At 49.8% G+C, this 57671-nt stretch carries 45 protein-coding genes (1 of these 45 running past the window's edge); 24 read left to right on the top strand and 21 right to left on the bottom strand.

Features of this window, described 5'->3' with window-relative positions:
• The 8 genes from DXT99_RS09585 to DXT99_RS09550 form a co-directional block, all read left to right on the top strand.
• A protein-coding gene (locus tag DXT99_RS09585) for a glycoside hydrolase family 28 protein (RefSeq protein ID WP_115565328.1) crosses the window boundary here: on the top strand, positions 1-1777 show its 3' portion. The gene continues 11 nt to the left of window position 1, outside the view; 1777 of the gene's 1788 nt are visible here — the last part of the coding sequence; its start codon lies beyond the left edge, outside the window; it ends in the stop codon at positions 1775-1777.
• A gap of 441 nt (positions 1778-2218) precedes the next feature.
• The gene (gene pelA, locus DXT99_RS09580; RefSeq protein WP_246000616.1) at positions 2219-3112 is read left to right on the top strand and encodes a pectate lyase; all 894 of its coding nucleotides are present in this window, start codon (positions 2219-2221) and stop codon (positions 3110-3112) included.
• Between the two features lie 134 nt (positions 3113-3246).
• Positions 3247-4020 (top strand): rhamnogalacturonan acetylesterase, encoded by a 774-nt coding sequence (locus DXT99_RS09575; RefSeq protein ID WP_246000612.1) that lies wholly within the window; start codon positions 3247-3249, stop codon positions 4018-4020.
• Between the two features lie 23 nt (positions 4021-4043).
• Complete coding sequence (locus tag DXT99_RS09570; RefSeq protein ID WP_115565326.1) at positions 4044-4859, top strand: rhamnogalacturonan acetylesterase; 816 nt, start codon at positions 4044-4046, stop codon at positions 4857-4859.
• A 50-nt stretch (positions 4860-4909) separates the two neighbouring features.
• Entirely contained in the window at positions 4910-7393 is a 2484-nt protein-coding gene (locus DXT99_RS09565; RefSeq protein WP_115565455.1) for a glycoside hydrolase family 95 protein, read from the top strand.
• Between the two features lie 79 nt (positions 7394-7472).
• Positions 7473-8636, top strand: a complete 1164-nt coding sequence (locus DXT99_RS09560) for a dienelactone hydrolase family protein (RefSeq protein WP_246000610.1) — start codon at positions 7473-7475, stop codon at positions 8634-8636.
• A 92-nt stretch (positions 8637-8728) separates the two neighbouring features.
• A complete protein-coding gene (locus DXT99_RS09555; RefSeq protein ID WP_115565324.1) occupies positions 8729-9130 on the top strand; it encodes a VOC family protein in 402 nt (133 codons plus the stop codon).
• Positions 9131-9203: 73 nt separating this feature from the next.
• The gene (locus DXT99_RS09550) at positions 9204-10613 is read left to right on the top strand and encodes a glycoside hydrolase family 28 protein (RefSeq protein WP_115565454.1); all 1410 of its coding nucleotides are present in this window, start codon (positions 9204-9206) and stop codon (positions 10611-10613) included.
• Positions 10614-10649: 36 nt separating this feature from the next.
• Here DXT99_RS09550 and DXT99_RS27000 read toward each other — a convergent pair whose 3' ends face one another.
• Together DXT99_RS27000 and DXT99_RS09545 are read right to left on the bottom strand one after the other, a co-directional pair.
• A complete protein-coding gene (locus tag DXT99_RS27000; RefSeq protein ID WP_181885081.1) occupies positions 10650-10814 on the bottom strand; it encodes a hypothetical protein in 165 nt (54 codons plus the stop codon).
• 210 nt (positions 10815-11024) lie between these two features.
• Complete coding sequence (locus tag DXT99_RS09545) at positions 11025-11879, bottom strand: helix-turn-helix domain-containing protein (protein ID WP_115565453.1); 855 nt, start codon at positions 11877-11879, stop codon at positions 11025-11027.
• Positions 11880-12147: 268 nt separating this feature from the next.
• On the opposite strand from DXT99_RS09545, the gene DXT99_RS09540 reads away from it, so the two are divergent.
• The 5 genes from DXT99_RS09540 to DXT99_RS09520 all read left to right on the top strand — a co-directional run bounded on the left by DXT99_RS09540 (position 12148) and on the right by DXT99_RS09520 (position 21253).
• Entirely contained in the window at positions 12148-13047 is a 900-nt protein-coding gene (locus DXT99_RS09540) for a 3-keto-disaccharide hydrolase (protein WP_115565323.1), read from the top strand.
• Positions 13048-13346: 299 nt separating this feature from the next.
• On the top strand, positions 13347-14336 hold the full coding sequence (locus DXT99_RS09535) for a universal stress protein (protein WP_115565322.1): 990 nt from the start codon (positions 13347-13349) through the stop codon (positions 14334-14336).
• A gap of 757 nt (positions 14337-15093) precedes the next feature.
• Positions 15094-16452, top strand: a complete 1359-nt coding sequence (locus DXT99_RS09530; RefSeq protein WP_115565321.1) for an alpha-L-fucosidase — start codon at positions 15094-15096, stop codon at positions 16450-16452.
• A 45-nt stretch (positions 16453-16497) separates the two neighbouring features.
• A complete protein-coding gene (locus DXT99_RS09525; RefSeq protein ID WP_115565320.1) occupies positions 16498-17757 on the top strand; it encodes a Gfo/Idh/MocA family oxidoreductase in 1260 nt (419 codons plus the stop codon).
• Between the two features lie 64 nt (positions 17758-17821).
• The gene (locus DXT99_RS09520) at positions 17822-21253 is read left to right on the top strand and encodes a family 16 glycoside hydrolase (RefSeq protein WP_115565319.1); all 3432 of its coding nucleotides are present in this window, start codon (positions 17822-17824) and stop codon (positions 21251-21253) included.
• Positions 21254-21339: 86 nt separating this feature from the next.
• Here DXT99_RS09520 and fbp read toward each other — a convergent pair whose 3' ends face one another.
• From fbp to DXT99_RS09495, 5 genes are all read right to left on the bottom strand, one after another.
• Positions 21340-22350 carry a class 1 fructose-bisphosphatase gene (fbp, locus tag DXT99_RS09515; RefSeq protein WP_115565318.1) on the bottom strand — a complete coding sequence of 337 codons (1011 nt, stop codon included), beginning with the start codon at positions 22348-22350 and terminating at the stop codon, positions 21340-21342.
• Positions 22351-22547: 197 nt separating this feature from the next.
• Positions 22548-24194: a UxaA family hydrolase gene (locus DXT99_RS09510; RefSeq protein WP_115565452.1), complete on the bottom strand. Its 1647-nt coding sequence runs from the start codon at positions 24192-24194 to the stop codon at positions 22548-22550.
• 498 nt (positions 24195-24692) lie between these two features.
• On the bottom strand, positions 24693-26039 hold the full coding sequence (locus DXT99_RS09505) for a TolC family protein (protein WP_115565317.1): 1347 nt from the start codon (positions 26037-26039) through the stop codon (positions 24693-24695).
• 38 nt (positions 26040-26077) lie between these two features.
• Positions 26078-29185: an efflux RND transporter permease subunit gene (locus DXT99_RS09500; protein ID WP_115565316.1), complete on the bottom strand. Its 3108-nt coding sequence runs from the start codon at positions 29183-29185 to the stop codon at positions 26078-26080.
• Between the two features lie 240 nt (positions 29186-29425).
• Positions 29426-30514: an efflux RND transporter periplasmic adaptor subunit gene (locus DXT99_RS09495; RefSeq protein ID WP_115565315.1), complete on the bottom strand. Its 1089-nt coding sequence runs from the start codon at positions 30512-30514 to the stop codon at positions 29426-29428.
• 205 nt (positions 30515-30719) lie between these two features.
• On the opposite strand from DXT99_RS09495, the gene DXT99_RS09490 reads away from it, so the two are divergent.
• Entirely contained in the window at positions 30720-31061 is a 342-nt protein-coding gene (locus DXT99_RS09490; protein ID WP_115565314.1) for an MGMT family protein, read from the top strand.
• A gap of 85 nt (positions 31062-31146) precedes the next feature.
• On the opposite strand, the gene DXT99_RS09485 is transcribed toward DXT99_RS09490, so the two are convergent.
• The 7 genes from DXT99_RS09485 to DXT99_RS09455 all read right to left on the bottom strand — a co-directional run bounded on the left by DXT99_RS09485 (position 31147) and on the right by DXT99_RS09455 (position 38968).
• Entirely contained in the window at positions 31147-31731 is a 585-nt protein-coding gene (locus DXT99_RS09485; protein ID WP_115565313.1) for a DUF1579 family protein, read from the bottom strand.
• A 410-nt stretch (positions 31732-32141) separates the two neighbouring features.
• Positions 32142-32714 (bottom strand): DUF1579 family protein, encoded by a 573-nt coding sequence (locus DXT99_RS09480; RefSeq protein WP_115565312.1) that lies wholly within the window; start codon positions 32712-32714, stop codon positions 32142-32144.
• A gap of 434 nt (positions 32715-33148) precedes the next feature.
• Positions 33149-33688: a hypothetical protein gene (locus tag DXT99_RS09475; RefSeq protein ID WP_115565311.1), complete on the bottom strand. Its 540-nt coding sequence runs from the start codon at positions 33686-33688 to the stop codon at positions 33149-33151.
• Between the two features lie 65 nt (positions 33689-33753).
• Positions 33754-34611, bottom strand: a complete 858-nt coding sequence (locus tag DXT99_RS09470) for a DUF4249 domain-containing protein (protein WP_181885080.1) — start codon at positions 34609-34611, stop codon at positions 33754-33756.
• A gap of 4 nt (positions 34612-34615) precedes the next feature.
• Positions 34616-37276 (bottom strand): TonB-dependent receptor, encoded by a 2661-nt coding sequence (locus DXT99_RS09465; protein ID WP_115565309.1) that lies wholly within the window; start codon positions 37274-37276, stop codon positions 34616-34618.
• Between the two features lie 28 nt (positions 37277-37304).
• Positions 37305-38297, bottom strand: a complete 993-nt coding sequence (locus tag DXT99_RS09460) for a FecR domain-containing protein (RefSeq protein ID WP_115565308.1) — start codon at positions 38295-38297, stop codon at positions 37305-37307.
• 122 nt (positions 38298-38419) lie between these two features.
• The gene (locus DXT99_RS09455) at positions 38420-38968 is read right to left on the bottom strand and encodes an RNA polymerase sigma-70 factor (RefSeq protein ID WP_115565307.1); all 549 of its coding nucleotides are present in this window, start codon (positions 38966-38968) and stop codon (positions 38420-38422) included.
• 350 nt (positions 38969-39318) lie between these two features.
• Here DXT99_RS09455 and DXT99_RS09450 point away from each other — a divergent pair, with 350 nt between their 5' ends.
• From DXT99_RS09450 to DXT99_RS09440, 3 genes are all read left to right on the top strand, one after another.
• Positions 39319-40422, top strand: coding sequence for a sensor histidine kinase (locus DXT99_RS09450; RefSeq protein ID WP_115565306.1), 1104 nt, complete (start codon positions 39319-39321; stop codon positions 40420-40422).
• Positions 40423-40586: 164 nt separating this feature from the next.
• Positions 40587-41351 carry a LytR/AlgR family response regulator transcription factor gene (locus DXT99_RS09445; protein ID WP_115565305.1) on the top strand — a complete coding sequence of 255 codons (765 nt, stop codon included), beginning with the start codon at positions 40587-40589 and terminating at the stop codon, positions 41349-41351.
• 425 nt (positions 41352-41776) lie between these two features.
• Complete coding sequence (locus tag DXT99_RS09440; protein WP_115565304.1) at positions 41777-42817, top strand: hypothetical protein; 1041 nt, start codon at positions 41777-41779, stop codon at positions 42815-42817.
• Between the two features lie 6 nt (positions 42818-42823).
• On the opposite strand, the gene DXT99_RS09435 is transcribed toward DXT99_RS09440, so the two are convergent.
• A complete protein-coding gene (locus DXT99_RS09435) occupies positions 42824-43201 on the bottom strand; it encodes a cupin domain-containing protein (protein ID WP_115565303.1) in 378 nt (125 codons plus the stop codon).
• 119 nt (positions 43202-43320) lie between these two features.
• On the opposite strand from DXT99_RS09435, the gene DXT99_RS09430 reads away from it, so the two are divergent.
• Together DXT99_RS09430 and DXT99_RS09425 are read left to right on the top strand one after the other, a co-directional pair.
• Entirely contained in the window at positions 43321-43674 is a 354-nt protein-coding gene (locus DXT99_RS09430; RefSeq protein ID WP_115565302.1) for a hypothetical protein, read from the top strand.
• Positions 43675-43866: 192 nt separating this feature from the next.
• The gene (locus tag DXT99_RS09425) at positions 43867-44403 is read left to right on the top strand and encodes a ferritin (RefSeq protein WP_115565301.1); all 537 of its coding nucleotides are present in this window, start codon (positions 43867-43869) and stop codon (positions 44401-44403) included.
• Positions 44404-44462: 59 nt separating this feature from the next.
• On the opposite strand, the gene DXT99_RS09420 is transcribed toward DXT99_RS09425, so the two are convergent.
• The 3 genes from DXT99_RS09420 to DXT99_RS09410 form a co-directional block, all read right to left on the bottom strand.
• Positions 44463-44753, bottom strand: coding sequence for a (2Fe-2S) ferredoxin domain-containing protein (locus DXT99_RS09420; RefSeq protein ID WP_115565300.1), 291 nt, complete (start codon positions 44751-44753; stop codon positions 44463-44465).
• Positions 44754-44899: 146 nt separating this feature from the next.
• On the bottom strand, positions 44900-45700 hold the full coding sequence (locus DXT99_RS09415) for a hypothetical protein (protein WP_147294195.1): 801 nt from the start codon (positions 45698-45700) through the stop codon (positions 44900-44902).
• 320 nt (positions 45701-46020) lie between these two features.
• A complete protein-coding gene (locus DXT99_RS09410; protein ID WP_115565298.1) occupies positions 46021-46884 on the bottom strand; it encodes a zinc-dependent peptidase in 864 nt (287 codons plus the stop codon).
• Between the two features lie 107 nt (positions 46885-46991).
• Here DXT99_RS09410 and DXT99_RS09405 point away from each other — a divergent pair, with 107 nt between their 5' ends.
• Together DXT99_RS09405 and DXT99_RS09400 are read left to right on the top strand one after the other, a co-directional pair.
• Positions 46992-47678: a TIGR04283 family arsenosugar biosynthesis glycosyltransferase gene (locus DXT99_RS09405; RefSeq protein ID WP_220273368.1), complete on the top strand. Its 687-nt coding sequence runs from the start codon at positions 46992-46994 to the stop codon at positions 47676-47678.
• A gap of 227 nt (positions 47679-47905) precedes the next feature.
• Positions 47906-49990 (top strand): M13 family metallopeptidase, encoded by a 2085-nt coding sequence (locus tag DXT99_RS09400; protein ID WP_246000608.1) that lies wholly within the window; start codon positions 47906-47908, stop codon positions 49988-49990.
• Between the two features lie 89 nt (positions 49991-50079).
• On the opposite strand, the gene DXT99_RS09395 is transcribed toward DXT99_RS09400, so the two are convergent.
• Entirely contained in the window at positions 50080-50847 is a 768-nt protein-coding gene (locus DXT99_RS09395) for a peptidylprolyl isomerase (RefSeq protein WP_115565297.1), read from the bottom strand.
• 423 nt (positions 50848-51270) lie between these two features.
• Between DXT99_RS09395 and DXT99_RS09390 the strand changes: the two genes are divergently transcribed.
• Positions 51271-52497 carry a S8 family peptidase gene (locus DXT99_RS09390; protein WP_115565449.1) on the top strand — a complete coding sequence of 409 codons (1227 nt, stop codon included), beginning with the start codon at positions 51271-51273 and terminating at the stop codon, positions 52495-52497.
• A 71-nt stretch (positions 52498-52568) separates the two neighbouring features.
• Here the strand turns inward: DXT99_RS09390 and DXT99_RS09385 are convergent, their stop codons facing one another.
• Positions 52569-53069, bottom strand: coding sequence for a GNAT family N-acetyltransferase (locus DXT99_RS09385; RefSeq protein WP_115565296.1), 501 nt, complete (start codon positions 53067-53069; stop codon positions 52569-52571).
• A 130-nt stretch (positions 53070-53199) separates the two neighbouring features.
• Here DXT99_RS09385 and DXT99_RS09380 point away from each other — a divergent pair, with 130 nt between their 5' ends.
• Entirely contained in the window at positions 53200-54201 is a 1002-nt protein-coding gene (locus DXT99_RS09380) for a quinone oxidoreductase family protein (RefSeq protein ID WP_115565295.1), read from the top strand.
• A gap of 662 nt (positions 54202-54863) precedes the next feature.
• Here the strand turns inward: DXT99_RS09380 and DXT99_RS09375 are convergent.
• Complete coding sequence (locus tag DXT99_RS09375) at positions 54864-57074, bottom strand: S9 family peptidase (RefSeq protein WP_115565294.1); 2211 nt, start codon at positions 57072-57074, stop codon at positions 54864-54866.
• Positions 57075-57254: 180 nt separating this feature from the next.
• Between DXT99_RS09375 and DXT99_RS09370 the strand changes: the two genes are divergently transcribed.
• Entirely contained in the window at positions 57255-57512 is a 258-nt protein-coding gene (locus DXT99_RS09370) for an acyl-CoA-binding protein (RefSeq protein WP_115565293.1), read from the top strand.
• Positions 57513-57671: the final 159 nt, after the last annotated feature.

The following is a 57671-nucleotide window of genomic DNA, read 5'->3' as shown; positions in this document are numbered from 1 at the left end:
GAAGATATCCGTAAACCGGCTGTTACTGCTGATAGGGCTGACTGGTGCACTCCAGTTCTCCTGCCAGCGCCAGCCAACTGCTCAGGCAAACACAGCAACAGCTGCAACAGCTGCTGCTACAACAGGCACAGCTACAACCGCAGCAAATGCAACCACTAGTACGGCTGCAGATTTATACGAAGGCATTGAGTTTGACATGCCGCGGGTACAGGAGCCAACATTCCCGAACTACAGTGTCAGCATCGCAGACTTTGGTGCCGTAGGCGACGGACTTGTGAAGAACACGCAGGCGTTTGAGAAAGCCATTGCCGATGTTTCAGCGAAAGGTGGTGGCAAAGTTGTAATACCGCGTGGTATGTGGCTGACAGGTCCAATTGTACTGCAGAGCAATATCAACCTGCATGCCGAGGAAGGGGCCATGGTCATTTTCAGCGAAGACTTCAATGATTATCCACTTGTTCAAACCAGCTTTGAGGGTTTAGAGACCTACCGGTGCCAGTCACCGATTTCGGCAAGAGGGGTGGAGAATATCGCCATTACGGGCAAAGGTACTTTCGACGGCTCCGGCGATGCCTGGCGGCCAGTAAAGAAAAGCAAAATGACTGATGCCCAATGGAAGAACCTGGTAAAATCAGGTGGCGTGGTGACCGAAGACGGCAAGATGTGGTACCCTTCTGCAAATTCCATGAAAGGGGATACACCGGGCAGTAATTTCAACGTGCCCACACACCTGAAAACAAAAGAGCAGTACGAGGCCGTAAGGGACTTCCTGCGCCCAGTAATGGTAAGCCTGATTGAGTGTAAAAAAGTGATGCTGGACGGACCTACTTTCCAGAACTCACCTGCCTGGAACCTGCACCCGCTCATGAGCGAGGATGTTACCATCCGTAACCTGAACGTGCGCAACCCCTGGTACTCCCAGAACGGCGACGGTTTGGATCTGGAGTCGTGTAAGAATGCCGTTATCCATAACAATACCTTCGATGTGGGCGACGATGCCATCTGTATCAAATCCGGTAAAGATGAGGACGGTCGCAAAAGAGGCATGGCCACTGAAAATGTGATTGTGAAGAAAAACACGGTATACCACGGCCACGGTGGCTTTGTGGTAGGCAGCGAGATGTCTGGTGGCGTAAAGAACGTGCACGTTTCCAACTGTACGTTTATGGGTACGGACATCGGCCTGCGCTTTAAGAGCACGCGCGGCAGAGGCGGGGTGGTAGAGAACATCTACATCTCCAACATCGACATGATTGATATCCCAACACAGGCCATCAGCTTTAACCTGTTTTATGGTGGCAACTCGCCTGTACTGGAAGAAGACCAGAGCGCAGACACAGAAGCAAGAGTAGAAAAACTGGTGCCCGTTACGGAAGAGACACCTTCTTTCAAGGACATCTACATGAAAAACATCAGAGTAGCCGGAGCAGAGCAGGCAGTAGCATTACAGGGCCTGCCCGAGATGAACCTGCAAAATGTAAACATTGAGAATGCGGTGCTGAAGGCGAAGAAAGGCATCACGGCGGTAGACACTGATGGTATCAACCTAAAGAACGTGAAAGTGATAACGGAAAGTGGTCCTGCGCTGACCATCTACAACAGCAAGAATATCGATGTGAAGGGTTTGTCTTATGACGAGAAACAGGGACCTGTGGTAAAGGTAATGGGGCCGCTGACAAAGAACGTGAAGCTCGAAAGCAAAGACTTCAAAAACGCTTCACAGCAGGTATCCAAAGGCAAAGACCTGAACAACACGGCACTCACCATGGAGCAATAGTATATGAAGCAGAAAGCAGCCCATGGTTAGCATAAGCTGCTTTCTGTAAATTGTATAAATCCTTTGCCACTACTCAATCAGTTAACGCAATTGTAATAAAAAACTATGAACAGGACTCGCGGTAGGAGGAATTGGAGTTATTCTAAGCCAGTAAGCCCGGGACAACTGATTGTGGATATTAAATCTAATGGATTATTAAAATGTGAGCTCAAATCTCTAAAACGCACAGTTGTTCTACTGGCGTTTTTCCTGCTGTGCTGCATCTCTTCTACCAGTTGTACCGGCCAAACACAGACTGCTCAAACTGCTGAGTCTATCAGGTGGGGCAGGGGCATACTACAGCAGAATCAGGAGTGGTATTCCGGTTCTGAAGCTGTCCGCATCGCCGACAATCTCCTTTTGTATCAGCGCAATAATGGTGGCTGGCATAAGAACACGGATATGGCAAAAATTTTGTCTGAGGAAGAGAAAGAAGTGCTCCTATCCAAAGCAGAAAAGGAGGATGTAGCAACAATTGATAATGGTGCCACCTTCACACAGCTGGAATACATGGCGAGGGTGTATGAGGCTACGGGGCAGGAGAAATACAAAAAAGGCTTTCTGCGGGGACTGGACTATTTGTTGGAGGCCCAATACGAAAATGGCGGATGGCCACAATACTATCCTATTCGAAAAGGATATTATGAGCACATCACTTTTAATGATGGGGCCATGATCGGAGTGATGCAGCTGTTACGCGATGTGGCTCAAAGAAAAGAGCCTTATACCTTTGTAGACGCTGCACGAAGAAATCTGGCAGCTAAAGCCATCGAAAAGGGCCTGCATGTAATTCTGCAGACACAGATAAAAGTAGACGGCAGGCTAACCGCATGGTGTGCACAGCACGACCGCCACGACTTAACTCCTCAGAAAGCCCGTGCTTATGAGTTACGATCTGTCAGCGGTGGTGAAAGCGTGGGCATTGTAAAGTACCTGATGGAAATAGAGAACCCAAGCCCGGATATAGTGCGTGCCGTGGAGGGAGCGGTATCGTGGCTGGAGCGTGTAAAGATAACCGGAATCCGGGTGGATAGGGTAAAGGATCCTTCCATGAAAAGAGGCCATAATGCAGTAGTGGTCAAAGACCCCTCGGCACCTCCCTTGTGGGCCCGTTTTTATGAGATAGGAACAAACAAGCCGATGTTTGTAGGCCGTGATGGAATTGTGCGGGACAAACTTTCAGAGATAGAGGAGGAGCGAAGAAATGGCTATAGCTGGTACGTCAGTTCCCCGCAGGAGCTGCTGGAGAAAGATTACCCTGACTGGAAGCAGAAGTGGGGGACTACACAAAAATAAGTTGCCTGAAAAAATTTACGCTGGTTGCCTTCGCTCAGAGATAACAGCAGCGGTAGATCCTAAAAACTCCAAAGCGCTGGCGGCACATATTTTTAAGCAAAGCGCTTGAATGAATGATAAATGCTATGTACAATATGATGACCAAGAGTTTAATATTTTTTAAAAATGCGATACGATGGGGGCTGTTTGTCCTCCTGATGCTCCCCCTGCTCAGCCACATCCAGAAGAAAGAAACCACCATTTTCCTGATAGGAGACTCTACGTTGGCAGACAAACCCTACAGCAAAGGCAATCCGGAGAAAGGTTGGGGACAGGTATTCCCGCTTTACCTGCAGGAAGGCGTAAAGGTAGAGAACCATGCGGTGAATGGGCGGAGTACCAAGAGCTTCCGCGACGAAGGCCGCTGGGACAAAGTGCTACAAAAGCTAAAAAAGGGCGACTACGTCATCATCGAGTTCGGCCACAACGACCAGAAAGACCAGGACCCTAAACGCTACGCTGCACCCGAAACAGACTACCGCAAGAACCTGGAGCGCTACATCTCAGAGACGCGGGCAAAAGGTGCCATACCGGTGCTGGCCACACCTATTGTGCGAAGAAAGTTCGAAGACGGTGAACTCACCGATACGCATGGTAAGTATCCGGAGGTGGTAAGGGAAATGGCTGCGAAACAGAATGTCCCTCTGCTGGACCTAGAGAAACGCACGAAAGAACTGGTGTCTCGCTATGGCGAAGAAAAGTCCAAGGCGCTGTTCCTGCACCTGGAGCCCAACGAGTATGAGTCGCTGCCGGAAGGACGCTCTGATGACACGCACCTGTCGGCTTATGGCGCATTTAGAGTGAGCGACTTGGTGGCCGAGGAAATGCAAACGGCTTTACCAGAAGTGGCCAAACGGCTGAAAAAGTAAGCTATATTTCATAATCTATTCCTATGAAAAAGTACATCGGTATCCTTCTATTATTAATCAGTATAGCCTTTGCTGCTTTCGCGCCTTTAAAGAAAAATCCGGTAAAAGTATACCTCATCGGGGATTCAACTGTCGCGGATTATACCGGAGACTATGACGCTGAAGACTACATGGCCACACGCTATCCGGTAGCAGGGTGGGGGCAGGTATTCCAACCGTTTATGCGCCCTGACAGCCTTCGGCAGATCAGGAATATCATCAAAAGCGACAGTGTAGTGGTAGTAGACAAAGCAAGAGGCGGCCGTAGCACACGTACTTTTTTTGAAGAAGGCCGTTGGGCAGAAGTTTATAATGCGCTGCAGAAAAATGATGTGGTGATGATGCAGTTCGGGCACAACGATGCCGCCGAAAACAAGCCGGAGCGTTACACCAATGTACCCGCTTATAAAGAGTATCTGCGGCTGTATGTAAAACAGACGCGCGAAAAAGGCGCACTGCCCATACTCCTCACACCCGTTAACCGCAACTATCCCTGGAAAGACAGCAATCTAAGTAATGTGCACGGCGAATACCCGCAGGCGGTAAAAGACGTAGCCAAAGAACTAAACGTGCCGCTCATCGACCTGACACAGCTGTCCATTGATGCCTTCACAGCCAAAGGGCAGGAGTATGTCACCGACCACTACTTCATGAACCTGCCAGCTGGCAAGTATGAAGCCTATCCGGACGGGCAGAAGGACAATACGCATTTCCAGCCAGAGGGAGCCAGGGCAGTGGCCCAACTGGTATACAACGGTATGAAAAAACTTAAGCCGGCAGAGCCGACGGCGAAGAAGTAAAGGTGAGGCAGGAGGTGGAAATATCAGCAGCAAACTTAAACTTAGCATGCATGTATAAATTCAATCGCCTTTACTTGGTGGCATTTATGTGGTGGCTTCTGTGTAGCAATGTTTTTGCACAGTCTGTACAGGCTCCAGCCTTGAAACTGTGGTATACAAAGCCAGCTGACAATTGGAATGAAGCTTTGCCTCTCGGAAACGGGCGCATCGGTGCGATGGTCTTCGGAAATCCTGAGCGTGAGCAGCTGCAGCTAAACGAAGAAACAGTTTGGGCGGGTGAGCCTGGCAATAACACGAACACAGCATTAAATAGTGCACTCCCCGAAATACGCAGGCTGGTTTTTGAAGGGAAGCATAAAGAGGCGCAAGCACTGGCGCTGGAGAAAGTCCCCAGGCATGCTCCTGCCGACAACAACTATGGAATGCCTTATCAGCCCGTGGGGGATTTATTTTTAACTTTTCCCCATCATGATACCGCACAAGACTATTACCGTGACCTGAACATTGAGCAGGCTGTAGCCTCTGTGTCTTATAAAGTGGATGGCGTTACTTTTAAAAGGGAGATGTTTACGTCTTTTCCTGACGAGGTGATTGTGGTTAGGTTAACCGCCGACAGGCCGAAAAGCATCACCTGTACGCTCAGCATGAATAGTCCGCACAAGCAATACACAGTGGCAGCAGCACAAAACAAGCTGGTATTGGCAGGCGTTTCAGGCGATGTAGACAACAAAAAAGGGAAGGTTAAATTCCAGGCGCAGGTACAACCTGTAGTGGAAGGAGGAAACGTTTCTGCTACGGACACTTCGCTGCAGATTACAGGTGCCGATGCTGTTACCATTTATATCTCGATGGGTACAAACTTCAGAAGCTATAAAGATATAAGTGACAATGAAGCTGAAAAAGCAGCGAAATACCTGAGCGGGGCCAGCAGGAAGAAATATGAAAAGGCAAAGGAAGCCCACATCAAAAGCTACAGAAAGTACTTCGACAGAGTATCCTTAGACTTGGGCGTAACCGAGGCGGAGCAGCAACCTACTGATGTACGCCTGGCTGCTTTTGCCAACGGAAACGATCCGCATCTGGCGGCGCTATACTTTCAGTTCGGCAGGTATTTACTTATCTCCAGCTCACAGCCTGGTACCCAGCCTGCCAACCTGCAGGGTATCTGGAACGATAAAGTCTCGCCGCCCTGGGACAGCAAGTATACTGTCAATATCAACACAGAAATGAACTATTGGCCTGCGGAAGTAACGAACCTGCCAGAGATGCACGAACCGCTCTTTGCCTTGCTCAAAGACTTAGCGGAGACAGGCAAAGAAAGTGCCCGCACCATGTACAAGGCCAGAGGCTGGAACATGCACCACAACACCGACATCTGGCGCATGACGGGTCCTATAGATGGCGCTTTTTACGGACTTTGGCCGATGGGAGGAGCCTGGCTTACGCAGCATATCTGGCAGCATTACCTTTTTACAGGCGATAAGAAATTCCTGAAGGAGATGTACCCTGTGCTGAAAGGCGCAGCCCTGTTTTATGTAGATGTATTGCAGGAGGAACCCTCTAGCAAGTGGCTGGTAGTAGCACCGTCCATGTCCCCTGAAAACGCGCACCAGAGCGGTGTTTCTATTGCGGCAGGCACTACTATGGATAACCAGCTGGTATTCGATGTTTTTTCCAACATAATTCGTGCAGCGGAGGTATTGGGCACAGACAAAGCTTTTGCGGATACGGTGAAAGCAAAAAGAGACAGGCTGCCGCCCATGCAAATAGGGCAGCATAACCAGTTGCAGGAGTGGATGCACGACTGGGACAGAACAGGCGATAAGCACCGCCATGTGTCGCATCTCTATGGTTTGTACCCCAGTAACCAGGTGTCTCCGTTCAGCAACCCTGCCTTGTTTGCTGCCGCCAGAAATTCGTTAGTGTACCGTGGAGATCGGTCTACAGGTTGGTCTATGGGTTGGAAAGTGAATTTGTGGGCAAGGCTGCTGGATGGGAATCGCGCCTATAAACTTATCCAGGACCAGCTAACGCCTGCTGGCAGCGAGGCCTCTGGAGAAGGGGGAGGCACTTACCCGAACCTCTTCGATGCGCACCCGCCTTTCCAGATAGATGGTAACTTTGGGTGTACGTCTGGTATGGCCGAAATGCTGGTGCAGAGTCACGATGGGGCTATTCATTTGCTTCCTGCGTTGCCAGACGCCTGGCAATCTGGTGAGGTGAAGGGGCTGGTGGCAAGAGGTGGTTTCGTGCTGGACATGAGCTGGGAGAACGGAAAAGTGAAAACACTAACGGTGCATTCAAATCTGGGAGGAAACTGTAGAATCCGTACTTCAAGCCCTTTAACCTTGGCTGGAAAAGGCGAGTTGAAGCAGGCCCAGGGAGAGAATGAAAATCCTTTTTACCGAGCAGCTGCGGTGAAAGAACCTTTGGTTTCAGCAAAAGCAGATTTGCAAAAATCGGACATACCCAAAGTGATTGAAGTAGATTTAACCACAAAAAAAGGCAAGGTATACCAGCTTCAGATGAGGTAAGAAGCGCCTTTTACAATATTTTATGATAAAAAATATCTTTAACATATGGGTTGCTTGCTTCTTCGCCTCTTTGTGCTGTGTGAGCAGTACCTTACAGGCTCAGGAGCAACCTAAATCCGATGTAGGAAATTTTTACCCCCTGCTGGATGCCTACTCCAGCAAAAACAACAGCCGCTTGTCTTACCTGTCAAGAAACTGGCGGAGTGTGGAGAAGTGGCGGAAAACAGCCAAAACAAAACTGAATGAGCTGCTCGCTTTCAATCCTGAACCGGCACCGCTCAACTCTGAAATTTTAAGCACTACGAAGCGGGAAGGCTACACGCAGTACCTGGTGCGCTATAATGTCAACGCTTTGCAGAAGACGGAAGCCTTCCTGCTTGTACCTGATAACATAACCAAACCAGCGCCTGCCGTTATCGCGTTGCACGACCATGGCGGGTTTTACTTCTTCGGGAAAGAGAAACATACGCTAACCGATAATCAGCCGGACATACTGGAAGCGTATGTGCAGAACCTGTATGAGGGCCGGTATTATGCGGATGAGCTGGCGAAGCGTGGCTTTGTGGTGCTTTGCCCTGATGCTCCATACTTTGGATCTCAAAAGCTGGACCCGGCACTGCTGACAGATGCAAAAGGATACGACAAGAAAGTGGAAGGGGCCAGCGAAAGCGAGCGCATCCAAATCTACAACAAGCAGGTGGCAGGGCCGAATGAAGTGGCGATGAACAAAACCATCCTGACCTCCGGCACTACCTGGCTTGGCATCATCGCCCAAAACGACAGAGTAGCCATAGACTTTCTTTTGTCCCGGCCGGAGGTAGATCCGGAGCGAATTGGCTGCATCGGCCTGTCCCTGGGCGGCTTGCGCAGCACTTATTTGTTTGGCCTTGACTCACGGATAAAGACTGGTGTTATAGCGGCATTTTCCACTACGTATGAGCAGATGCTGCAGCAACACGCGCACCATACCTGGATGATGTATGTGCCGCGGCAGTACCAGTTCCTCGATTTGCCTGATGTCGCTTCTCTGAATGCACCGCGCCCCCTGATGGTGATGAACTGCAAACAGGACAAACTTTTCAGCCTGACCGGGATGCAGGCTGCCGAAGAAAAACTCTCCACCATCTATTCCAGTATGAAAGCCCCGGAGAACTTTGCAGTGAAGTACTACGATGTGCCGCATTCTATGACCATCGCGATGCAGGAAGATGCCTTTGCCTGGCTGGAGAAGTGGTTGAAGTGATCTTCCGCTGACTTTCTGAAAGAATCTTGTTTGAAGGAAGGCTAACCTTATCTTTAAGAAGTAGAATACGCTGATACATAACGACTCATTTTATGAAACTAGAACATTTTGCACTGAATGTGGAAGCGCCTGTAGCAATGGCGGAGTGGTATGTGACGCACCTGGGCCTGAAGGTTGTAAAGCAGTTAAAGGAGCCGCCGTATATGACGTTCCTGGCTGATGACAGCGACAGAATCATGATTGAAATCTACCTGAACCCTGCAGATGAGGTGCCGCCCTATAGAGACATGAACCCGTTGCTGGTGCACCTTGCCTTTGTTTCCGAAGACCCTGCACTTGACAAAGAACGGCTGGAAAAAGCAGGAGCCAGTGTCGTGTCTGATCAGCGCCTGGAGGATGGCTCACACCTGGTGATGCTTCGCGACCCATGGGGGCTTGCCCTGCAGCTTTGTAAAAGAGGCACTCCCATGCTGGCAGCAACTGAGAGGCGATAAATTTTAGCATCGACCTAATCCCCCGAAAATGAAATTAGTCCGCTCTTCAATTCCTTTTCTTGCTTTTATACTTATGTCGGTATTCTCTTCCTGCAGTAACAGTAGCAATACAGCCAATCAATCTAAGGCAGCAGCCTCCACTGATGCCTGGGAACATGCCGCTGAAGTTCTGACGCAGATTGTGCCGCCCACTTTTCCGGATAGGGATTTCAACATCATGGCGTATGGTGCCCTGGCAGACGGAAAGGCGGATAATTCTGCAGCCATAAAAGCGGCTATAGAGGCTTGTAACCAGGCAGGTGGCGGACGTGTGGTAGTGCCGGCAGGGAAGTACCTGTCAGGTCCGATTTACCTGGAGAGCAACGTAAACCTGCACCTGGAGAAGGGCGCCACTATCCTGTTCTCCACAAATCCAAAAGATTACCTGCCGTTGGTGTATACCCGCTGGGAAGGAGTGGAGCTGATGAATTACTCGCCCCTGATTTACGCCTTCGAAGAAAAGAACATTGCTGTAACAGGCGAGGGCACCTTAGATGGTCAGGCAAATGAAACCAACTGGTGGCCCTGGAAAGGAAACAAAAAGTATGGCTGGCAAGCAGGTACACCAAACCAGACCGACGACGATAAAAGAGCCGCCTTGTTCGAAATGGCAGAGAATAATGTGCCTGTCAGCGAGCGTCAGTTTGGAGAAGGTTTTTACCTGCGCCCGCAGTTCGTACAGCCTTACCGCTGCGAGAATGTGCTGATAGAGGGCGTCACCATCATCAACTCACCCATGTGGATACTGAACCCCGTGCTGTGCACGAATGTAACCATACAGCAGGTAACCGTCGAGAGCCAGGGGCCAAACTCCGACGGCTGCGACCCTGAATCCTGTAAAAACGTGCTTATCAAAGACTGCTACTTTAACACCGGAGACGATTGCATTGCCATAAAATCCGGCAGAAATGCCGATGGCCGCCGTATTAATGTGCCAAGCGAGAATATCATCATACAGGGTTGCTCGATGGCCAACGGACATGGTGGCGTGGTCATCGGGAGCGAGATATCAGGTGGTGTGCGGAACGTGTTTGCGGAGGACTGCACCATGAACAGCCCTTTGCTCGACAGAGCGCTGCGCATTAAAACAAGTTCTATGCGTGGTGGGGTGGTAGAAAACGTATACCTGCGCAATATAGAGGTGGGGCAGGTAGCAGAGCAGATAATCCGCGTCAATATGTTCTACGAAGACGAAGGCCCTTACCTGCCTACTGTCCGCAACATCGAGGTAAAGAACATGACGGTAAAAAATGGTGGCAAAGTGGGGGTGCTCCTGGAGGGTTACGAGCAGTCGCCGGTAGAGAACCTGCGCCTGATAAATGTAAAGATAAACAAGGTAGATGTGCCTTATAAATTCTCTAATGTAAAAGATGTTTTTTTCAATGATGTCATCATCAACGGGGAACAGATTGAATTTGAAGAAACGCCTGAAGTACAGGACTAGGGGCTATCGGTCACCCTTTATACCTTGATTTTTCACTCAAAACACGGAGCTTATAACTATATAAATTCCAACTGCAAAGCCCAGCACAGTTTCAACTCTAAGTAGGGCATATCCAAATCCAGGTTTTCTTAGGTTTTTTACCAGGGCATATCCAAAACCTGCCGTAACAAGTATGCCGAGCACTAATTCAAAAATATTCATAGTCTTATTTGATATTCATAACTGATTTCTTTAATAGTATCTCCATCTTCCATCTAACCGTACGATTGCCATTCAAAGCTTATACTTATTCTGATAAAGCAATTCGTAGTTTTAATTTCACTTATATACGTGAACACCCAAAAAGCTTTTTTAGATTGAGCAAAGGAATCAAGCGCTACAAAAAGCGAAGCCAGCAAAATCGAATGAGGACTAATCAGCCACTTGTTTAGCTTTAAAAGCGCCTGGTGCCACGCCATAGTACTTCTTAAACAATTTGTTCAGGTGGCTTCCATCTGTAAAGCCAAACTCATAAGCAATTTGGGAAATACTCCTGTCGCCGGATTGCAGGCGGCTTTCAATCATCTTCAGCTTATACTTCAGAATGTACTGCTGCAGCGATTCTCCTGTCTGCTTTTTAAAGAAGATACTGAGGTAACTGTTTGAAAAGTTGAATTTCTCTACCAGCCGCTCCATGCGCAAGGCCTCAGGCTCGTAAATATGCTGGCTGATGTACAGCATGATGTCTTCTATCAACTTCGAACTCTTCGTTTTCTTTTTGTCAATTAACTTCTGCCGCACCATGTTCCTCGCCAGTATGCCGAGCATCGCCTGCATGATGCTGTGCATAATGAGTTCGTAGGAGCTTTCTCCCCGGTTGCTGTATTCATAAAGCAGCACCGACAGCAATCGGTCGAGGTGCTCCTTTTCTTCGCTGTCTGAAACAATTGTTCCCTGGCATTGATAAGGCGAGTTCAGGATAAACGCTATTGTCCGCATGTAGTCAGGCACCTTCAGTAAAGTCTCGTCTTTTATATAAACTTCTGTAAAGCGGATGTAGCAGAAGGTAGTATGCTCCTGAATATCAAAGTAATGGTAGTCTTCTGGTCCGAGTAAAAACACATCACCGGCTGTGTACAAAACAGTGTTGTTATTTATCACATGCAACCCACGCCCACTCCTGATAAAGATAATTTCAAAGTAAGAATGCTTATGAACCGGGTGCTCCCATTTACTGGTGTCGAACAGGTAAATATTGAAGGGTTCATACTGGATATAGCGTCTCATAAAATGAAAGTACAAATAAGTAGGCAGATTTACCATAGAACAATGGATTTGTACAAGGTTATGAGGAGCTCCCTTTTCTACTTTTGATAACGCTCACAAACCTTCAGGTGAAGCAGCTCTCTACCTGGCCACTAGGCACGGGAAACTGTTCCGTGTCGCACAGTGGGTGTGATTGGCTCACTTAAAACCCAGGTGGAATTATCCTCCAGGGCCAAAGTGAGAAGTGCTAGTGAAGTTTGAATCCTGTTAAAACAAAATCTAAAAAAGTATGAAAAACATATCTGGAGTTTACAAGAGCCTGGCAGCCTGCGCCTTTATCTTTATTTGCGTGTTCGGCATCAGTTCTTTCAATACAGAAGAAAAATGGGAGCCGCTACTGGATAAGGACCTGTCGCAGTGGGAAATGTATTTAAGCTACCGGCACAAGGACGGCTACAACGGCGAAGCGCCAAAAGAGGAAGACGGAAGCATCATACCTCCCATTGGGTATAACAAGAACATTAATAATGTATTCTCGGTGGTAGAGGAAGAGGGCGAGCCGGTCCTGAAGGTAAGCGGTGAAATTTATGGATGTGTCTACACCAGGCAGGAGTTCGAAAATTACCATCTGAAGCTGAAAGTAAAGTGGGGCGACAAGAAATGGGTGCCAAGAACAAATAAACTGAAAGACTCCGGGGTGCTGTACCACTCCATTGGCGAGAGCGGGAAGGATTACTGGCGGGCCTGGATGCTCTCACAGGAGTTCCAGATAATGGAAGGGCACATGGGCGACTACTGGACCATCGCTTCCTCCGCGATAGATGTGCGTGCCTATATACCGGAAGGTGACATGAACACCGTAGCCAGCACAAAGCAGCCTTTCCTGCCGCTTGGCGCAGGCACAGACCTGAGCGGGTTCTGCCTGCGCAGCGAAGACCACGAGAGCCCGGCAGGGGAGTGGACAGATATAGAATTGGTTTGCTTCGGGGACAAAAGCCTTCATATAGTGAACGGGCACGTGGTGATGGTGCTTCAAAATTCCCGCTACATGGACAATGGCAAACCCAAACCCCTTACCAAAGGAAAGATACAGCTACAGAGCGAAGCCGCCGAGGTATACTACAAAGATATCAATATCAGAAGCCTGGAGGAACTGCCCCAAGAGTACGCCGCCTATTTTAGCAAGTAATCAGGGCTGCACAAAGCCGTACTCAGGCCGCCTTAGTCCCAGCGGAACGACTTGTTAATAGCATGATGAAGTAAGCACTAAAGCCCCGGCGGAGCGACCTGTTAAGAAGTCACGAACAGGTCGCTCCGCCGGGGCTATATTGATTTACAGCGCTTGCCAGTTGCTGAAAACTGATGAAGCTCCTGCTTTTGACTGATGCCGGTCATCAGAATCCTGTATTCGCTGGTATACCTTTATGCTGTAAATCAGTAAGATAAGTTAGGAACTGACCCGAGGTATTTCACTTAACATCAGCAGCAATGAAAACTATCCTGGTACCTGTAGATTATTCTCCCGATTCAAAAAGTGCGCTACTGTATGCGCTGAAGCTGGCGCAAAAGGCCGGCCTGAACGTTGTTATATTTCATGCCTTTCACCCCATGGTGTCGCCTCCTGCAGCCTACGATATTCCATCTGTTATACCTGCGCTGGAAAAGGAGAAGGTCCTGGAGTTGGAACAGTATGTAAAAGACAGTAAGCGCGATCAGCCAGAGGACATTGTTATCAATTATACCTGTGTAGAGGGGGCTGGGCAAAGTGGAGGTTCTCCAAATCATGCCATTGCAATAGAAAAAGGGCCTCGTGAAAGGTATGCGAGCCGTGTTACCTATGTAGCTAAAATGGGAACCGTTTATGAGCAGATCATGAAGGCGGCAGAAGCGAACAAAGCTGACATCATCGTAATGGGCATGCAGGGTGGAGGAGCCCTAAGTCAGGTTCTGATCGGTAGTACCACCGTTTCTGTAATGCGCAACAGCAGGGTTCCTGTGCTGGGAGTGCCGCTGGGTGCTAAGTTTTATGGATTTAAATCGGTAGTATTTGCGGCAGACCTGGGCAGGCAGCCCAATAGGTTCCTGCTTGCAAAGCTGCAGGAGTTCGTAAAAACCTTCCGGTCTAAGCTTCAGGTGCTGCACATAGACAAGCATCATGGCCTGCAGCCTGATGATGAACGTTTACAGCCTGCACTGGAACAACTTGACGAGCAATTGAATGCTATAGATTTTAAGGTGATACTGCAACAGCGGGTGGATGCGGCAACAGGCATACAGGCGTACCTGCAGGAGCATAAACCAGACTTGCTCATACTAAACCCGCAGAAGCACAATGTTCTGCAAAGGCTTCTTGATAAAAGCGTTACATCTAAAATGATCGCCTATAACCATCTGCCGCTGCTTACGCTACCTGTCACTGAGGCCTCCAACCAACCCTTAGTAGAGGAAGAGCTGGAGAGTACAGGTGATCGTGGATGATGAGCTCCTGCACGAATCCTGATGGTGCATAATCAAAACAAAATAAAAAAGCCCTGCCTTTACCGACAGGGCTTTTTTATTGCCGCTGCACCCTATGAGATAAAGGGAGTAGTAATGCCAACTCACATAAAGCCCCTTCGATAAAAATATAGGTGACTTATCAAGTATAAGTATATCTGTTGGCACGAAGTGAAGGTGTTTCCAGTCTTTGTGTTGAGCGCCTTGTATTTGTTGCGGTGCTGAGCGATAGCGAGGCAGCCGGAGCAGAGCTAAAGAGGCCCCCTACCCCCGGCAGCTTCAAATGCACAGCGCGCTGCACAAAAGAGGGCCCCTACCCCCAAGACGAGGCCTCTCGGCCTTGAGAGCTAAGACTAACACAATGAAACAGTAGGTCTAATGCCGCTGGATGAACAGGCACTACGGCAGCTTCGGCGGATTTGAAAATTCACCAACATTCTGGAATCTGCTTCATAAGATTCGGTATAAAATGAATAGGAACAGGTCTTGGTTCAACTTCAAAAAGGCGGTGAAGCAGGTTGTAATTCTTGCAAATGATTAAGAAAGTGACTATTATGATGTAGCAAATCTATGGCTGCGGTGCACAGCTGGTAACCTGTACCAAACTCTGAAAGCAAAGAAGCAGCTGGCATCCGGATTACCTTTGCTATCGGCAGTTGAGTGCTGGCCGAACAAAGGAAGCAAGAATGTAAAAGTACCAGTTAGAATTGGCTGGTTATACCATACCCGAAACACGCCTATGAAGAAGCACACTTTGTTTACCCTTATAGCTGCCATAGTAGCCTCCACCCCCATTGTAGCACAGGAACTGCCAAAGCCCGAACCCCGCCAGCTGGAGTGGCAACAGCTTGAAACTACCGCCTTCCTGCACTTCACGGTAAACACCTTTACCGGAAAAGAATGGGGCGACGGAACAGAGAGCCCGCAGATCTTCAACCCGAAAGACTTTGATGCGCGAAAGATTGTCAAGACCTTGAAAGACACAGGTTTCAAAATGGCCATCATCACGGCCAAGCACCACGACGGCTTCTGCCTCTGGCCATCAAAATACACAGACCATACCGTTGCCAGCAGCCCCTGGAAAAACGGCAAAGGCGATGTAGTAAAAGAAATTGCGGATGCCTGCCAAGAGTACGGGATAAAGTTCGGCTTTTACCTCTCCCCCTGGGACCAGCATGAGGAACAGTATGGCACGCCGTCTTATAACGCCTTTTACAAGAACCAGCTGCGCGAATTGCTGACGAACTACGGAGAGGTGTCAGAGGTATGGTTCGACGGCGCCAAAGGGGATAATGCCAAAAATATGGAATATGATTTTGACGGGTATTGGCAGTTAGTGCGTGAATTGCAGCCAAAGGCCGTCATGTTCTCGGATGTGGGGCCTGATGTGCGCTGGGTTGGAAACGAATCCGGAAACGCAGGCGAAACATGCTGGTCTACGATTGACACAGTGGGAATGGCACCCGGAAAGGCAGACCCGAAATACCTGAACGTGGGCGACCCGGAGGGCAGTTTGTGGATTCCGGCGGAGACGGACGTATCTATTCGGCCGGGCTGGTTCTATCATCCGGAAGAAGACAGCAAAGTAAAATCAGGAAAGCAGCTGGTGGACCTCTACTATAAGTCAGTAGGCAGGAACAGTTTACTCTTGCTGAACATCCCGCCGAACCCAAAAGGCCTTTTCGCAGAACAGGATGTGCGCAGCCTGCATGACTTCAGGAGTATCCTGGACGAGACTTTTCGTGAGAATCTGGCTGTAGGAAGAGTCACAAAACAGTTAACCGACCAGAAACTCACTACTTACATCACCCTAAAAGAAAAGCAACCCTTGGTATGGGATTTCCAGAAAGAAATAGCTTTTGACAGAGCCATGTTTCAGGAGAACATCGCAGAGGGACAACGGAATGTAACTGCTTTAATGGAATACTGGGACGGCAAGGCATGGCAGCAGGTCGACCAGTTCACCACCATCGGGTATAAGCGGCTGCTAAGGTTTCCGCAGATCAAAACTTCCAGAGTCAGGATAACCGTGTTGGAGGCGAAGCAGCCGGTGCAGTTAGCCGAAGTGGGTTTTTATAAAGCCTCCCCAAGAGAATAGCTTACCGGTAAAACAAAGTGTTCCACCCTTTCAATGTAATCTTCCATGAGTTCAAGACGAGATTTTATGAAGAAGTCTGCGGCCACCATCGCCGCTTTCACCATTGTTCCACGCTTTGTGCTGGGGGGCAGGGGCTACGTGGCGCCCAGCGACCAGTTGACCAAAGGTGTCATCGGCGTGGGTTCCATGGGCCGCAACCACTTCCCCTACGGCGACACCCGGGTGGTGGCTGTGTGTGACGTGGACCAGAACCATCTGAAGAAAGCAGTGGAGATGGTGGGGAAAGGGGTGAAGACCTTTACCGACTATCGGGAGCTGATACAGCTGCCGGAGGTAGACATCGTGCACATCGCCACCCCGCCGCACTGGCACGGCCTGATGGCAGCCGACGCGGCCAGAGCCGGCAAGGATATCTGGTGCGAGAAGCCCATGACCCGCACCATCGGGGAGGGCAAGCGCGTGGTGGAGGCTGTGCAGCAGCACGGCCGCATCTTCCGCCTCAACACCTGGTTCCGGTTCGAGGATATTTTCTACGGCATGGGCACCCCGGTAAAGCCTATCAAGAAGCTGGTGGAAAGCGGCATGCTCGGCTGGCCCCTGAAAGTGACGGTGGGCCGCGGAACGGGCTACGACTGGAAGTTCTACTGGGTAGGCAAAACCAGCCTCGACCCCATGCCGGTGCCGCAGGAACTGGATTACAACATGTGGCTGGGCCCGGCCCCCTACAGACCTTATAACCCGCACCGGGTGCACGGCACCTTCCGGGGCTACTGGGACTATGACGGCGGCGGCCTCGGCGACATGGGGCAGCATTACATGGACCCCATCCAGTACTTCCTCGGAAAGGACAACACCAGCCCCGTGTCGGTGGAGATTGACGCCCCGCAGCAGCACACAGACGCCGTGGGCACCTGGCGCCGCATCACCTATACCTACGACGACGGCTGCCAGATTATCCTGGACGGCGAGGGCAAGGAGGAGAACATCCCTTACATAGAGGGGCCCAACGGAAAGCTTTACCCCGGCTTCCGATCCGATATCCCGGACCTGCAGCGGAAACTGGCTGCCTTCCCCGACCCAGAGCCGCAGGTGACGGACTTTGTGGAGGCGGTAAAGAATCGCAAAAAGTTTGCCCTCAACGAAGAAAACGGCCACCGGTCCTGCACGCTCGTGAACATGGGGCTGGCGGCGCTGCGCCTGGGGCGCTCCCTGAAGTTTGACCCGGTAAAGCAGGAGTTTATCCAGGACGAGGCGGCTAACCGTTTGGTCTACCAGCCCATGCGCTCCGACTGGACACTTGTTTAATTGAACTTTCAGCTAATATAAAGTAGGATAATATCGAACAGGACGCTCTAAAGCCAATAAAAATATGAGAAAAACAGCACTACTGCTCCTTGCCCTGGTTACTGTCAGTACCCTGGCCCTGGGGCAACGAAAGGACGACCAGCGTACACTCACCACCAAGATTGCTGACCTGCTGGCGGAGATGCCTGCCAGGGACAAGGAGCAGTTGGAGGCTAGTATGGGTGAGATGGCAGCCATGGGCCGGGACGGCCTTGTGGAAATGACCAGCCTGCTCTCCGCGCCCGGCAAGGGTGATAACTCAAAAATAGAGTTCGCCCTGGGCGGCTTTTCCTATTATGTGATGCAGTCGGCAAGGGAGGACTGGAGAAAGATGAGTGTGGACGCCTACTGTGCATCACTGGCGAAAGCAAGCGACGAAGAGAACAAGGCGTTCCTCATCCGGCAGCTTCAGATAGTAGGCAAAGACGACGCCGTTTCCTGCCTGCAGCCCTACCTGGGGGATGAGCGGCTGTGTGCTCCCGCTGCTGCAGCCCTGACCAGCATCAACACGGCCAGCGGCAACAGTGCTTTGCTGCAGGCACTGCAAAGCACCCAGGGAAGCTGCCGCTACGCACTGGTGGAGGCCTTGGGAGACACCCGACCTACAGCGGCAGTGGCTGCCCTTACGCCACTGGCAAGCAGCCAGGACGCGAAACTAAGGAAGCTCGCCCTCTACGCCCTTGCCAACATTGCGGACCCTTCTTCGGAGGCCGTGCTGGCGAAGGCAGCGGAAGAGGACAGGTTTACCTATGACAATGACAACGCCGCTGCCGCCTACCTGCTCTATGCCCGGCGCCTGGCAGAAAACGGACAGCAGCAGCAGGCAGAAAAGGTGGCGCAGTCGCTGCTGCAGCGTGCTGAAGAGCAAAGGCAGGTGCATACCCGCACCGCCGCCTTAAAACTGCTCTCCGAGCTACAGGGCGAGAAAAGCATGCCACTGCTCGTGAGCGCGGCCGGCGAAAGTGACCCCGAATACCGTGCTTCTGCCCTGCGTTTCGCCGCTCCCTATGTTAACCCCGCCACAACAGCTATGTGGGTAAAGAAACAGAAGAGGGCAAGCGCACCGGTGCGCGCAGACATTATTACAATGCTGGGAGACAACAGAGCAACGGCAGCTTTGCCCACAGTTAACAGAGCGCTGCGGAACAGGAATGACGAGATAAGACTGGCAGCTGTTGCAGCAGCCGGTAAAATCGGGCAGGAAGAGGCACTTCCCCAGTTGCTCAGAGTCATGAGGAAAGGCAATCAAGAGGACGCCGTCGCCGTAAGGAACGCTTTGCTTATCATGAAAGGTGATGGCATGACGGATAGGGTAGCCGACGCCCTGCCAAAAATGCCTGCAGAAGGGCAGGCGGAGCTGTTGGCTGTGTTGGGTGCCCGCGCCGCGCATAACAGGATAGATGAAGTGTTCTCCTATGCTGAAAGCAACAACCCAACCGTGCGATTGGCAGCCTTGTCTGCACTCGGGCAAATGGCCAGGAAAGAAGATCTCCCCCGGCTGTATACCCTCCTGAACAATGCATCGCAGCCGGAGGAACTGCAGGCGGTGCAGCAAGCCGTTATCGCGGCCGTGCGGGAGTATGAGACGCAACCGCAGCAGGCTGAGCTGGTCCTGCAGCAAATGGCACAGACCCCTGCGGAAAAAAAGTCAGCCTATTTTGATATCCTGGCGGGTATCGGAGGGGAACAGGCGCTCCATACTGTTTCAGAGGCGTTCCGAACCGGTGATGCAGCTTCCAAACAGGCCGCCGTCGTGGCTTTGTCGGGATGGTCCGATGTAAGCGCGGCCCAGGAGCTGTACCGCATCAGTCGGGAACCAGAAAATGCTGCCTACCTTGATCCGGCATTGAAGGGATATATCCGCACCGTGAGCCTCTCCAAATACCCTGCAGACCAGAAACTGCTGCTGCTTCGTAACGGGATGGAGCTTGCCAGAACCAAAGAGCAGAAGCGGCTGATACTGCAGCAGGTGGAGCGGAACAGGACGTTCCCGGCGCTGGTCTTCGCCGCGAAGTACCTTGACGACCCTGAACTGCAGCAGGAGGCTGCCCTGGCGGTGATGAACATCGCGCTGTCGAACAAGGAGTTTCAGGGTGATGTGGTACGGGAGCACCTGACGAAGACGATGCAGGTGCTGGAAGGGCCTGACAGTGAATACCAGAAGGAGGCTATCAGCACGTTTCTGGCGGAAATGCCGGAGGGAGAGGGCTTTGTGTCGCTGTTCAACGGAAAGGACCTGACCGGCTGGAAAGGCCTGGTGGAAGACCCCATTAAGCGCGCGCAGATGGACAGCAAAACGCTGGCCCAGAAGCAGGCGGCGGCCGACGAGGAAATGAGAAGAGACTGGAAAGTAGAAAACGGCGAGATAGTTTTTGTCGGCAAAGGATACAATAACCTTACGACAGAGAAGAAATACGGTGACTTTGAGATGTTCGTGGACTGGAAGATATACGACGACGGCAGCGGGGAAGGAGACGCCGGCATTTACCTGCGGGGCACGCCCCAGGTGCAGATGTGGGATACCTCACGCGTGGATGCCGGGGCACAGGTAGGTTCGGGGGGGCTGTACAACAACAAGGTGAACCCAAGCAAGCCGCTGAAGGTAGCCGACAACCCGCTGGGCGAGTGGAACAACTTCCGGATATTGATGCAGGGCGACCGTGTGACAGTGTACCTGAACGGAGAGCTGGTGACGGACAACGTGATGCTGGAGAATTACTGGGACAGGGGCATGCCTATCTTCCCGGAAGAGCAGCTGGAGTTGCAGGCACATGGTTCCCCGGTGGCTTACCGGGACCTGTACATCCGTGAGATTCCCCGCGCCAAGCCTTTTGAGCTAAGTGCCGCCGAGAAAAAGGAAGGGTTTAAGGTACTGTTCGACGGCACCAACATGCACAACTGGCAGGGCAACACAGCAGACTACGTGACTGAGAACGGTGAGATGGTGGTGCGGGAGCCAAAGTTCGGCAGCGGGGGCAACCTCTATACCAGGGAGGAGTATGGCGACTTTGTGTTCCGTTTCGAGTTCAAGCTGACACCTGGCGCTAATAATGGCCTGGGCATCCGCACACCGCTGGAGGGGGATGCTGCCTATGTGGGCATGGAGCTGCAGATATTGGACAACGACGCTGATATTTACAGGAACCTGAAAGAGTACCAGTACCATGGCTCCGTGTACGGTGTGATACCGGCCAAACGCGGTTACCTGAAGCCGGTGGGGGAGTGGAACTATGAGGAAGTGATAGTGCGGGGCAACAAAGTGAAAGTGATTCTGAACGGAACGACTATCCTGGATGGAGATATCGCAGAGGCCAGCAAGGGAGGCACATTAGATGGCGAAAACCACCCCGGCCTGAAACGCGCGAAAGGGCATATCGGCTTTCTTGGCCACGGCTCCACTGTCTGGTTCAGAAATATTCGGGTAAAGGATTTAGGTAAAAACAATAAAAGCATCTAGGCAGCGCCAGTACCTGGTGCACCTTAATAAAGCTGAAGCCGGAGCAGGTAAGACTGCTCCGGCTTCAGTATTTAGGAAAGTAAACTTTAACTAACAGCCACAACCTCAGCTGCCAGAAACTCTTCTACTTTGTCTACCATGTCTGGCGAACCGATAACCAAAGGGCAACGCTGATGCAGTTCCGTTGGAGTCTTGTCCAGAATCCGCTCAGAACCATCTGTTGCTTTGCCTCCCGCTTGCTCTATGATCATGGCCAGGGCATTGCACTCATACACGAGGCGCAGTTTACCGTTTGGCGATTTGGCTGTTGGCGGGTATAAATAAATCCCGCCCTTCAGCAGGTTCCGGTGGAAGTCTGCCACCAGCGAGCCAATGTAGCGGGCTGAATAGTGCTGCTCTTTGCAATAACTTAAATAAGCTTTGATTCCATCTGGAAAGCTGTTTACATTACCCTCATTGCAGGAGTAGGTTTTGCCATCCTGCGGGGTTTTTATGTTCGGATGAGACAGGAAGAACTCGCCGAGCGACGGCTCGTAAGTAAAACCATTCACGCCGCAGCCTGTGGTGTATACCAGCATCGTAGAAGAGCCATAGATGATGTAGCCGGCTGCCACCTGCTTTGTGCCATCCTGCAGGCAGTCTTCGAGCGTGCCGTCTTCCCCGGTGTCAGACAGCCTCCTGTAGATAGAGAAAATAGTGCCTATGGCAACATTCACATCAATATTAGAAGAGCCATCGAGCGGGTCCATCGCTACGATGTACTTGCCCTTTGTGTTACCCGTCTGAATGACAAGGTCTTCTTCCTCAGATATAACGGTACATACTTCTCCGCCATTTCGCAGCGCCCTGATAAAACGAATGTTGGCAATCACATCCAGTTTCTGCTGCTCTTCGCCCTGCACGTTCTGTTGCCCAAAGTTACCGGTTACCCCCAGCAAACCAGCACGGTTTATCTCGCGGTTCACTATTTTGGTTGCCAGGGCAATATCCCGGAGCAACTGCGACAGTTCGCCGGTAGCATAGGGGAATTCCTCTTGTTTTCGCATGATAAACCTGTCGAGGGTTGTTCCTACAGGTAATGCCAGTTGATCATCCATAAGTTGTTTTTTTGAGCTATCTACATTTTATTTAAAAGCACAGTGCTTATAGTATTAAGGGTTTGCTGTTTTGCCGAAGCATATTACCTCGACAACAGCAGGTGTCAGGTCTATTCCGAGCAGCTTTGCCCTCATGAATTAGCCATCAATGTTGACTCTATACTCTTATTTTAAGAATAAAGATTCTTGAAAATTAACTAAAGAGAAATGCCTCTCTTCCAGGGTATAAAATCATCCTGCCCCAACTGCACAGCTTTTGGCTGAACCTTGCCGCTGGCTACTTCTATAATTAAATCCAGCATTTCAGCACCCATTTCCTCTATGTTTTTTTCTCCTGCAATCACAGGGCCTGTATCAATATCAATAATATCAGGCATGCGCTGCGCCAGCTTTGTGTTAGACGACACCTTAATGACCGGTGTAACAGGGTTGCCCGTTGGTGTGCCCAGGCCAGTGGTAAACAGGATGATGTTGGCCCCGGATCCTGCCATGGCGGTAGTGCTTTCCACATCGTTTCCGGGTGTGCAGAGAAGCGTTAGCCCCGGTTTAGTGGCATATTCACCATAATCCAGCACATCTGCCACAGGAGAAGTGCCTCCTTTCTTGGCTGCTCCGGCAGATTTAATAGCATCCGTAATCAAACCGTCTTTTATGTTTCCCGGGCTTGGGTTCATATCAAAGCCAGAACCTACTGCCTCTGCGGCATAAGCATAAGCCCGCATCAGTTGTACAAAGCGGTCTGCTGTTTTTTCGTCTACACAGCGGTTTATCAGTTCCTGCTCCACACCACACAGTTCCGGAAACTCTGAAAGCATGGACTTACCCCCCAGCGCCACCACCAAATCAGAGGCATGGCCCACGGCTGGGTTAGCGGATATACCCGAGAACCCATCGGAGCCGCCACACTCCAGGCCAACCACCAGCTTGCTAAGCGGAGCGGGCTGGCGCTCCTGCTTGTCCGCTTCTACAAGGGCAAGAAAAGTTTGTTTAATTGCCTTGGCCAGTAGCTCATGTTCCGTCCCTTCTTGTTGCTGCTCCAGCATAATGAGGGGCTTTGTGAAATTCGGGTCGAGTGCTCTAAGCTTCTCCTCCAGAATACTTGCCTGCGCATTCTGGCAACCCAAGCTTAACACGGTGGCTCCTGCCACGTTAGGGTTGTGGATATAGCCGGCCAGCAAGGCGCAAAGTGCTTCAGAATCCTGTCGTATACCGCCGCAGCCTCCTTCATGGGTTAAAAACTTAATGCCGTCGATATTCTCGAAGATGCGTTTGTGCCCGTTGGATGCGTGGTTTTGGAGTGGCAACTGTGCGATAGCGGCTGTGTTGCCTGCCTGGTACAGCTCCACCATCTGCTGCACATAAGACTTATAGATATCCTGGCGGCCAAAGCCCAGTTCTTCCAGAAAGGCCTGTTTGATGATATTCACATTTCTGTTTTCACAGAATACCAGCGGTATCACCAGCCAATAGTTGGCGGTGCCTACCTGTCCGTCGGCGCGGTGGTAGCCCTGGAAAGTTTTGTTTGCCCATTTCGACACGTCTGGTGCCCGCCAGCCTGTGGTTTTGGTTTTACCAGTAAAAGTGGAAGCCTGGTGCTTTACGTTTTCTATGGATATTCTGCCCCCTGCAGGAATTACCGTTACTGCTTTTCCTACAAGAGAACCATACATGATGATCTCCTGCTCAGGCAACATCTCCTGTTGGGTAAACTTGTGCTTGGCAGGCACATCCTCCACAAGGGTAATAGTTAAATCCTGATAGGCTACTGTATCACCTGCAGGCAAATCCGTAAGTGCAACCAGCACATTATCATCGGGGTGTATTTTTAGAATCTTCTGAGACATATTATATCCATTCAGCCTGCGCAATCGATTGCGCAACAGCAATTAACAAAATTTATCTGTAAAATAAGCAAATATTCATAATAATTTACAAAGGTAAGTAAGTCCTTAGTTACAGTTTACCAAGAGAAGAACTTATGTTCAACCTCATGAGCAGGTTGGTAACGCAGTGCGTATGGGAGGCTCCTTATAAATGATGTATCTATATATAACTTTACTATATAATATACGTACATCAATTCAATTCTTTAGTTTGTTAGGTTAGTTGAATTTGGTTTATTAAAAAGACCCTGGTAGTGAACGGCCAGGGTCTTTTGTTTATACTTGCTTGTAGCTCTCTCTCATACTTCAGAATAGCGATACAGCCGGAATTCAGAGTAGCTTGGAAATAATTTGGCCATGAGGGCGAAAGCACAGGATGTAGCACAGAAGCTTTAAACAGGAAAAGGATAGCCGCGGCTATCCTTTTCCTGTTTAAAGCTTCTGTTAATTTAAGGGAGGTTATGGCGTGACAGTTCCCTGCAGCAAGGTGCTGGTAATAAACTTGAGCTGCGTTTCTGCCGCCTTCGCTTCATACTGAATGTCTGTCAGGCGGTTGGCGGCAACCAGTTCGTTCCGCTGTGCCTCCCGCAGCTCAATGGCGGTGAGCAGGCCCAGGCGGTAACGTTCCAGCGCGATGGCTGCGTTCTCTTCTGCCAATAGTACATTCGACTCCTCCAGTTGCAGCAACTGCAGGCGGTTGCTGTATATGTTGTAGGCACGCGCCACTTCCGACTGCAGCCTGTTCTGCTCCTGCTGGTAGGCGAGGTTGGAGGACTCCATCGCTATTCTGGCATTCTGCGTTTGCCGCCTTACCTCAAAGCCATTGAAGATGGGCAGGTTCAGGCTTGCACCGTAGCTAAAGCCCACAGACTCCCGCACGTTTGTTCCTATTTGCTGGCCCACAATCGCAGGGTTCTGCTCAGACTGGTTTTTGCTGTAACTACCGTTCAGGTCTACAAAGGGCAGGCGCAGGTTCCGGGCAGCCCTCATGTTAAGAAGGGCAATCTCTCTGTCTACCTGAAGGCGCTGCAGGTTGATGTTGGCGGCCATTCCGGTGCTTATCTGGTCATACTGTATGGTAGGGTCTACTACAATAGAATCGGTGGGCACAAACTCAATATCGGGGTCGCGGCCGAGCAGTTGGTTCAGGTTAATTCTGGCGTTTTGGAGTGCCTCCTGCTGTAGCAGGTATTCGGAGCGGTCTGTATTATAGTCCACTTGGGCACGTAATATCTCCACCTTCGCGCTCACTCCCACATCATACTGCGCCTGCGTTATCTCCACACGCTGTTCTGAGATGGCGATGGCGTCTTCAAGCGACCTGATACGACGAGCCTGGCGCACTACCTCAAAATACGCATCGCTGACGGCAGCTAAAGAAGCCTCTATGGTAGCTTTTGTGAACAGTTCTCCGGACTTTTCGAGGGCTTGCAGGCGATCATAGGCGATGAACATGCCAAAGCCATCAAAAATTGTCCAGTTCAGGAACACCCCCATGTTGGTTTGTTGTGTTTTGAGGTTGTTAATTTCACGGGGCTCGTTATTGCTGAACTGGTCGCGGGTATCGTTTCGGTTATAGTTTCTGGTAAGGCGTCCGTCTACAGTCGGGTAAAAGCCCGCATTGCCCAGGGTTACGTTGTTTTCAAGTATCTGCTGGTCTGTAGTTGCAACTTTAATATCAAAGTTATTTTCTAAACCAATACGCAGCGCCTGCTCATAAGAGAGTTGTTCCTGGCTGAATGCTTTGCCTGGTAGTAAGAGTGCTGCAAAAGAAAGAAGCAGCACTGTAGCTTTTATGGAAGACATAAAAATTTTATGTGTTTATATGGAGTCTTATGATTTATCTACTCGCCAAGTACAGGCTCTGGCTTTCTTACACGTGGCATCTTCTCTTCCTCATGGTCATCATCCTGCTTGTGCGCTACGTTGGCTTCAGCTGATGAGAAGTAAGAATAAATAGCCGGGATGATGTACAGGGTCAGGCCGGTTGCAAAGATAAGTCCTCCTACCACAGCAATACCCATTGAAGCGCGTGTTTCGGAACCTGCTCCTAAGGCTAGGGCTATTGGCAAGGTACCTAAGATGGTAGATAAACTCGTCATCAGGATAGGGCGGAAACGAGACACTGCTGAGTCTACGGCAGCCTCCAGTTTTGTGAGGCCCTGCTCTTTGCGCTGATTGGCGAACTCCACCAGCAGGATACCATTTTTGGTTACCAGACCTACGAGCATAATCATACCAATCTGGCTGAAGATGTTCATCGTTTCGCCGAAATACCAAAGGCTTAGCAGCGCACCTGCCAGGGCCAGCGGTACGGTGAACATGATAATAACAGGGTCACGGAAGCTCTCAAACTGGGCAGAAAGTGCCAGGTAGATAAGGCCCAGTGCCAGCAGGAAGGCAAACATCAAACTACCTGAACTCTCAGAAAAGTCCCTTGACTGTCCTGTCAGGGCTGTTTGGAAGGTTTCGTCCAGTACCTGGTCTGCAATCGCGTCCATCGCATCCACACCGTCTCCAACTGTCTTTCCTTTCGATAGAGAGGCACTAAAGGTGGCAGCTGCAAAACGGTTAAAGCGGTAAACCTGTGGCGAAGCACTTTCTTCTTTCAGCTCAATCAGGTTGTCTAACTGAATGATTTCGCCTGTGCTGCTCTTCACATACAGGCTGCGCAAATCGAGTGGCTCGCTGCGGTTTTCACGTGCTACCTGGCCTAATATCTGGTACTGCTTACCGCCTTTAACAAAGTAACCGAAACGCTGGCCGCTTAAGCCTAACTGTATGGTTTGTGCTATATCGCGTATATCCACACCCAGCGACAAGGCCTTCTCACGGTTAATTTCTACCCGCAGTTCTGGCTTGTTAAACTTCAGGTTTACATCCACAAAGTTAAAAGTAGGGTCAGCCTGAGCCGCCTCCAGGAAAGCCGGGATAACTTCCCGTAGTTTCTCCATACTCTGCGACTGCACCACAAACTGCACAGGCTGGCCGGAACCACGCCCGCCCCCAAGTCCTTTGTCACCGGAGGCAAAGGCCCGGGCTCCAGGAATCCTGTTTATCAATGCCGGCAGCTCGTCTACTATCTGCTGTTGCGATTTAGTACGTTTTTCGGGGTCTACCAGGCGTAAGCGGACAAAACCGGAATTTGAGTTACGCGTCATAGACGTAATGCTGTTGATGCCTTCCACAGAGTCATTTGCCAGGGCTGTCAGCTCATTCATGTACTCGTCCATGAATTCAAAAGAGGCACCTTCCGGGCCAGTGGCATTTATTCTGAGTCCGCTTCTGTCTTCATCCGGCGTTAGTTCCGACTGAAGTGTTGATATTTGCCACCAGATAACTCCCGCTGAGGCAACCACAAGTATAAAGGCAACCCAACGTACCTGCATAAAGCTTTCGAGGCTGCTGCGGTAACCATCCGTAAGTGATGTAAAGAACGGTTCTGTCTTTCTGTAAAACCAGTTAGGTCTTTCCCTGTGCTTCAGTATACGTGAAGCCATCATCGGGGTAAGTGTTAGAGACACAAATGAAGAGATGATAACGGAGCCGGCCACCACAATACCGAACTCCCGGAAAAGACGACCTGTCGTATCTTCAAGAAAGGCCACGGGCATAAATACCGCTGCCAGGGCAACAGTGGTGGATATAATGGCAAAGTAAATTTCTGAGGAACCTCTCTTTGCCGCTTTCATCGGCTTCTCACCCCGCTCAATGCGGGCATATATGTTCTCAAGCATTACGATGGCATCGTCCACCACCAGACCAATGGCCAGTACAATTGCCAGTAGCGTGAGCACGTTGATGGAGAAATCCATGACGTACATAATAAAGAAGGAGCCGATGAGCGACACCGGAATTGCCACTACCGGTATAAGGGTAGAGCGCCAGTCGCGCAGGAACAGGAAGATGATGACTACCACGAGCCCAAAGGCTACGAAGATAGTTTCTTTCACTTCCGCAATAGAAGCCTTTACATACTGAGAGTTGTCAAAACCAATGATAAGCTCTATATCGTCCGGAACGTCTTTTTTGATGCGCTCCAGGCGGCGGTAAAATTCATCTGCAATTTCAACCTGGTTAGAGCCTGGCTGCGGCACGAGTACCACGCCTATCATGGGTATACCATTGTAGCGTAACACCGTTTTTTCGTTTTCCGGGGAGAGTTGTGCAAAGCCAATGTCACGGAAGCGAATCAGACGGTTTGCATCCTCCCTTACAACCATGTTGTTGAACTCTTCCACAGTAGAAATACGGCCCATTGTTCTGACGGAGAGTTCTGTGGCAGATCCCTCAATGCTACCAGACGGCAATTCTACGTTTTGGCGTGCCAGCGCATTCTGTACCTCCACAGGCGTCACCTGTAAGGCAGAGAGTCTGTCAGGGTCCATCCAGAGGCGCATCGCGTAACGCTTATCGCCCCAAATCATTACTTCGCTGACTCCTGGTATCGTTTGCAGTTGCTCTTTAAAGACATTCAGGCCCATATCCGACAGTTCCAGAAGCGTCCGTGTCTCACTCTTCACACCCAACATGATAATGGGGTTAGCATCGGCATCGGCTTTTGAAACAGTAGGCGGTTCTGCATCTTCCGGCAAGCGGCGCTGTGCCCTCGCCACACGGTCGCGCACATCATTGGCGGCCGTTTCCAGGTCTATATCCAGGTTAAACTCAACTGTGATGTTACTGCTACCTTCGCTGCTGGTGGAGGTAAGGGTTCTGATACCGGCTATACCGTTGATAGATTCCTCCAGCGGTTCAGTTATCTCAGATTCTATTGTCTCGGCATTGGCCCCTGTATAAGAAGTCCTGACGTTGACGATGGGAGGGTCTACGCTCGGATACTCCCGCACACCTAAGTAGGTGATACCGATAAACCCGAACACCATAATCGTGATGCTCATCACGATAGCCAGCACAGGGCGCTTTATACTTATATTGGATAAGCTTGCCATATATTCTTGTTTTTTATAGAGGAAACCTCTACCATTTCTTTTTTCGTTTTGCCAGTCAGGTTACCTGCCGCATCACAGGTATATAACACACCAACCATTTTACAGCTGTTTTGTCTTTATAAAACATCCAGTATTTTGCGAATGGTCTGGAGGTGCTCTGTAAAGGGAAGGTGGCTGCTTTAAAAGCATTTACAGTGCTATCGCCCTTGCAGTAGGAGCAAACACTGTACCTGTTGTGGTTTATAAGGCTTGTTCCTCAGAAGACCTTACATTCCGTATGTTCAGGTCAGAACCCGGACGTACCTGCAGAATACCAGAGCGAATGATGGTATCGCCTGGGGCAATGCCTTCAATAATCTGGATAAGGCTTTCGGAGCGCTGCCCGATTTTTACCATCTGCGGAACCGCCTTGCCATCTTTCACCAGAAATACTTTCTGACCTGATGCTTCCGGTATAATGGCTTCTGTTGGAATAAGTATCGCCTGCTCCACCTCTTTAAGTGGTAAATCTATCTTCACAAAAGCACCTGGCTTCACATCTTCGTTCTTGTTGTCGTACAGGGCACGCACCTGCATGGTGCGGGTAGCAGGATCTATGTTCGGCTGTATGGCGTAAATTTTAGCTTTATATTGCTCTGCCACACCTTCCGACGTAAAAGTGACTTCATCGCCTACCTTCACCATCTGGCTATAGCGGCCTGGTACGGCAAACTCTATTTTAACCGGACTGATATCCACAATACGGGCAATAGGGGTGGTGGCAGAAACATAGCTGCCCTCGCTTACCTGGCGCAAACCAACCACACCATCAAACGGCGCATGCACGTAAGCCTTGTTAAGTGTAGCTTTCAGTGCCTGGATGTCGGCAGTGGCCGTAGCCAGTTGGTTGCTTACCTGGTCATACTCCTGTCTGCTGATGTAGTCTTTCTCCAGCAGGGTGCGCTGGCGCTCTTCCATATCGCTGTACAGCTTCTGGTTAGACTGCAGTTTCTGCAGCTGGGCACGCATGTCGGCATCGTTTACTGTAAGCAGCAGCTGGCCTTTTCTTACGCGGGTGCCTTCTTCAAAATTGATGTTTGTTACCCGGCCGGCAATCTCGCTTCGCAGCTCCACATCTTCGTTCGGGAGCACGGTACCGGTAGAGGTAATCCTATTCTGGTAAGCAGTAGGCGAAACAACAAATACATCCACGGCCACTTGTTGAGCCATAGGTCCGCCTGCCCGCGCGCCTTGTGGTGCTTCTTCTCCTGAAAATGCTTTATTGATAACGAGATAGGCGACGGCCGCAACGGCCACCAGGATCAGGAGGGTTTTAACAGTTTTATTCATGTATGTTTAAACACGGGTTTGGAAAGAGTCTGCAATAATATAAAATAAACAGGCTGCTGCAGCTTAAGTTCCTGCTGTAGCAGCTTTAAAATTACGTCCTTTGCAGAATAATTAAAATATTGCGCACTGAATATCTGCAAACAGGCACTTAGGTAAGACAGAAAGCCTGTTTAAAGGTTTAATCGGTGCAAAAAGATTTTTTTGTATGACAGAGAAGCCAGAGAAAAGGAATTTTTTCCAGGATGTGTATGAGGTTGTCGAGCAGATACCAGCCGGACGCGTAACGTCCTATGGTGCCATCGCCAGTTATTTGGGGTCAAAAGGCTCCGCACGTATGGTGGGTTGGGCGCTTATCGCCTCGCATCCTGCTATTAAAATTCCGGCTCACCGGGTGGTGAACCGTATAGGAATGCTAACAGGGAGTCAGCATTTCGATTCCCCCAACGCCATGCAGGAGCGCCTGGAGCAGGAGGGGGTAAAAGTGGAAAATAACCAGGTAGTGGATTTTCAGAAACTATTCTGGGACCCGGCCAAGGAACTGCTGTAACCCGAACGGTATAAATGCTCAGGTGCATCACGCGTGGTTTTTATGGAAGCCGCGCTTGATGCACCTGAGGGTGAAAGGATAGTAGTCACAATGTGGCTACACCTGGATAGGAGTAGTGATCCTGAGTGAGAACGATGCAATTGCCATGCTTGTCAAATGTGCGGGTAAGTCTTATGAACGTGCCATCGTGCTTGAATATATACAGGCACTGCAGGTTTGGGTCAATTTTGTTGCTCCATTGCCCTTCTCCGTTCAAAGGTCTAAAGGCCAGGGTGTCGTACTTTTTGGACCATTTGCCCACCATCATCACAATGCTCTTCCCTTTTTTGTCAAGCTGTACATATTCGTACCGGTCCTGTTCATCACTGTATCTGATGTAGCTTTCGCCCTGTAGTATGCTGCCATCGGCCTGGCTGAGGTCATACCGCTCCTGCACATAATTGCCATGGAAGGCCTTGCTGAATTTAGCGCTGCCTTTTGTTTCTGTGAGCCCCTCTCCATCGGCTTTCTTCACATAATGGCTGACCTGCCAGTCCCCGACAATTCGATCGAGCACCTTATTTGCTGTTGTCTGCTTAAAGGTGAGTTTGTTACTTTGCTGGGCCTGAGTAGCAGGCGTTGCTCCTATCAGCAGCACTGCTACCAAAACGGAAGTGAATAGATTTTTCATGGTTTTATTTTGTTAGGTTGATAATAGAGTAAAGTTCTGCTTATGAATTGAGCAACAGAACTATACAAGTATAGCCACTTTTTTAAAGCGCATTTTGGCTTTTAGACCAACAGAGCCTATAAGTAGCCATAGCGATAGTTTGTCTGTACTAAGATGGCTGAACAGCAGTATTTTATCGACGAAAATTAGGGCAGGAGCCTCTGGAGCGGGAGGAGGAGCAAAAAATGTGGGGGAAAACCCGGGAGAGAACTTTGGAACAGGGGAGAGATAAAGGTAGAAACAATGGGGTGGAGAATTTGCAGAAGCCGTCTTTTTAAGCTCTGGAGAATTGCTATGGATGAAAAGAGAAGGGGCACAGTGCGCAGTATCTATACCGCGCACTGTGCCCCTTTTTTGATGAAGAATGTAGCTTATAATTTGGCTACACCCGGTAAAGAAAAGTGATATTGTGAAGTAGCCTTAAGATTACCGTTCTTATCGATTGTGCGGTTTATTTTCATAAACGTACCATCGTGCTTGAATATGTATAGGCAGTGCATAGACGGGTCAATTTTGCTGCTCCACTGTTTCTCTCCTTTCACAGGTGTAAAGGCCAATGTGTTGTACTTAGGTAACCACTTGCCGACCATCAGCACGATGCTCTTCCCATTTTTGTCGAGTTGTACCAATTCAAACCGGTTTTGCTCTTCGGAATATCTCAGGAAGCCATCACCCTGCATTGCGCTGCCATCGGGCTGTAGCAGCTCAAGCTGCTCATGCACATAATTATCTTTAGAGTCCCTGCTAAAGTTTGCAGTCCCTTTTGTCTCTATAAATTTTCCTCTGTCAGAGTCATACTGGTTAACCTGCCAGTTTCCTACAATTCGCTGAAGTAACTGGTCTGCCTCTTTAGAAGTGAGGGTTTTGTTTCCCTGAGCCTGTGTAACAGGCGCTGCTCCTATCAACAGCACTGCCGCCAATAAGAATGTCATTAGTTTTTTCATGGTTTTATTTTTTTAGGTTGATAATAGAGTAAAGTTCTGCTTATGAATTGAGTAACAGAACGATACAAGTATAATCACTTTTTTAAAGCGCATTTTGGCTTTTAGACCAACCCGGGATAGTTGTAGCCATAGTGATGGTTTATGTGTACTAATGTAGCTGAGCAGCAGTATTCTGTCGACGAACGCCAGGAATATTTGCCTGTGAAAGAGCGGAATGGCCGGAAGAGAAGGATGCGAGGAGGTAGGTTGACAGGCAATGTAGAGCGGAGAAGGGAGCGGCTTATGATGGGGAGAAGCCAGTATCTGAGGGAGGAGCGCTTGTCGTGTAGCGTTAAATTCAAGAGCTCATAAAGCAGGCACAGCATTAGCTTAAATTATAAGCTAATGCTGTGCCTGTGCCCTGTGTAAAAAACTTTGCTTTAAGCCATGGCCCTTTATTTAAAACCGATACCAGCTGAAATACCAAACCAGGCGGGGGAAAAGCCCGTGCTGTTGAAGGCGGGAGTCCAATCGAAGCGGAACACAAACCCGTTTTTTAGCGGCTGAAAACGATAGCCAAGATTAATAAAGCCGCTGGTGCCCCAGCCTTTTGCGTCTGTAATGCCTGTATTGTTCGTGTCGTACACGTCCGCGTTGGCATAAATAGGTGTGATTCCCAGGCCAGCCTCGAAAGCACTGCGCCTTTCGCCAATTAGATAATTAACGGCGAGCGGGAACGTTATAATACTTGCATCTACAGAACGACCGTCCGTATCTGTGCCATTTGCACTCAGACCTCCAATGCCCGCACGAAAGCCGAAGCCATCCTGCACCCCCCTTTTAATTCTCATGTCATAGTTTGCTGAAATACCTATGCCATTTCCGAGGGCTTCTACAAAAATTGCCTTATTATAACGCCCAGGAGTTTCGGATTGTGCCCTGACCTGAAAATGCAAAGCAGCGATAAAAAGGACCGTGAAGAATAGTTTTTTCATGATTTTAAATATTGGTGCAAGTTTATTTTTGAATGGAATACTGGTGAAAAGCTTTGACCTTTTGCCTATGGCTTCACAGCCAGCGTAATGGCATTGTAGCCGGCAAAGAGGCCAAAGCCATTACGGATGTTGTTGGTGACCTGCGTGGGAATATTCCCGAAATCGTCTCCGCCTGCCTGCCTCTGCAGTGTCCGGGCGTACTCGTAGTATTCCTTTGAAATGTGCGCCACCTGCACATAGGTAGTTTTCTCCGGTGGGGTTTCCAGGTTCAGCGTCAGGGGCAATACTTGGCCATCAAAAAGCTTATCGCTGAAGAAGTAACGCCATTCCATTGAAAACTCCTGTTCGATAGGTGCCAAAAAGCCTATGCTGATGTACCTGTCATAAAGTCTTTCATAGATATAGCTCGTGTCTTGTCTGTAGGCCTGTATATAGTAAAAATTCTCCTGCTCCGGCTCATCATCCAACTCAAAAGAGAGAGTTGTCTGTAAGCCCCAGTTAGGGTCATAGGGTGCCCTTTCAGCTTCGATATTGGTAATGACAGGCGCGGCAGGTATGTAACTGGTAGCACTGGCGTTTGGAAAACCAGGTGCGCTCACCTGCAACTCATAGTGCTGCAAAGCCTGAGGTTTCGTATCCGCCTTATAAATGCCATTGCCCATATGCTGCAGGTCGAACAGCACTTGTCCGGCCTGGTATACCTGCACGGAGGCATCGGATAGCTGCTGATAAGCATCGTTGGAGAAAGGGCTCCTGCTAGCGCTGACATCCACTGTGAACAGGCTGTCGGGATTAATGACAGCATTTACAACCAGTTGCGGCTCGTGTATAGGCAGGTCCAGTTCTACCACTGTTTCGCAGCTGCTCAGCAGGAAAGGCAGGCTAAGCAGTAAAGTGCGTACGTATTTTAACTTTCTCATCATATTTTTAAAACTTAAAGCCATAGCTGAACGAGGGTAGCACCGGGAACAGCGACACCTGGTAGAGTTGGCGGGAGTCATTGCCGACAGCATTGGCAGGGTACGGCCTGCTTAGGCGCAGGAAGAAAGGGTTTTTGCGGTTGTAAGCATTGTAGATGGAGATATTCCAGCTACGCTCCCCCCACTTCTTTTTCTTTGTGTGCGTCAGGCTCAGGTCGAGGCGGTGGTAAGCGGGCATGCGGTAGTTGTTGCGCTCCCCGAGGTAGTCTACATTTCCTATGGTGGACCACGACGCTCCATCATTGTAATGAACTTCGTTATAGGCTTTGTAGCTTGCGGCGGGCAGTGTGGTTACAAAGCCGGTATGGTACTGCCAGCTGCCGCCAATACTGAGTTTTTCGGTGAACTGATGGTTAGCAACAAAAGAGATGCTGTGGCGGCTGTCATAAGTATAAGGGTACTTCTGCCCTAAGTTAATGCTGTCCATCTGCCGCCAAGACCAGGCGAGGGTATAGCCAAGCCAGCCGGTTGTTTTGCCAGTTCGCTTGCGCAGCATCCACTCTGAGCCATAGCTCCAGCCTTTGCCACTCACGAGGCGCGTCTCGTAGGGCGGCGATACAAAATTGGCAAAGTTGGCTTCCGGGCCCGCACTCATAAAGTCGTTGATGAAGTTCGCGCCTTCCCTGAACTCCGCCACGTCCTGCATCTCTTTGTAGTACAGGTCAGAGGTCAGTTCCCACTGCTGGGCCAGCACCGCAGCCGCTCCCAGTGTGGCCTGCCACGAGCGCTGCGGCTTCACCTTATCAGTGGCGGGCACCCATATGTCGGTGGGAGTGCCTGTGGAGGTGTTACTGACCAGGTGGAGGTACTGGGCCATGGTGGCGTAGGAGGCGCGTAGACTGATGCCCGTAGCCGAGGTATAGCCAAGGCCCAGGCGCGGCTGCAGCGAAGAATAGAATTTCCCGTTCACATCAAACCCCGACAAGTGCAGCCCTATATTGGCCTGCAGGCGTTCGCTCAGCTGGATGCGGTCTTCGGCATAGGTATAAAATTCCTGCGCCCGGATTCTTGAGAAGGAGTCGGTGGTAAGGGTGAGGGTGTCTGCTTGCAAAGTGACAGACTCCGGCCTGAAGCGGTGGTTGGTATAGCTGGCCCCGAACCGGATGCTGTGCCTGGGGTTAAGTAGAAAATCAAAATCAGCCTTGGCTCCCCAGTCCTTGATGCTGGAGCTATAGTCGGTAGAGCGATACAGGCTTTGGTTGTTCTCCTGCTGTCTCGCCTCGCTTCGCTGGCTGAAGCCGTAGCGGGTGTGTGTAAGGGTGAGGTTGCTGAACAGCCGGGGCCCAAACGTGTGGTTCCAGCGAAGGGAACTGGTGCTGTTGCCCCAGCGCATGCTGAAGTTCTCTTCCTCTTTCAGACTCAGGTTCTGGTACTCCTGCTTATCTGAAAACTTGTCCTGCCCGGCATAGAGGCTCAGGTAAAGGCGGTCGGTGGGGGAGAAGGTATGGTTGATTTTGGCATTGAGGTCGTAGAAGTTGTAGTTGCTGATGGTTTCGCCGCTCATAGCTGCCACCGCTCCCGCCAATAGATCGAAGTAGGTGCGCCGGGCGGCTATCAGAAAAGACGTCTTTTCATTTTTGATGGGGCCCTCCAACAGTAGCTTAGAGGATATCAGCCCTATGGCACCCTCCCCGGAGAAAGCTTGGTTATTGCCTTCCTTCAGCTGTACATCCACCACCGACGACAATCTTCCACCGTAGGGAGCCGGAAAACCGCCTTTAATCAGGTCCACGGTTTTAATGGCATCCGGGTTAAATACAGAAAACAAACCCAGCAGGTGCGACACATTATACACTGGCACGCCATCGAGTAAAATAAGGTTCTGATCCGGACTTCCGCCGCGCACCACCAGGTCAGAGGAACCTTCGAGCCCCGCCTGCACCCCCGGCATCAGCTGGATGGCTTTAATGGCATCGGCCTCACCCATCAGCCGCGGGAGCTGCTTTACCTCACTGCCGTGCATCGTCAGGCGGTTAGCCTGCTGCAAATCCGTTACCTTCTCCGCCACCACGCTTACTTCCTGAATCTCATTCGATAGCGGCTGTAGCTGTAAGGTCAGAGAGGTGTCCTGAGATATGGACAGGATTTGCAGCGCCAGCGGTTCATAGCCAAGGTAGCGCACCTGCAGTTGCACCGTGCCAACGGAAACGCTGAGGCTGTAGAAGCCATAGGCATTGGTGGCAGTGCCTGCTGTGCCAACTGATACAGTAGCCCCAGCCAGGTTTTCGCCGGAGGCCGCATCCCGTACATGCCCGCTCATAGTAAAGCGCTCTTTCTCTTTCCTGCTAACTTCTTTCCGGATTGGCTGCAGGATAATCTGGTTCCCTATAAGGCTGTAGCGGGTGCCGGTGCCGCGGAGCACCTCGTCGAGCACCTGCCGCAGAGGCTTTTGCTCAGCTTGCACGCTCACCTTCTGCTGCAGCGGCACCAGGTCGTTGCTGTACGAGAAGGTAAGGGTATAGGCCCTGGTAAGTTCCGTCAGCACCTCCTGTAAGGTTGCGTTGTCTTTATGCAGGGACACCTTCTGGTCCAGTACCGAGGTTTGAGCCAATACCGAAAAGGTAAAAGCCAGCCATCCAATGCCGAAGCAAAGTAACCGTTTGCTCATTTGTTGTTTGTCTTCAGGGTGATATTCGTTATTGACAACCCTCGCCGCTCAGGGTATAAGTGTTGTCGTCTTGCTTCTTATATTCCAGCTGAAGGGTGGCCTCCAGCACCTGCAGCACTTCCTCCAACGCTGCATTCACAAAGCTGCCGGTAAAGCGGCAGGTGGCCAGTGATTCGGGCTGCAGTTGCAGCCTCACGCCATAATAACGCTCCAGCACCTGCACTACTTCGGCTAAGGACTGCCCTTCAAACTGCAGCCTGCCTGACTGCCATGCCCACGCATTTGCGCTGCTGATTTTAAACCTGTCAATCGTATTGCTTTGCTTATTTAAAACTGCCGCAAAACCGGGTGTTACAATTGCCTCCGCGTTGGCCTCAGAGGCACTAAAGGCTACTTTGCCGGTTGCCACGGTTAATTCTACTGTTTCCTCCGCCGGGTAAGCGCGAAGGTTAAAAGAGGTGCCCAGTACTCGTGTGTTTGCCGCCTCCGCCTGTACAAGGAACGGACGTTGCGGATTCCGCTGCACCTCAAAAAAGGCCTCTCCCTCTAACTGTACCACGCGCTCGGCTGCGTCAAAATCAGGGTCATAGGCAAGCAGGCTGTTCCTGTTCAGCCATACCTGGCTACTGTCAGGCAGCATAACTGCAATCGTGCCGTTCCCCGACCGCACGACCTGCATGCCGTAATAAGGGAAGAAGTAAAACTGCATCACCCAGGCAAGACCAATGAGCAAAGCCACCGAAGCCGCCACGCGCAGCAGCGTGCGGTACATCGGGATAAATTTGGCTTCCGGCTTCTCCGGTGCTGCCTGCAAACGCCCTTTTACTTTTTGCCATGCAGCGGCTGTGTCTACCTCTGCCGGAGGGGCAGGAGGGGTTAATTCCCACAGCCGCTGCTGTGCCCGGAATTGCTCCGTATGTGCCGGGTCCTGCGCCAGCCACTGGCGCAGCGCCTCCTGCTCGGCAGGAGAGGCCTTGCCTTGCAACTGTTTGGCGGCAATGTCCCAGTATTTGCTATCCATGGCAGGGCTCGTGTTTAAGTAAAGTAAGTTTGTGTATAGCCTGGAGGCTTTCGCCGAAGGCACCGGTGTTTTTTGTGACGTTCTTATACATGACAAGTGAAAGCAGCCTGACCGCTACTCCTTCAGGAAAAAAAATAAAAAATCATTTTAAAGAGCACCAGTAGCAGACTCAGCAGTACTTTGCGCAGCACAGTGAGCGCTTTTTTGATGTGGTTGTCAACAGTGTTGGTGGAGATGCTGAGAAATGCTGCAATTTCCTTATGGCTCATTTCCTCATACCGGCTGAGCAGGAACACCTTCTGGCACATGGGAGGCAGCGTTTCAATAGCTTGCTGTACTTTCTGCTGTGTTTCCTGCAACTGGACGTCCAGTTCGGTGCTGTTAATTGCAAGAGACTGCTCTTTCCGATATTGCGCGTCCAGTTCTGTTCTGCGCTTCTGGCTGCTGGCGTAGTTCAGCGCTTTATTGATGACAGCCCTATACAGGTAAGCTTCGGGGGTGGCAATATGCGGCCGCTGTTCGCTGTTCCAGAAACTCACGAAAACATCCTGCACGATATCCTCCGCTGCATCGGTATCGCGCGTAATACGGTGCACACGCTGGCAAAGGCGCTGATAATTGCGCCTGAACAGTTCCTCATAAATTCGGAGTTCTTCCTGTTCGTCAGGCATAAGGGAGGGCGAAGTGATAAGTAAAAGTATGAAATTTTAAGCTAAAGTATAATGCTATTGCAGCCACCGTTAACAGGTGTTCCGGGTAACCCAGGGGTGCGGCACCCACCATTACCTGCTCCCTCTGACTGAACACTGAGACGATTACTATATTGCGGTCAAGCCTCTGCTACACTTCTAAATACCAACCTGATAACTTTATCGTGATACCTGATACGTGTGTCGTGATACGCGTCGTACAAAACGCTGTTGAGGGTGAAGAAGGAGTTGTTGAGGAGACTAAGACAGACAGTTGTCTAAAAGAAAAGGCAGCAGGTGTAGTACAGTTTCAGAAATCGTAGATTTGCAACATGGAAGCTAATTTGAGTCCGGCAGGCACGTTGGGTGCGGGCAATGCCCTGAGCCTGCCAGAGGTGCGGAACATTACCCAGAACCGGTTGCTGCTGCACCTGGTTTTCTGGACGGTTTATGTGGTTTTCTTCGGGTTGTTGTACGGCAGCTACATCGATGATTACTACAACGCCTTTATGGTGGAGCTGGTGGAGCTGCCTTTTAAGATGGGGCTGGTGTACTTTAACATGTACTACCTGATGCCCCGCTACCTGCTGCAGAAGCGTTATCTCGAGTTTTTTGTGTATTTGCTTTTGTTGATGGGGTTGATAGGTGCCCTGATGCAGTTCGTCCTTATTCCTTTTCTGATTCACCCTCTTTTTTGCCCCACCACTTACGCAGAGGATAACCTGACTTTTTACCGTTTTACCAGAAACATTGTCAATATTAATTATGTGGTGGCGATTACGGCGGTGATTGCTTTGCTCAAGAACTGGTACAGCCACCAGCAGGCAGCACAGCACCTGGCCCAGGATAAGCTGGAAGCGGAACTGAAGTTCCTCAAGGTGCAGATTCACCCGCACTTCCTCTTCAATACACTCAACAGCCTGTATTCGCTCACGCTTAAGAAGTCTGATAATGCGCCGGAGGTGGTGCTGAAGCTGTCAAGCCTGATGGACTATATGCTGTATGATGCGAATGCAGCAACGGTACCGCTCCAGAAAGAACTGGATTACATCCAGAACTATATAGCCCTGGAGCGCATTCGTTATGGGGAGCGGGTGGACGTCAGCTTTATCCAATCCGGAAGTGTGGCAGGCAAGCAGATTGCGCCCATGATACTGCTGCCCTTTGTGGAGAATGCCTTTAAGCACGGCGTGAGCAACGAAACGAAAAATGCCTGGGTGCGCATTGATGTGAAGGTAACTAACGAGCAGCTGGTGCTGCTGGTAGAGAACTGCAAATGCGGCGACCGCGCTAGCAAAAGCCCCCGTGACATGGCCTCCGGCATAGGCCTAAAGAACCTGCAGCGCCGCTTAGAACTGCTCTACGAAGGCCATTACATGCTGGAAATTGAGGATGAACCAGACAGTTATGCGGCTAAACTGGAAATAAGATTTTAAATTAGACGCTAGACTTTAGATAGTAGACGTTAGACTCTAAAGGTAGTAAGCCTCTTTTAGTTATTGATCTTAGCTGTACAAACTTGTACACTTCCTTTCAAGGTTGGATGATAAAATAGAAGAACCTACTGAAAGTCTAAAATCCAGCGTCTAAATAAAAATTTATGAAATTACGATGCATGATTGTGGATGATGAGCCGTTGGCACTGGATGTGCTGGAGACGTTCATCGAACGCCTGGACAGCCTGGAACTAATATGCCGCTGCCATAATGCGGTGGAAGCATATGATTGCCTCCAGAACGAGCGCATTGACCTGATGTTCCTGGACATCCAGATGCCAAAACTCACCGGCATCGATTTCCTGAAATCCCTCGCGCATCCGCCTAAGGTCATCTTCACCACCGCCTACCGCGACTATGCCGTGGAGGGCTTTGAACTGAATGCAGTGGATTACCTGCTCAAGCCAATTGCCTTTGAGCGGTTTCTGAAAGCAGTTTCAAAGGTGTCTGTTGCAGAGCAGTCTGTGCCTGTTGCCCCAGCCGTTTCTCCTGCAACTGTGCCAGTTCCCGCTGCTGCCCCCAACGCTACCTCAGACTATAAAGAAGCTTTCATCTACCTGAAAGCCGATAAGAAAATGGTGAAGGTGATGCTGTCAGACATTCTTTACATCGAAAGTCTGAAAGACTATATCCGGGTGAAGACGGAGGCGAAGGAGATTATCTCTTACCAGAAAATCAGTTTCCTGGAGGAGAAGCTGCCAACAGACAAATTCCTGCGCATCCATCGCTCCTTTATTGTAGCGCTGGACAAAATCCAGGCATTCTCCGCCAGTGCCGTCGATATTGGCAAATCCGAGATCCCGATTGGCAGATTCTACAAAAATGAGGTGCTGCAGATTCTGAACCAGAACAACCTGTTGGAAGCCTGACGGCTTCAATTATAAATTAGGAATTAGACATTATGAATGAGGATAGCTGTTGTGCAATCCCATTCCTGTTCATTTTTTATTATCAGCTTCATTTTTTCAGTCCCAGCGGGACGACCTGTTGATAGACTGAAGTCCTGTAAGCACCTTTAGCTCCGGAGGAGCGGCCTGTAAAATATCCCGAACAGGTCGCTCCTCCGGAGCTAGTAAAGGAAGCTTTTATTTCTATCAACAGGCCGTCCCGCTGGGACTAAAAACCATAATAACTGGGATTTTCGATACCTCCGTTACGAGTTATGAATTAGAAGTAAAAAATCAGAAATTGTGGAAGTGCATCCAAATAGTTTTTAAACTGACAGATCAGTATAGCTGTTGGCTCAGGCACCCATTCATAATTCATAATTTGAAATTCATAATTCCCTCAAGAAGTGTATATCTCCAGGAAGAAGTTCTTCTACCCCATCTCTGAACGCTTGCGGAAGTACCTGCACCACTACGACCGCGAAACAAAGCTGCCTTTGCGTTATGAGGATTTGCTTCATCACGCCGATGCCTATCCGTACTTCGATAAAAAGGGGAAGGACACCCTTTGGGAATCGGTGGTGTACGACCAGCACCTGCAGCAGGAGCTGAAAAAAGGCCTTGCCATGATATATGCGCTGCTCAAAACGGATGGGGATGTGTCGGTGATGGAGCATGTGTACGTGTCGCGCATCGATTACTGCACCTTTGGCAATTCCCATCCTTTCCGGGTGCAGGTGATGAACCACCTGAACGACAACTACGACTACTTTTATGTGAAGCGCGCCGATGCATCGCGGGTGTATGGCCTGGAACTGGAGCACATCCTCTCGCCAAGCCGCATCAATTATCTGGCAGATGGCGACACGTTGATAGAGGAGCATATTGCCGGTATTCCCGGCGATGTATTCATCAAAGAATACCTGGACCGGCCAGCCTCTAACAAAGTGCGGATTGCCAAGGAGTTTGTAAAGTTTAACGAACGCTGCTTTATGCGGCTGCTCGGCGATATGCGTGCATACAATTATGTGATTGACGTAACCCCGGACTTTGAGGATGAGCAGTACCGGGTGCGGCCTATCGACTTTGACCAGCAATCCTATGAGGGCAGGAAGAGGATGTACCTGCCACAGTTCTTTAAAGAAAATAACAGCATGGTGGCGCTGGTACAAAAGCTGTTAAAGCCGGAAGCCATTAAACAGTACCAGAATGAGGAACGCACGCTTATGTTCCGCCGCCTGCGGGCTGCCCGGTATCGCCTCAAAGACCTTATCGACTGCATGCGCAAGGATACTGTGTCCACTCCTGAGAAAATTGCGGAACTGCGTACCGAACTGGCGAGGCATCATAAATCAGAAGAATTTCTGAATTGCCGGAACATGGGCGATCTCGTGCGGCTCCACCTGAAAACCGTTATCACCAAAACTTCTGGAACGGGCAAGGCTTAGGCTGCCTTAGAGCCGCTCTAAGTTAGTTTTGGTGCGTGCGCTGTTCTCCAGGTTGCCGGTGTTTACGGTAGAGGCGGGTTCAAACATCAGCACTTCTGCTTCTTCATGGGCTACAGGACGATGCTCTACGCCGCGCGGCACAATCAGGAACTCCCCCGGCTGCAGCGTCACTACCTTGTCGCGGAGGTGCATTTCAAACTGCCCTTTTATCACCATAAAGAATTCATCTTCGTGCTCGTGGTGGTGCCACTCAAACGGACCCATAAACTTCGCAAGCTTTACTTGCTGCCCGTTCAACTCCCCGGTAATGCGCGGGTTCCAATGGTCGTTTATAAGGCTGAACTTCTCGGTAAGGTTTACTTTTTCTACTGCTGGCTTTCCCATTCTTAGGTGATATTAGTCATTAATTGAAAATGCGCTCTCTTTTTATTTGGACTTAGTCTAAATAGACTTTAGCTTTGTATTGTTCGTAAGAAGCTACAACAGCTAAGTTAGAATAGAAGATGCAAACAGCCACCCCATTAGCCGAAATATTTACCTCCAAAGCAGGAGCTGTATACCAGTGCGACCGCCGCAACCGAGTATTAGTGAATTTTGCCGGTCAGTTAACAGTGCTGAAGATTGACGCTTTTCTGCGACTGAAGCGGGCGGTGGATAGCATTGACTTAGAGGAAATGGCAGCCAGCACAGCGCGATCTTCTGATTTTGAGCTTATTTCAGTGTGCGGCTGCGAACGCTGTTATGTGTTAACATTGCCGGAGCTGTATGTCTTCAAAGAACTATTGGGCCAGGCAAAGTTTGCTATGTCGCTGAACAGCATGCTGCATGAGTGCCTTCATACTGAGTTAGCCTCGTAGGCAGGCTTACAATTCCTTTGCATTTTCATCGAGCACAGCCCCTACGCTGTGCTCTTTTAATTTAGACTGTTTCCATATTTCGGACTATTATATACAATCTACAGACAAAACTCGTAGATTAGATATGTAAAGGGAAGCTAACCATAGCACAGCCCTAATTTTAAGACGAACCAATTAACACCCTATACCTAAATGAAGGATTTATTAAGACTAAGAACATCCCTCACCGAGGAGATTGAACAAATACTGAACGAACAGATAAAGATGGAGGCAGAAGCCTCGGCAATGTACCTGGCGATGTCGAGCTGGTGCGACCGGAATGGCTTTGATTTTAGCGCAGGCTACTTCAAGAAGCAGTCGGATGAGGAGCGGGAGCATATGCTGCGCCTGTTCAAATACGTATCTGACATGGGCGGCCGGGCTGTCTCTCCAAGTATATCTAACATTCCACTTGAGTTCGAGTCTTTCAAAGGCGTTTTCGAGCAGGCTTTGCAGCAGGAGATTGCTGTTACGCAGTCGTTCAACCGCATTGCCGACAGATGCCAGAAATCAAAGGACTATGTCACTTTCACTTTCTTACAGTGGTTCCTGCAGGAGCAGATTGAAGAAGAATATGTGGCCCGACGTGCGCTGGAGCTATTTGAGCTGATTGGCGAGGATGGTACCGGCCGTTACGAAATTGATAAGCGCGTGCCGAAAATCACGTATGAAAATACTTACGAAGGATAAGTATAGCACATTAAAAACACAAAAAAGCCTTTGGAGCATATCCAAAGGCTTTTTTGTGTTTACTGCCTTTCGTTTGGACTAGCTCTTAGCACATGTTCCTGAAAAGCTTCCTGTGCTTTTACCTCATTCATTTGCGGCAGCCAGGCATTGTCAGGCTGCATGCAAACAACAGGGGCGTAGTCGCAGCGGTCGGTGCATTCGGTTTTCACTATCTCCACCTGGCCTTTTAGTCCCATGTCTTTAATCATACCTCTGAAAAACTTGCCTAAATCTTTGCCGCCTTTCTTTTTGCACTTGCTGCCGGTGCACACATAAATTACTTTATCGGGGGTATTAAAATGTTTACTCATGTAAGGGTTTACGGTTTTATAGGTAGCTAACGCCTATTTGATGAGAAATAGTTTATGCGAATAAAGATAGAAAGGCTGAAAGCTTTGTTTGAAAACCAGAAGTTTAAAGAGTGTCTTACGCAGGCAGCCACTCATGAGCATCCTGATTACTGGGGACGGGTACTGCTTTGAACAACTTTTGCGTTCTTATCTATCAGTCTGATTCTGCCATCATGTGCTGGTTTAGGCTCTTTATAAACAACATCTCCATCATAGCTTTGATATCCTCCTTCTCCAGGCTTTCCTGTAAAGCCATCTTTGCCTGCATAGTATAGAAGGGTGATGTTGTTGTGCCCCCTTTTGCTATTAAAAATCGGGATAAAGCCTGTGGTGCTATAAACCAGCATGGTATTGCCGCCATTTCCACCGCTGCCGCCATCTGTTGCGTTTCCGCCGGCAGTGCCCGACGTGCCCGGGTGAGAGACAATACTGGATACCATTTTGCCCTTTGCATCTCTTGTTGTTACTTTATATGTGGTGCTTTCCATTCCGCGCTGTCCGTTCTTCCCATTTACACCTTTTCCCCCGTCTCCTCCACGTGTATCAATGGTTAGGTCTTGCAGTTCCACAAAATGAAGGGTGAGTGTCAGGTTTCCTCCGTCGGCACCATCTTCCCCATGTTCATTCCCGGTGCCGTCTTGTCCATTTTTCCCCTTTGAGGTGATGGTGCATTTCTTCCCGATATAAGCTGCCTTGGCTTCCAGAACTCCGTAAAGTGCAGGGTTGAACACAATCGTAGCTTTATCATGCATGATGAGCGTGTCTACAAGAAGTTGATTTTTTGAATCAACCACATAGGTGTCACCTTTCGCTATTTCTAGTTTAGAGAGTGATGGTGTTTGAGCGTAGGTATGAGAGATAAGTGCAGACGCGAAGCAGGATATGAGTAGGCATATTTTGTTTTGCATAAGCTTGGGTTTAGATGTAACAGACAGAATAGGTATTCTCTAATATAAGACTTCTTTGTTTAAAGTCCTGTTTTGTTTGTACTTTAATACTTAATCTACTCTTACAAATCAACTCGCCTTGTACTTATCTTTTTGTGCATGAACATAACTAAAACAAGAGCAGCTAAATAGGTAGCTTCTTATTTGCTGTGCTTTCTGCTGTAAGTCGGAACAGCGCCTGCTGTGCTGGCACAGGGCGACCAGGATACCAGCATCGGGTACATACGGCTTTCAAAAGACGAGGCCTAACGGCATTGGGAGCGTAGCATCATAGTTTGCCCTCACATCCGATACACCCCCTTCGTCGGGTCCTGCTGTAGCAGTGCTGTCAGCGCCTGGTACAGGTCCGGATGGTGACTGCTGAAATCGTGCGGGCGCTCAAAGAATGACTCGGCACTAACCGCGAAAAACTCGTGCTCATCGTAGCAGGCCTGCAGGCGAAGAAAACCTTCTGGCTCTTGCTGCCTCGACTGCATTTCCTTTGCTGCCAGCCTGTTCCATTGCGAAAGGTGTTCCTGATCCAGGAAGTCATGCTCATTGTTTTGGATGATGTTTTCGAGGTGGAGCGCGTGTGCCATTTCGTGCAAGCCAAGGTTAAAGCCATCGGAGTCATTTCGGTAGCCAACTTCAAAGTCTTTCCAGGACAGCACAATGTAGCCGCGCACATTCACTTCGCCGGAGTGGTAGCGTTTAGAGATACTAGAGTAGTAGCGGTCGGGATAAAGAAGTATTTTGCTGAAATGAGAGAGGTAAACTGGTTTCAACCCAAACGTCAGCTGTACGGCAGCGGCGGCAATCTGCACTTGCATGGCTAAAGTTACTTCAAAACTGCCCCCGCGCGGGATGAACGTTTTCCGGAGCAGGAAGTTAGCGACCCGCTTTTCAAACTGACGCTTGAGGTGCTGCGGTAAGGATGCATAATAAGAAGGTTGCTGCTTCCGTAAGGCCTTCACAAAAGGGCGTAGGCGCAGCTGCTTTACACCATACTGCCCCAGTTGCATCAGTGCATACACCAGCACCACCATCAGGACAGCCTCTACAGGCGTTAGCTCTGCCAACTCCAGCGTATGTAGACGCGCGCCAAAGAAGACACAGAACGAAGATTGTGACAGGCTGAAAGCAGAAGTAAAAGGGAGAATGTTCAAACAGGATCAGTTTATACTACCTAAATATAGAACTTTTTAAATCACAGACGTATTCTTAGCCATCCATTATTCTATATCTACAAGAAAAAATTAGCAAGAGAGCACGCTTGAAGCTGAGCATCATTATACCGACCTATAACGAGGAAGCTGCTATAAGGCCGCTGCTGCAGTATTTACAGCAGCATACCAGTCCAGGCACAGAGATTATAGTGGCAGATGGAGGAAGCCAGGATGCAACCTGTGCCATCGTGAAACAGGAGGGAAGGCAGGTGCTGCGTTGTCAGCAGAAGGGGCGGGGCCCACAGATGAATGCAGGAGCAGCGGCTAGTACAGGTGATATTCTATACTTCCTGCATGCCGACACTTTTCCTCCTGCTGCTTTTGAAGCACAAATAAAAAAGGCGGTGCAGCAGGGCATAGGCAGTGGCTGTTACCGGCTGCGCTTCGATTTTCCGCACTGGTTTCTGCGGCTGAATGCCTGGTTCACTAGATTTGATGTGGATGCTATCCGTTTTGGTGATCAGAGCCTTTTTGTACGGCGGAATATCTTTTCCAAAGCAGGAGGCTTTAACGAACAGCTGCTGTTATTGGAGGACCAGGAAGTAATCGGCAGGTTGAGGAAAATAGCTCCTTTCACCGTGCTGCCCCGGCAGGTGGTTACCTCTGCCAGAAAGTATAAAGAGGTAGGCGTATACCGGCTGCAGGGAGGGTACTTTCTGGTGTATGGCCTCTACCGCATGGGAGTTTCGCAGGAGTGGCTGGTGCGGGTGTATAAGTGGTTAGTACGCCAGTAGCCGTAACTGTTTCTAAAGTACAACCTGAGAACTGTTGAGTCGTCAACAGACTTGTTCAGGTAAGCATCTACTGGGTTTACCTGCTGCTTAGCTGGCTTTCGGTCGTAAATGTTCTGCCTAACTTTACCTTATCTCTTCGTAACAGTATCCGTAAACAGCAGGTGTAGTATTCATCTTAAATATCAGGATAAAATGAGCACCCTGAAATCTGGAACTAAAAAGACAGTATGATGAAAAAAAACTTTATGTACCCCTTTTCGGCAGTGCTTACAGGGCTGCTTCTTGGAGGATGCAGTCCCTCTGCCACCACTACGGAGAGCACTGCAACGGCAACAGAAACAGCTGAAATGAACATGGGCCGTGGCCTGGATTTGGCCAACATGGACACAACGGTGGACCCTTGCACTGACTTTTACCAGTACGCTAACGGAGGCTGGATAAAAGACAATCCGATTCCGGCTTCGGAAAGCCGCTGGGGATCATTTAATGAGCTGACAGAGCGGAATAACGCTGTACTGCGTGAACTGCTAACGGAAGCAGCCTCTAACACCGTTGCTCCAAAAGGAACCGCCACACAACTGATCGGGGATTTCTATGCAGCCGGTATGGACTCCGTAGCGGCAAACGAGGCAGGCATTACACCAATCAAGCCTGAGCTTGACAGGATTGCGGCTGCCAACTCTACCGCTGATTTGATAAATACAGTAGCAGAACTGAAGACAAAAGGCATAAGCGGTTTCTTCAGCATGTATGTGTCGCAGGATGACAAGGTAAGCACACAGTATGCGCTACAGGCAGGGCAGGGAGGCTTGGGTTTGCCTGATCGGGATTATTACCTGAAGGATGATGAGCGCTCTAACACAATCCGAACTGAATATATAAACCACCTGCAGAACATGTTTCAGTTGATGGGAAACGGGGCGGGAGTAGCACAGCAAAAGGCGCAGACGGTAATGAGCATCGAAACAAAGCTGGCACATGCTTCGAGAGCCCGCGTGGACCTGCGGGACCCATACGCCAACTATAACAAGATGACGGTGCAGGAGTTTACCAGCCAGAATCCCAGCCTAAGGGTAAGTCAGTTGCTGGATGGTATGGGAGCGCAGGCGGCAGAGGAAATCATTATCGGGCAGCCAGACTTCTTCAGAGAGCTGAACAGTATGCTGAAAAGCGTGCCGCTGGAAGATTGGGAGACGTATGCGCAATGGCATGTAGCGCGAACGATGGCACCTTACCTGAGCGATGACTTTGTGCAGGAGAATTTCAACTTCTATGGTAAGGTGCTGAGTGGCGCAAAGGAAATGCAGCCGCGCTGGAAGCGTGTGCTGCGTGCCACAGACAGTGCACTGGGAGAGGCTCTGGGCCAGTTGTATGTGCAGGAAACTTTTTCGCCGGAAGCCAAGCAAAAAGCCATCGAGATGGTGGACAACCTGCAGGAGGCCTTTCGGGAGCACGTGCGCGAACTGGACTGGATGAGCGAGGAGACCAAGGCGCGTGCCCTGCAGAAGCTAGGCGCCTTTGCCGTGAAAATAGGATATCCTGACGAATGGGAAGATTATCAGGGGCTGGATATCAGCCGCGATTCTTACGCCGCAAACGTGATGCGTGCCAGCCAATATGCCTTCCGCGACAACATTGGAAAGATTGGGCAGCCGATTGACCGGGAAGAGTGGTTTATGTCGCCGCCAACGGTAAACGCCTATTATAGCCCAAGCATGAACGAGATCGTGTTTCCGGCTGGTATTCTGCAGCCACCGTTCTTCGACCCACAAGCTGACGATGCCGTGAACTATGGTGGGATGGGAGCCGTGATCGGGCATGAGCTGACCCACGGGTTTGACGACCAGGGTGCGAAGTATGATTTTGAAGGTAACTTGAAAGACTGGTGGTCCGAAGAGGATTTAGAGCAGTTTAATACCCGGGCCACTGCCGTTGCTGATCAGTACAACGAGTACACGGTGCTGGACAACCTGCATGTAAATGGCAGACTAACCTTAGGCGAGAACATTGCTGATATCGGAGGGTTAAATATAGCTTATACGGCTTTGCAGAAATCGCTGGAGCAGAACAACCCGGGCAGGATTGCTGGCTTTACGCCAGAGCAGCGGTTTTTCCTGGCCTGGGCTCAAATCTGGCGTGTCAACATGCGGGATGAGGCACAGAACCAGCAGATCCTGACAGACCCACACTCTCCGGGGCGCTTCCGCACAAATGGGCCTGTTTCCAACATGCCGCAGTTCTACGAGGCTTTTGGCTGCGACCAGGGCGACCAGATGGTGCGAAACGAAGAGAACCGCATCAAAATCTGGTAAACCGTAAGAGCCTGTATCAATAATGATACAGCCAAATAGGCGCTGCAGTGTAACCTGCAGCGCCTTTGCTTTTTCTATGGAGCCGAGCTCTACTCGTTTACGATTTTAACCGTGTGCTTCACTATTTGCCTTGGCCAGCTGGAACCATCTACTGGCTCCTGCTCTATTTGTTCGACCACGTCCATCCCTTCCACCACTTCACCAAAAACAGTGTACTCTGTGTCAAGGCCTGGTTCCCCGCCTAACTCTAAATAAGTTTGTATCTGTTCAGGCGTATACTCCATTTCATGCTGTGCCTCAAATGCCCTTAGTTCCTCCTCCGTTACCGACTGGCCGGTTACAATATAAAAGTTATGGGAAGATGATTCCTTGTCCGGGTTGCGTTCGTCGCCGTAGCGGGCCATGGCCAGCGCACCGCGCTTGTGGATGTAGTTCGGGTTAAACTCCTGCGGAATTTTATAGGCACCCTGGCTCATCTCACGCTCATCTGAGTCACCGCCCTGTACGGCAAAATCTTTCACGACCCTGTAAAACTCTCCTTCGTTGTAAAAGCCTGCTTTTGTGAGGCGAACAAAGTTGGCACGGTGAAGCGGCGTGTCTTTGTAGAGCCGCACCTTAATGTCTCCGTGGCGGGTGCTGATAACAGCAAGGCTATCCTGGTTTTGCTGCTCATAAGCTGTTAGCACCTCCACTGCATTTTCAGTAGTAAGCGGTTCCAATTGCCCGGACTCTTCTGCTACTTCATTGGTTTCACCGGTTGTGCCATCGGAGGTTTGGTTACAGGAAACAGCTGTCAGAAGGCAGCCAGCTAGCACTAGCGATCTCAGGTTTGAGATAGAGAAAAAATGTTGTTTCATGTCTTTAGCTATTTTGCATTGCCTTTAAATATACGAATCTGAAAGAGATACTCCAATCAAATATCAATCCAAGGATGTATTTTATTTAATTTTGTATTAATCTAATATATTAATCTGTTGTATACACCATAATATATATTTTGGCGTATAGCACAGACTACCATTTCAAAAACATATGGGAATGCTGCTTTAACAACACAGGCAGCCAAGTTCCAAATTAGTTTAGATGTATACCAAGTGCAAGTTATACTGTAATATAACAGCAGGTACAGTTGTGCCTTTCAAAGGAGGATTATTCTTAAAATGTTGATAAATAAAATTTTTTAATATATTGCTTTATTAGATTTATAATCATAGTTTAGGATCGCGTTACTTAAAATATTTTCATTTTTATAGTTATCAATTAACCCCCTTTTAATGTTTATGAAGAACAGTTTACACTTTCGTGGTTTAATGCGTTCGCTTCTGTTTGGTGCTGCCGTTACGACAGCAGCATGTACCTTTACAGCATGCGATAACGAGGCGGGAGATGCCGCTGAACCGCAGGCTATTGTACAGGCAGATAGCCAAAATGGTGCTATCATCCAGGGTCAGTACATTGTTGTACTTAAGAAAGATGAGAATCTGCGTATCAGTTCAAGCGCTACGTATGCGCAACGAACAGAAATGGTACGTGAAATTGGCCAGAATATTTTAGCCGAAAATGGCATTCGGGATTTTCAAATAGTGCAGGCTTACGGGCAGGCCGTAACAGGAGTTGCCGTGAAAATGTCAGCCGATGAGGCTGTCCTGTTGCGCAAAGACTCTCGGGTTGATTATATTGAGCCAGACCGTATCGTGATGCTTGCCAAACCGGGAACCGGTGGTGGTGGCAGTACAGGCCAGGAAGTGCCTTACGGTATCAGCCGCGTTGGCTATGCAAGTGGTGCAGGAAAAACAGCCTGGGTAATTGACACGGGTATTGATTTGGACCACCCTGACCTGAACGTAGATGTGACCCGTAGTGTAACCATGTTTACGAGCGGAAGAGATGCCAGCTCAGCTGACGACGGAAATGGACATGGATCGCATGTGGCTGGTACGATTGCAGCAAGAAACAACTCCACAGGCGTTCTGGGTGTAGCATACGATGCTACTGTTGTCGCTGTAAAAGTGCTGGATTCGCGTGGTAGCGGTTCTTACTCGGGTGTGATTGCCGGTGTGGATTACGTAGCCGCCAATGGAGCGTCTGGTGACGTAGCGAACATGAGCTTAGGCGGACCTGTTTCGCAGGCATTGGATGATGCTGTGATAGCTGCCGCGAGTAAAGGTATCTTCTTCGCTTTGGCGGCAGGTAATGATGGTGCTGATGCAAATAACTCTTCTCCGGCCCGTGCAAATGGAGCGAACATTTTCACAGTATCTGCTATGAATGCTACTGATGACTTCGCATCATTCTCTAACTACGGCAATCCGCCTGTAGATTACTGCGCACCGGGTGTTAGCATCAAATCCACCTGGAAAGATGGTGCATATAATACCATCAGCGGTACTTCTATGGCATCTCCGCACGTAGCAGGTGTCTTGTTGTTAACAGGTGGCAAGCCGTTGACTGATGGTTATGTTAAAGGTGACAAAGACTCTACTCCAGACCCAATTGCACACAATTAATTCGAAAGTTTAAAGTGAGTGTATAAAAGAGGGCAGCCGTTTGGCTGCCCTTTTCTTTTGTAGCAGGTAAGCTAAAGTCTTTTGCGCATCACATAATCGTTCATCCAGTAGGGCCCGATGGGTATGTCTTCCTGCTGGTGCACCTGGTAACCGCATCGCTCGTAGAATTGCTTTGCCTTATTATAGCGGTTTACGTTCAGGTCCAGCACGTGGGCGCCGTGTTGTTTTACTTCCTCTTCTACGGCTGAGAGTAATACTTTACCGTGCCCTTTCCCTTGCTCACCCGGCAGCAGGTAAATCTTGTTCAGTTTATAAATGCTTGCTGCCTTATCCTTCACCGAATAAGAAGCAAAACCTACGGGTTTGTCTTGCTCAAACAGCAGCAGGTAAGTTTGTCCTTCCTGCAATTGCTTCGCCAGTTCGTCTTCGGCATAAATTGCCTCAAACATATAATCAACCTGTTCCTGGCTCAGAATGCTACTGTAAGTAGGTCCCCAGATGGCTTCAGCAAGTTGATGTATGGTTTTTATATCTGCCTCAGTGGCCTGTCGTATACTATAGCTCGTGTCCATAAAGTGTGTGTTGCTCGGCCGAAAGTTAAGCGCTAAGTAGCAAAATGACAATGCTCCCTACAGATGGCTTGGCTGTGATACAATCATACTTTTGTACCTTGTTATATCCGTTCAACCCGAAAAGAAATTAATGAAAGCAGTTATTTTAAAAGAAATAGGAAAACCACTCGAGATAGTAGACAAAGAAAAACCAAAGCCCGGGGAAGGAGAGGTGCTGGTGCAGATAAAAGCCGCTGCCCTCAACCACCGCGATGTCTGGATTCAGCATGGGCAGTATGCTAACATACAGTTGCCTGCCTTGCCGGGCTCTGATGGAGCCGGCGTGGTGGCTGAAGTAGGAGCAGGTGTGGACGAAGCCTGGGTGGGGAAGGAGGTTCTGATAGACCCTTCTACAGGCTGGGGAGATAACTCACGGGCACAGGGGAGAGACTTCAGGATTCTGGGTATGCCGCAGGAAGGTACTTTTGCCGAATATGTAAAAGTGCCGGCTGCAAACTTGTATGAAAAGCCGGAGCATTTAAGTTTCGAGGAAGCAGCTGCCATTCCTTTGGGAGGAGTTACGGCCTACCGCGCGCTGTTTACACGGTGTGAACTACAAAAAGGCGAGCGCGTGCTGGTAACAGGTGCCGGTGGCGGTGTAGCTCTTTTTGCCGTGCAGTTTGCGGTGGCGGCGGGTGCCGAAGTATGGGTTACCTCCAGTTCCGAAGAGAAGATAGCACGAGCCAAAGATCTCGGAGCCAAAGGAGGCATTAATTATAAAGCAGAAGACTGGGGCAAGAAATTGAAAGAACAGGCTGGCGGTGGTTTTGATGTGATGATAGATTCTGCAGGAGGGGAGGGCTTTACGCAGCTCGTCCGGCTGTCTAACCCCGGGGCACGCATTGGCAACTACGGCCGCACGGCAGGCACTATCAAAGAACTGAACCCCGCTGAAATTTTCTGGAAGCAGATTTCCATCAACGGCACTACCATGGGTACGGCTAAGGATTTTGCTGATATGGTCAAGTTCATCAAAGAGAAAAAGATCAAGCCTGTTGTAGATAAAGTTTTTCCCTTAGAAGAAGCAGAGCAGGCTTTCCGGCGCATGGACGAAGGCAAGCAATTCGGTAAGATTGTGCTGAAAGTAGGGTAGGCATGCTTCTGTTCTTGTTATTAGGTTTGATGCTGAAATGCTATATTTAATTGGAGGGAGCTTTAGGAAATGGGTAATATTTCGTTTCCTAAAGTTCTTTCCATTTTTTTCTAAGCTGCCGTAGACTCAGCTTATCCAGCGACTCACCTGCAGCCTTTTCCATCTTGCCTTCCTGTGCTCTCAAGGCCGAGTGGCCTCGTCTTGGGGATAGGGGCCCTCTTAAGGGCATCGCGCTGTGCATTTGAAGCTGCCCTCGCTCCGCTACGGGCTGCTTCGCTATCGCTCAGCACCGCATCAAATACAAAGCGCTCAACTCAAAGACTGGAAATAGGTTCACTCCGTGCTAACAGATTTCAGTAATGTGTTTCGAATGTAGAGCCTTAACAATGGATAAAGCTATAGGCGACCTAAAAAGCTGACTCCCATCCTTGGACTTTGAAGGGGGACCCCTGCACCCCCAGGAGGGGTAGGGGTGGTTTGACCCGGGACATCAAAAAATGCAAAGGTGCTGTGTAATTGGCTTAATGGATAAGGTACAACCACTCTTTACTACTATTAGGTACTCAAGCAAAACAGAAGAAGCGAGCCAATTGGCTCACTTCTTCTGTTTAAAGCTTCTATTAGATGAAAACAATCAACAACTCACAATCATCAATGAACAATTATTGATTCTGCTCCAGCAGATTTAGCAGAAAGGCATACTGCAGGGCTGTCTCTTTATAACGCTCGAAGCGGCCGGAGGCGCCACCGTGGCCGGCAACCATGTTGGTGTGCAGTAGCAGCATGTTTTCATCCGTTTTCATCTCACGGAGTTTGGCTACCCACTTGGCCGGCTCCCAGTACTGCACCTGCGAGTCGTGGAGACCCGTGGTCACGAGCATGTTGGGGTAGTCTTTGCGTTCCACGTTGTCGTAAGGCGAGTAAGACAGCATGTAATCGTAGTACTGCTTATCGGCTGGGTTACCCCACTCGTCAAATTCGCCAGTGGTGAGTGGAATGCTGGTGTCGAGCATAGTGGTGACCACATCTACAAACGGAACAGCGGCCAGCACTCCTTTAAACAGCTCCGGGCGCATGTTCACGACGGCACCCATCAAAAGACCGCCCGCGCTGCCGCCTTGGGCAAACAGCTTGTCCGGGTTGGTGTACTGCTGCTCTATCAGAAACTCGGCGGCGTCTATAAAGTCCGTGAAGGTATTTTTCTTTTTCAGCAGCTTACCATCTTCATACCACTGGCGGCCCATTTCCTGGCCTCCGCGAATGTGGGCGATGGCAAATACAAAGCCCCTGTCCAGCAAACTGAGGCGCACTGAACTAAACGTCGGGTTGGTGCTGTAGCCGTAGGAGCCGTATGCATACAACAAGGTTGGATTGTTGCCGTTCAGCTGCATGCCTTTGCGATAAACCAGCGACACCGGAATCTTTGTGCCGTCGTCGGCAGTGGCGTAAAGGCGTTTGGCTTCGTAATTCTCCGGGTCAAAATCACCCACTACTTCCTGGCGTTTCAGCAGATCACGTTCCTTCGTCACCATATTGTAATCATAGGTGGATCCTGGGGTAGTAAGGGAACTGTATTCGTAGCGCAGCTCCTTGCTGTCGAAGTCAGGGTTGGTGCTGATGTAGGCGGTGTAAGCTTCTTCTCCGAAATCAATATAATAATCCGTCTTCGGGTCGTTCCACTTTTTCACGCGTATCTGTGAGAGGCCATTCTTCCGCTCCTGTAGCGTCAGGTAATCTTTAAAAATCTCGATTCCCTCCAGCAGTACATCCTCACGGTGCGGTATCACTTCTTTCCAGTTGGCCTTGCCCGGCTGGCTCACCGGCGTCTGCATCAGCTTAAAGTTGGTGGCGCCGTCCTTGTTCGTTACGATGTAAAATTGGTCGCCGAAGTGGTCCACGCTGTACTCGAGCCCCCGCTCGCGCGGCTGAATTACTTTAAATTCGTCGTTTGGCTTATTGGCATCCAGGTAACGGTACTCGTTTGACAAGGTGCTACCACTCCCGATGATAATGTAATCATCAGATTTAGTCTTGTAGACGAAGGTGCTGAACGTCTCATCGGCCTCATGGTATACTTCTTTGTCCTGAGAGGTGGGTGTGCCCAATGTGTGCTTGAATATCTTGAACGAACGCAGCGCCGGGTCCTTCATGGTATAGAACACGGTTTTGTTGTCGTTTCCCCAAACCGCACCGCCAGTAGTATTCGGAATGGCATCCGGCAAGAACTCACCTGTATTCAGGTCTTTAAAGCGGATGGTGTACTTGCGGCGACTCACGGTGTCTTCGCCAAAGGCCAGTAACTGGTTGTTCGGGCTCACGTTCATGCCGGCGGCGGAGTAGTAACTTTGGCCTTCAGCGCGTTCATTTGCATTCACCATCACTTCCTCGGGTGCCTCCAGAGTACCTTTCTTGCGGGCATAAATCGGGTATTCTTTCCCTTCTTCATAGCGGGTATAATACCAGTAGCCATCATCTTTGAAGGGCACCGACTCATCGTTCTGCTTTATCCGGCCTACAATCTCTTTATATAGCTTTTCCTGCAGTGCCACCGTGTGCTCCAGCCGCTGCTCTGTGTACTCGTTCTCGGCGTTCAGGTAAGCAATCACCTCCGGGGCTTCGCGCTGGTTCATCCAATAGTAATTGTCGATGCGTGTATCGCCGTGCGTGGTAAGCTCCTTTGGTATTTTTTTGGCCACGGGAGGTTGGGGTGCCTGTGTAGCTGTTTGTGCGGAGGGAGTGGGCGTAGCGGACTGTTCCGTTGTAGCGGTGTTGTTACTGGTGGTGGTGTTGCTGGAGGAGCAGCCGGCTCCAACTGCCAGGCATGCTGTAAGTAAGGTGGCTGATGCAGCCACTTTTGAATTAAAGGTTTTCATAGTTCTTTCTTTATAAATGGCTGATGTGCCTGCTGCAACAGCGAAAAGGCTGGTATAGCACAGCTAAATTCAGGAAAAATCTGGAGGAAACAAAACAGGTATAATGTGATGCATGCAGCTTAAATTTTTCTTAATTTAACGCATCATCAATGTATTATTAAGGTTAAAAAACACAGCAACATGGCTACACAAGCAGAATTTGAAAGCGCAGTAGAAAAATCAAAAACATTGACAGAGCGTCCGAGCAACAACGTGCTGCTGCAACTGTACGGTCTCTACAAGCAGGCAACAGACGGAGACGTAAACACAGAGCGGCCCAGTGGCTTCGACTTTAAGAACATAGCCAAGTGGGATGCCTGGAAACAGCAGGAAGGCAAGAGCCAGGAGGCCGCGCGGGAGGAGTATGTGCAGCTTGTAAACAACCTGGCCAGCAAATAAGCAATCCGATATAGCAAAAAAAAAGCAGCAACTTTAAGAGGCTGTTTTGATTTCATTTAGATAATTTCTTAAGCATGATATGTATCATGGTAATCTGAATCATTGTCTCGGCTGATTTGGTGCTGCGTTCATAGTCCTTGGAGAGCCTCCGGTAGAGGT

Source organism: Pontibacter diazotrophicus, assembly GCF_003367245.1.
Taxonomy (GTDB): domain Bacteria; phylum Bacteroidota; class Bacteroidia; order Cytophagales; family Hymenobacteraceae; genus Pontibacter; species Pontibacter diazotrophicus.
The sequence above is the reverse complement of the archived record's forward strand: the minus strand, read 5'-3'. Positions and strand labels throughout refer to the sequence as shown.

What these genes read in the sequence shown, in the direction of transcription:
- DXT99_RS09430 (WP_115565302.1), top strand. Translation starts at nt 43,321, where the DNA reads ATGCAAACAGCCACCCCATTAGCCGAAATATTTACCTCCAAAGCAGGA.
- DXT99_RS09435 (WP_115565303.1), bottom strand. Translation starts at nt 43,201, where the DNA reads ATGGGAAAGCCAGCAGTAGAAAAAGTAAACCTTACCGAGAAGTTCAGC.
- DXT99_RS09555 (WP_115565324.1), top strand. Translation starts at nt 8,729, where the DNA reads ATGAAACTAGAACATTTTGCACTGAATGTGGAAGCGCCTGTAGCAATG.
- DXT99_RS09525 (WP_115565320.1), top strand. Translation starts at nt 16,498, where the DNA reads ATGAGTTCAAGACGAGATTTTATGAAGAAGTCTGCGGCCACCATCGCC.
- DXT99_RS09480 (WP_115565312.1), bottom strand. Translation starts at nt 32,714, where the DNA reads ATGAAAAAACTAATGACATTCTTATTGGCGGCAGTGCTGTTGATAGGA.
- DXT99_RS09495 (WP_115565315.1), bottom strand. Translation starts at nt 30,514, where the DNA reads ATGAATAAAACTGTTAAAACCCTCCTGATCCTGGTGGCCGTTGCGGCC.
- DXT99_RS09540 (WP_115565323.1), top strand. Translation starts at nt 12,148, where the DNA reads ATGAAAAACATATCTGGAGTTTACAAGAGCCTGGCAGCCTGCGCCTTT.
- DXT99_RS09400 (WP_246000608.1), top strand. Translation starts at nt 47,906, where the DNA reads ATGATGAAAAAAAACTTTATGTACCCCTTTTCGGCAGTGCTTACAGGG.
- DXT99_RS09370 (WP_115565293.1), top strand. Translation starts at nt 57,255, where the DNA reads ATGGCTACACAAGCAGAATTTGAAAGCGCAGTAGAAAAATCAAAAACA.
- DXT99_RS09470 (WP_181885080.1), bottom strand. Translation starts at nt 34,611, where the DNA reads ATGATGAGAAAGTTAAAATACGTACGCACTTTACTGCTTAGCCTGCCT.
- DXT99_RS09550 (WP_115565454.1), top strand. Translation starts at nt 9,204, where the DNA reads ATGTCGGTATTCTCTTCCTGCAGTAACAGTAGCAATACAGCCAATCAA.
- DXT99_RS09380 (WP_115565295.1), top strand. Translation starts at nt 53,200, where the DNA reads ATGAAAGCAGTTATTTTAAAAGAAATAGGAAAACCACTCGAGATAGTA.
- DXT99_RS09460 (WP_115565308.1), bottom strand. Translation starts at nt 38,297, where the DNA reads ATGGATAGCAAATACTGGGACATTGCCGCCAAACAGTTGCAAGGCAAG.
- DXT99_RS09530 (WP_115565321.1), top strand. Translation starts at nt 15,094, where the DNA reads ATGAAGAAGCACACTTTGTTTACCCTTATAGCTGCCATAGTAGCCTCC.
- DXT99_RS09385 (WP_115565296.1), bottom strand. Translation starts at nt 53,069, where the DNA reads ATGGACACGAGCTATAGTATACGACAGGCCACTGAGGCAGATATAAAA.
- DXT99_RS09490 (WP_115565314.1), top strand. Translation starts at nt 30,720, where the DNA reads ATGACAGAGAAGCCAGAGAAAAGGAATTTTTTCCAGGATGTGTATGAG.
- DXT99_RS09390 (WP_115565449.1), top strand. Translation starts at nt 51,271, where the DNA reads ATGAAGAACAGTTTACACTTTCGTGGTTTAATGCGTTCGCTTCTGTTT.
- DXT99_RS09425 (WP_115565301.1), top strand. Translation starts at nt 43,867, where the DNA reads ATGAAGGATTTATTAAGACTAAGAACATCCCTCACCGAGGAGATTGAA.
- DXT99_RS09500 (WP_115565316.1), bottom strand. Translation starts at nt 29,185, where the DNA reads ATGGCAAGCTTATCCAATATAAGTATAAAGCGCCCTGTGCTGGCTATC.
- DXT99_RS09485 (WP_115565313.1), bottom strand. Translation starts at nt 31,731, where the DNA reads ATGAAAAATCTATTCACTTCCGTTTTGGTAGCAGTGCTGCTGATAGGA.
- DXT99_RS09420 (WP_115565300.1), bottom strand. Translation starts at nt 44,753, where the DNA reads ATGAGTAAACATTTTAATACCCCCGATAAAGTAATTTATGTGTGCACC.
- DXT99_RS09395 (WP_115565297.1), bottom strand. Translation starts at nt 50,847, where the DNA reads ATGAAACAACATTTTTTCTCTATCTCAAACCTGAGATCGCTAGTGCTA.
- fbp (WP_115565318.1), bottom strand. Translation starts at nt 22,350, where the DNA reads ATGGATGATCAACTGGCATTACCTGTAGGAACAACCCTCGACAGGTTT.
- DXT99_RS27000 (WP_181885081.1), bottom strand. Translation starts at nt 10,814, where the DNA reads ATGAATATTTTTGAATTAGTGCTCGGCATACTTGTTACGGCAGGTTTT.
- DXT99_RS09465 (WP_115565309.1), bottom strand. Translation starts at nt 37,276, where the DNA reads ATGAGCAAACGGTTACTTTGCTTCGGCATTGGATGGCTGGCTTTTACC.
- pelA (WP_246000616.1), top strand. Translation starts at nt 2,219, where the DNA reads ATGGCAAAAATTTTGTCTGAGGAAGAGAAAGAAGTGCTCCTATCCAAA.
- DXT99_RS09575 (WP_246000612.1), top strand. Translation starts at nt 3,247, where the DNA reads ATGATGACCAAGAGTTTAATATTTTTTAAAAATGCGATACGATGGGGG.
- DXT99_RS09450 (WP_115565306.1), top strand. Translation starts at nt 39,319, where the DNA reads ATGGAAGCTAATTTGAGTCCGGCAGGCACGTTGGGTGCGGGCAATGCC.
- DXT99_RS09570 (WP_115565326.1), top strand. Translation starts at nt 4,044, where the DNA reads ATGAAAAAGTACATCGGTATCCTTCTATTATTAATCAGTATAGCCTTT.
- DXT99_RS09475 (WP_115565311.1), bottom strand. Translation starts at nt 33,688, where the DNA reads ATGAAAAAACTATTCTTCACGGTCCTTTTTATCGCTGCTTTGCATTTT.
- DXT99_RS09510 (WP_115565452.1), bottom strand. Translation starts at nt 24,194, where the DNA reads ATGTCTCAGAAGATTCTAAAAATACACCCCGATGATAATGTGCTGGTT.
- DXT99_RS09565 (WP_115565455.1), top strand. Translation starts at nt 4,910, where the DNA reads ATGTATAAATTCAATCGCCTTTACTTGGTGGCATTTATGTGGTGGCTT.
- DXT99_RS09445 (WP_115565305.1), top strand. Translation starts at nt 40,587, where the DNA reads ATGAAATTACGATGCATGATTGTGGATGATGAGCCGTTGGCACTGGAT.
- DXT99_RS09535 (WP_115565322.1), top strand. Translation starts at nt 13,347, where the DNA reads ATGAAAACTATCCTGGTACCTGTAGATTATTCTCCCGATTCAAAAAGT.
- DXT99_RS09505 (WP_115565317.1), bottom strand. Translation starts at nt 26,039, where the DNA reads ATGTCTTCCATAAAAGCTACAGTGCTGCTTCTTTCTTTTGCAGCACTC.
- DXT99_RS09455 (WP_115565307.1), bottom strand. Translation starts at nt 38,968, where the DNA reads ATGCCTGACGAACAGGAAGAACTCCGAATTTATGAGGAACTGTTCAGG.
- DXT99_RS09375 (WP_115565294.1), bottom strand. Translation starts at nt 57,074, where the DNA reads ATGAAAACCTTTAATTCAAAAGTGGCTGCATCAGCCACCTTACTTACA.
- DXT99_RS09520 (WP_115565319.1), top strand. Translation starts at nt 17,822, where the DNA reads ATGAGAAAAACAGCACTACTGCTCCTTGCCCTGGTTACTGTCAGTACC.
- DXT99_RS09545 (WP_115565453.1), bottom strand. Translation starts at nt 11,879, where the DNA reads ATGAGACGCTATATCCAGTATGAACCCTTCAATATTTACCTGTTCGAC.
- DXT99_RS09415 (WP_147294195.1), bottom strand. Translation starts at nt 45,700, where the DNA reads ATGCAAAACAAAATATGCCTACTCATATCCTGCTTCGCGTCTGCACTT.